The following is a 52,175-nucleotide window of genomic DNA, read 5'->3' as shown; positions in this document are numbered from 1 at the left end:
GGGTTTCTTTTTGGTTGGCATACATGCACCTCTTACTCATGTTATGCCCAAACACAAAATTTCTGACACCCCCGGTATCTGCGTTCGGCGGTCATTTCCCCTGCCGAGCCCGCCCCGGTCATTCCGCCAGAACCAGCCCCGGTAACACCTCCTGCGCCTCAGCCTGCCCCTGAACCGGCACCAGAGCCGATTCCCGGGCCGGGACCTCAACCTGAACCTCAACCTGAACCTCAACCCGAACCTGAGCCTGAGCCGACGCCGACGCCTGAGCCTGAGCCTGAACCAACGCCAACACCAGGCCCAACACCTGTGCCTGGCCCTACGCCAACGCCAACGCCAACGCCAACCCCAACCCCAACCCCAACCCCTATAGCCCCACCTGCCAGCCCGCCACCGCAGCCACCCGCGCTCGCCCTTCCCGTTCCGGCTCTGGGCACACCGCCCCTGCCCGCGCCTGTGCCCGGAGCGCCGCCCATCATCCTGTATCGTCCGGAAGTCGCCACTTACGCCGCAGTGTCGCCAGCGGCAGTGGCACTGGCGTCAAGTTCACTGGGCACTTTTCATGAGCGTCATGGCGATCAGCGTCTGCTCACCCAGTCAGGGGTAACGCCCGCAGGCTGGGCACGAGTATTTGGCAGTGACGTCAGACAGCAATGGTCCGGCGACGTCAGCCCGGCTCTCGATGCTTCATCCAAGGGGTATCAGATCGGTCACGATCTGTACGTCTGGCAAATGGCCAACGAACAGAGTCAGCGCGTGGGGCTGTTTGTGGCCCATAACCGTCTGGATGGCCGGGTCAAGGGGTTTGCCGGCGGTTTCGAAGAGCGCCATACCGGTCGAATGAAACTGACCGGCGACAGCCTGGGCGCCTACTGGACGCTGATCGGGGCCAGTGGCGGATACGTCGATGCCGTGGTGATGGGCACACGCCTGGACGGTTACAGCCGCTCCGACCGTGGCCTGCGTATCGACACCGAAGGGCATGCCCAGAGCCTGTCTCTGGAAGCGGGGTATCCACTGCCCGTGTCATCGCGCTGGGTGGTTGAACCGCAAGCGCAAATCATCCATCAGCGCATCAGGCTCGACGACCAGCACGATGGTATTTCCCGCATCGGCTTCGATAACCAGCGTCACACGACGCTGCGCATCGGCGCGCGTTTCAGAGGCAGCTATCAGATACGCAAGGTGCCGATCGAACCCTACCTGCGCGCCAATGTATGGCGCAACGCAGACGGTCATGATGCAGTGACTTTCGATCGGGTACAGCAGATCAGGACCGAGCATCGATCAACGACGGCCAGTCTCGGCGGGGGGATGGTGGCAAAAATCTCCAGCGCTACGAGTCTGTACTGGGAGGCGAACTACAGCCGCGACCTGCACAATCACGACCAGAACGGTATCAGCGCCAGCCTGGGAGCCAGGCTGGCGTGGTAACGGGAAAACCGTTTTGGCTTACGCCTCATCGGCCCTTTTAGGCTTGAGAATCAGCACGGCCAACGGCGGCAGGTTAAGGCTCAGCGAGGCAGGCATGCCATGCGCCTCGTCGCTCTGGGCGATCACTTCCCCGCCATTGCCGAAGTTTGAACCGGCGTAGGTTTCGGCATCGCTGTTGAGCAACTCGACCCACGCCCCCTCGAGCGGTACGCCAATCCGATAATTCAGACGCGGCACCGGGGTCATGTTGGCGACCACCAGCAAAGGTTCGCCATCCTTGCTCCGGCGCACGTACGCGAAGACGCTGTTGGCCTGGTCATCACCGATCAGCCACTGGAAGCCCTGGGGGTCAGAGTCCAGTTCGTGCAACGCTTTTTCCTGACGGTAGATACGGTTGAGGTCGCTGACCAGTTGCTTGACGCCGACGTGATCAGCGTATTGCAACAAGTACCAGTCCAGTTGCTGATCGTGATTCCACTCGCGCCACTGCCCGAACTCGCAGCCCATGAACAGCAGCTTCTTGCCTGGATGCGTCCACATGAACGACAGATAGGCGCGCAAGTTGGCAAACTTCTGCCAACGGTCGCCCGGCATCTTGTCGATCAGCGAATGCTTGCCGTGGACCACTTCATCATGGGAGATCGGCAGAACGAAACGCTCGGAGTAGGCGTAAACCAGGCTGAACGTCAATTCGCCATGGTGATGCTCACGGTGAACCGGGTCCTGCTCCATGTAACGCAACGAATCATTCATCCAGCCCATGTTCCACTTGTAGCTGAAGCCGAGACCACCCTTCTGGGTCGACTCGCTGACGCCGGGCCATGCGGTGGATTCTTCGGCGATGACCATGGTGCCCGGTGCTTCCAGCGCGACCACATCATTGAGATGGCGCAGGAAGTCGATGGCTTCCAGGTTCTCGCGACCGCCGTGCCGGTTGGGTACCCACTCGCCGGCCTTGCGCGAATAGTCGCGATACAGCATGGAGGCGACCGCATCCACCCGCAGACCGTCGATGTGGTAATGCTTGAGCCAGTGCAGTGCCGACGCCAGCATGAAGCCGTGAACCTCGGTGCGCCCCAGGTTGTAGATCAGCGTGTCCCAGTCCTGATGGAAGCCTTCCTTGGGGTCGGCGTACTCATACAGTGCGGTGCCGTCGAATTGCGCCAGACCATGGGTATCAGTAGGGAAATGCGCCGGTACCCAATCGAGAATGACGCCGATTTCTGCCTGGTGGCAGGCGTCGACGAACGCGGCAAAATCTTCGGGCGACCCGTAACGTGCTGTCGGTGCGAACTGCGCCAGCAGCTGATAGCCCCAGGAACCGCCAAACGGGTGTTCCATGATCGGCATCAGCTCGATGTGCGTGAAGCCCAGCTCCTTGACGTAAGGAATCAGGCGATCAGCCAGCTCGCGCCAGTTGAACTGCCGCCACTGACCTTCGTCGTTCTGCTCCATCTGCCACGAGCCTGCGTGCAGCTCATAAATCGACAGTGGCGCGGAGACGTCATGACGTTCGGCACGCGATTGCAGCCAGCTTTCGTCGTGCCACTCGAACTGCAACGGTGCGGAGATTTTCGACGCGGTGTCAGGCGGCAAGGTGGTCGCCAACGCCATCGGATCGCTTTTCAGGGGCAGAATGCCATGCTGACCGAGGATCTCGTACTTGTAGACTTCACCGGGTTGCAGACGCGGGACGAACAGCTCCCAGACGCCCGTCGGGTGCCGCAGACGCATCGGATGGCGACGTCCATCCCAGTTATTGAAACTGCCCACCACGGACACACGCCGTGCATTCGGCGCCCAGACAGCGAAGCGTACGCCATCGACACCGTCGACATTGATCACTTGCGCACCAAGGCAACTGCTCAGGTCGCGGTGGTTGCCCTCGGCGAACAGATACAAGTCCATTTCGCCCAGTAGCGGGCCGAAGCTGTACGGGTCCTCGGTGATCTGCTCACCGCCGGCCCAGTTGATCTTGAACAGATACGGCTGCGGCTGATCGAGGTGGCCGATGAAAAAACCGGGCACTTCGCTCATTTCCATTTCGCCCAGCTCGCGGCCATCGTCTCTGGCCAACAGGCGGACACTCAGGGCACCGGGCAGGTAGGCGCGGACATACTGCCCGCTGCCGCCATCGCCGTGCGGGCCGAGGATCGAAAACGGGTCACGATGTTCGGCTCGAATCAGCGCATCCAGATCCACAGCAGCGGGTATCGCTTGGCGGCCCGTGCCGACTTTGTCAGGCGCATTCATATTGACTCTCCATCAGACGATTGCAGCAATCCACGCAGGCCCTGCAAAGGTACGGCCAGCCAGGCTGGGCGATTCTCGGCCTCGTAGATCACTTCATAAGCAGCTTTTTCAAGGGTGAACAGTTCCAGCGCAGCGTCCTCCCCTTTTGCATCTTTCCAGGCGTGGGCCATTTCGGCAGTTGCCGAGCGATAGCCTTCGATGAAGGCAGTGCGGGCCTGCGACAGATAAGTCTCGGCGACGCGCTTGCGCGCAGTCGCAGCCTCTGGCGAGGTGTCGACGCTTTGCGCACTGCGCACGGCCATGGCGGCGGCGTAATCGAACGAGCGCAGCACCCCGCTGACATCCTTGAACGGGCTGTGCTTGGCGCGGCGTTCTTCCAGCGCACGAGCCGGCTCGCCCTCGAAATCGATCAGATAGGCATCGCCCTTGACCACCAGCACCTGCCCCAGGTGCAGGTCGCCATGCACACGAATGCGCAGGCCACCCGCAGAGCGCTTGGCAAGGCCGTCGATACGCTGACGAATCTGCTTGCGATGCGCCAGCAAGTCATCGACCAGTTGCTGATCGTCTTCATCCAGATCGCCCTTGCGCTGCTCCAGCAATTGCAACGCACGATCAAGCTGCGCGTTGACGCTGATCGCAGACGCCTTGCTGTCGGCAACGCTGGTGACTTCGACGGCGAAATCCGGATTTTCGGTCGGTGCCGCGAGTATCTGATGCATTTCACCCAGGCGCTGACCCAGGCTGCGCGAGAAATCCGCCAGTTCAAGCAGCGCGTTGAAATGCTGCTCCTGACCGGATACGCCGTGCGCCAGCTCATCACGCACCGCGCGTTCAAGGTTGTTCTGCGTCCATTCCCAGGCGTCGCCCTGGTTGCTCAGGTAGCCTTGGGCAATCATCAGCAGATTAGGCTTGCCATCATTGCCGACACGCACCAGCGAGCCCAGCAATGGCGAAATGTTCTTGAAACCGGCCTGGGTCAGGAAAGCCCCCATCTCCAGTTCCGGGTGTGTCCCGGCACTGACCTTGCGGATCAGCTTGAGCACCAGGCTACTGCCCACCACGACAGAACTGTTGGACTGCTCGGCGGACAGGTAACGAACCTCCGATTCATCGCTGAGGCCCAATGGCGCCAACTGCGAACTCGGCTCGAAACGCAGCTCCCCATCGGCGCACGGGATCACGGTCTGCGACTGCATGCCCTTGATGACCGCGCGGATGAAGGTTTCCAGGGTAAACGCATCGGTAATCAGGCCGACATCGCGGTTGCGACGAACCCTGGCAAGCGCCAGTTGCTGCGGCAATGCGCTGCTGATGTCGTCTTCGGCCAGCAGGCCGAATGGCAGCTGATAACGCTCGGTCTGCCCGTCTGCGGTGACTTCGATTTCGCTGAGCAAGACCGGATGCGCCTCGTCGCCAAAGCGCACTGCGTAGGCAATCCGGACTTGCTCAATGGGCTTGTCCTTGCCACCGAACCAGCGGCGTTTTGGCAAATAATTCGCCAGCGAGGTGTTTTCCATGGTGCCGCGCAGCGGTTCGTCGAGCAGTTCCTCAAGATGCTTTTTGAGCACCAGGGTCGGAAAGTCCGGCATGCTTTGCGCGGGTTCAACGTGCCAACTGGGCATTTGATTCTCCGAAGCCAGTAGAAACCAATAAAAACCATACGGCGGGAGCGTCAGCAGATAGCTCAACTGGCCGATGGGCGGAAATGCACTGCCGCCAAGCATTTCTACCGGGACAGTGCCCGCATACGTCGACAACTCAAGTTCGGCAGCCTGGGCAGCGCTGGACACGTTGGCCACGCACAAAACGATTTCATTGTGGCCATCGGGCGCTGTGTATTCACGGGTGTAAGCAAGAATGCGCCGGTTAGACGGCGAGAGCATTTTCAGCGTGCCGCGCCCGAAAGCCTTTTGCTGCTTGCGCACGGCCAGCATGCGTCGGTTCCAGTTCAGCAGCGAATGCGGGTCGCGCTCCTGACTCTCGACGTTGACCGACTGGAAGCCATACATCGGGTCCATGATCGGCGGCAGCACCAGGCTGGCCGGGTCGGCGCGTGAGAATCCGCCATTGCGGTCGATGGACCACTGCATCGGCGTGCGCACACCGTCCCGGTCGCCCAGGTAGATGTTATCGCCCATGCCGATTTCATCGCCGTAATACAGGGTCGGCGTGCCCGGCATCGACAGCAGCATGCTGTTAAGCAGTTCGACACGCCGACGGTCACGGGCGACCAAGGGCGCCAAACGGCGACGAATCCCCAGATTAATCCGCGCACGGCGGTCGGCAGCGTAGTAGTTCCACAGGTAATCACGCTCACGATCAGTGACCATTTCCAGGGTCAGCTCATCGTGGTTACGCAGGAAAATCGCCCATTGGCAGTTATCCGGAATGGCCGGGGTTTGACGCAGGATATCGGTGATCGGAAAACGGTCTTCCTGTGCCAGCGCCATGTACATGCGCGGCATCAACGGGAAGTGAAAGGCCATGTGGCATTCGTCGCCGTCTGGCCCGTTGCTGTCACCGAAATACAGTTGCGTGTCCTCAGGCCATTGGTTGGCTTCGGCCAGCAGCATGCGGTCCGGGTAATTCGCGTCGATCTCGGCACGGATACGCTTGAGCACTTGATGGGTCTCAGGCAGGTTCTCGTTGTTGGTGCCGTCCCGTTCGATCAGGTACGGGATGGCATCCAGACGCAGGCCGTCGATGCCCAGATCCAGCCAGAAGCGCATGACTTCAAGCACCGCTTCCAGCACGTGCGGGTTATCGAAGTTCAGGTCCGGCTGGTGAGAATAGAAGCGGTGCCAGAAGTATTGGCCAGCGACCGGGTCCCAAGTCCAGTTGGAGGTTTCGGTATCAAGAAAAATGATGCGCGTGCCGTCATACTTCTGATCGGTGTCCGACCATACGTAGAAATCACGTGCCTTGGAGCCAGGCTTGGCGTTGCGCGCCTTCTGAAACCACGGGTGCTGGTCAGACGTGTGATTGATGACCAGTTCGCTGATCACCCGCAGGCCACGCTTGTGCGCCTGAGCAATGAAACGCTTGGCGTCGGCCATGGTGCCGTAATCGCTGTGGACGTCGCGATACTCGGAAATGTCGTAGCCGTCGTCCCGGCGCGGAGACGGGTAAAACGGCAACAGCCAGATCGTGTTGACCCCCAGCGCGGCAATATAGTCGAGCTTCTCGATCAGCCCCGCAAAGTCGCCGATCCCGTCATTGTTGGCATCGAAGAACGACTTCACGTGAACCTGATAGATCACCGCATCCTTGTACCAGAGCGGGTCTTTGATAAATGTCGCTTCACCGGGTTTCTTAGCCATTGCTGACTCCTTGGGAGTGTTACTGCGAGGCCTGGATACGCCAGATTCCAAAAGGTTGCGAAGGGTCGAGACGCATGTGCTGATACTTGCCGTACCAGGTCCAGCGGTGCCCGGTCATCAGATCTTCGCCGGAAGTCGCGGCATCGTCCGGAAGGCCCATCTCCCACAGCGGCAATTCGAAATCCGCTTCCTGCGCGTTACGCGGATCGAGGTTGACGGCAACCAGAATGAAGTTGCTGCCATCTGCGCTGCGCTTGCCGAAGTACAGAATGTTGTCGTTCCACGCGTTGTACAACTTCAGCCCCAGATGCGTCTGCAAGGCCGGGTTCTGACGACGAATACGGTTGAGCTGGGCGATTTCGGCAATGATGTTGCCGGGTGCCGTGAAGTCGCGCACGCGGATCTCGTATTTCTCCGAGTCCAGGTACTCTTCCTTGCCGGGAATCGGTGCCGCTTCGCACAGCTCGAAACCGGAATACATGCCCCACAGGCCTGAACCCATGGTCGCCAGCGCCGCACGGATCAGAAAGCCCGGGCGCCCTGATTCATGCAGGAAACGCGGGTTGATGTCCGGTGTGTTGACGAAGAAGTTCGGGCGGTAGCAGTCGCGCCATGGCACTTCGTTGAGCTCGGTGAAATATTCCGACAGCTCGGCCTTGGTGTTGCGCCAGGTGAAATAGGTGTAACTCTGGGTGTAACCGACCTTGCCCAGACGCGCCATCATGGCTGGCTTGGTGAACGCTTCGGCGAGGAACATCACCTCAGGATGCTGACTGCGCACTTCACCGATCATCCACTGCCAGAACGGCAGCGGCTTGGTGTGAGGATTATCGACGCGGAAAATCTTCACGCCTTCCTTGACCCAGCCCAGCACGATGTCACGCAGTTCCAGCCACAGGCCCGGAATGGCATCCGGCGCATAAAAGTCGACGTTAACGATGTCCTGGTACTTTTTCGGCGGGTTCTCCGCATAGCGGATGGTGCCGTCCGGACGCCAGGAGAACCAGCCCGGATGCTGCTTGAGCCATGGGTGGTCCTGCGAACACTGAATCGCAAAATCGAGCGCGATTTCGAGACCGTGGTCGGCGGCGGCTTTCACCAGGTTGCGGAAGTCTTCAAGACTGCCCAACTGCGGGTGAATGGCGTCGTGGCCGCCGTCCTCGCTGCCGATGGCGTAGGGGCTGCCCGGATCGTCCTGGCCAGCGGTCAACGAGTTGTTCGGGCCTTTGCGGTGCGCGCGACCGATAGGATGAATCGGCGGGAAATACAGCACGTCGAAGCCCATGTCGCGAATCATCGGCAAGCGCGAATGGACATCGTTGAAGGTGCCGTGGCGTGCTTTATCATCGGTGATCGAGCGCGGAAACAACTCGTACCAACTGGCGAACTGGGCCAGTTCTCGCTCTACATCCAGCGGGTATTCGAGGCTACGGCTGAGGAAGGCATGGTTATCGGCCTGCTTCATCAGGCTTGCGGTGTCGCTGTGCAGCAACAGCGCGACCTTCTCAATGCTGTCGGCCTGGTCCAGACGCGCCAGCAGGTTTTCGATCTGCTCGCGCTGCTGATCCTGACTGCGCTCGGCAGCCTTGGTCAGATGAATACGCCCTTCTTCCAGCTCCAGATCGATGGGCACGCCTGCAGAAAACTTTTTCTCCAGTTCGTAACAATAGCTGCCGAACTGATCGATCCAGGCTTCGAGTTGAAACACATAACGGCTGACCGAGGTCGGGGTGAACTCACCGACCCAACTGTCGTTGCCCAGTTCGTGCAATGGTGCGCTGTGCCAGTTCTCTTCATCAGCAGCGCGCCAGCGAACATTGACGGCCATCTTGTCGTGGCCGTCCGCATAAATTTTGCTGGTGACTGTAACCGGTTGCCCGATGATTGCCTTGGCCGCAAACAATCCACCATCTATCACAGGCAACGTGTCTTCGATCACGATGCGTGGCAGTTGCAGCGCCTGGGTCAGTGACAAGGGTTTGGTTGGGTGCGGTACATCGGTGGCCAGGGAATCCGGACCGTATGGCTGTTCATTCATCGAGCATCACTCCTCACGCCCCAGGGACGCTCCTGTGCATTCCATGCAATGGAAAAATTGACGGTATGGCAGCGCACGACCACAGAGCCCCGAGGGCCCGTCTGTTTCGCTGCCTAGATTCCGAGCAGACATCGGGGGGAAAGTTCAAAGGTTTTATGCCCGACTGCAACGCGTGTCAGAGCATAGCCCAATCGAAAATAGTCAGGTTGAGCGCGTCAGATTGATCCCGTTTATGTACAGGAATTTTCGCCTGAGGAGCCTTTGACGTATGGGCGAGAGGCGTTGCCGCAGACTGTGTCGGAATCAGGGGCTTGCCGGGGCATTCGGCACGGAGACGAAACATGATTCTGAAACACTGCAATTATGAAATGTTGAATTTCAAGGTATGTAGCGAAACAGCCAACCGCTACGAATCTACCTGTGATCTTTTTTCAACAGCGCCGGCTGGCAGTGCAAATCAATTGAATCATCACAAAACGCGGAAGGTCGAACACAATGCCAACAAGGAGGCTGAAACCATGACCCTTCCCACTCCGCCAGTAGCGCCCGATCCGAACATCGACAATCCTGTCCTGCCCGGGACACCGCCCAGACCCGATGACGAGCCGCCGCCCACGATGCCTCCGGTCATCGACCCGCCTGAGGAAACCCCTCCAGTGGGTGATCCGCCAGCCCAGGAACCACCCGTGGTGGTCTGACCGCGCGCCGGCGCGACGCTGCAAATACCCGTATAGCTACGGCTATTTCAGCGTCCTCCCGCCACATCGATAAACGTACCCGTTGCATACGAAGCCTGATCCGACAATAACCAGATAATCGCTTCGGCCACTTCTTCCGGCGTGCCGCCACGGCCCATGGGCAGTGCGCCTTCGAGCTTGCTGACCCGCAGCGGGTCGCCACTCAGGGCATGAAAGTCGGTGAAAATGAAGCCAGGCCTTACGGCATTGACGCGAACACCCTCCCCGGCCACTTCCTTGGAAAGCCCGATGGTGAAGGTGTCCAGTGCGCCCTTGGACGCTGCGTAGTCCACGTACTCACCCGCCGAACCGAGGCGCGCTGCCAGCGAGGACACGTTGACGATGCTGCCGCCATGACCGCCATGCCGCGGCAACATGCGCAGCAGAGCGTGTTTGCTGCACAGCATGGGCCCGACTACGTTGTTCATCATCATCTTGAGCATGCGAAATTCCGACATGTCCTCGACCCTCGAAGCCTGGGCCAGCGTCCCCGCATTGTTGACCAGATGGGTAACACGCCCCAGCTCGGTGTCAACCCGGGCGAACAGACGAATGATTTCGTCCTCATTGCTGACATCGGCCTGCATCGTGAGTGCGTGTGCGCCCAGTGCCCTGACCTGCGCGGCGGTCTTTTCTGCCGAGGTGCGATCGGACATATAGTTGATGCAGATCCGGTAACCGTGCGTCGCAGCCAGACGCGCCGTCGCGGCGCCGATCCCGCGCGAACCGCCGGTGATGATGAGAACTTTTTCCATGATCAGTCTCGTAAATAGGTCCGCAAGTCGGCAATCAGTCAGGCCTGACACCCGCAGGCCGGCCAGAGGTGACTGATCGTGCCAGCGTTTGCGATCCAGCGCCATCGAAGCGTTTCAGAAAGCGGACGCTTTGGCCTCCGACTCCTGCGCATCGAGCGCAATTCTCGACTCCGCAGCGCGGATATCCTCAAGGAATTGCTGTGCGGGCAACGGATGCCCGAGCAGAAACCCCTGCAGGGAATCGCACCCCAGGTGCGTCAGAAAACGCTGTTGAAGCGTGGTTTCGACGCCCTCGGCGACAATCCGCAAATTCAGTGCCTGCCCCACCGCGACGATCGCCGACACAATGGCAGCATCGTCGGTGTCGTGCTCCAGATCGCGAACGAAACCGCGATCGATCTTGATTTCGTTGGCCGGCAGCCGCTTGAGGTACATCAGGCTTGAATAGCCGGTACCAAAGTCATCGATCGACAGGTCCAGACCCATCTCCGACAGCCTGTTCAGCACGCCGAGACTGGCGTCTGCGTCATCCATCGCGGTGGTTTCGGTGATTTCCAGCGTCAGGCAGTTGGCCGGCAACTGATGCCGGGCCAGCGTATCCGCGACGGTCGCAACCAGGCCGGAATGGCGGAACTGCAAGGCCGACAGATTGACTGAAATACGCCAGTGCGAGTACCCCTCGGTGTACCACTCGCGCATCTGCCGACAGGCTTCATCCAGTACCCATTCGCCGATCTGGATGATCAGCCCGGTTTTCTCGGCCATGGCAATAAACAGATCAGGCCCCAACACCCCGCGTTCCGGGTGATTCCAGCGCAACAGGGCCTCGGCGCCTATCGGCAGCCCGCTCAGCGCGTCGAACTTGGGCTGGTAATAAAGGCAGAAGTGCTTGTGCCTGAGTGCGGTGCGTAAATCCTGCGACAGCTGCAATTGATTGCGTGCGTTGCAATTCATCGACACATCAAAAAAACTGTGGCCGTTCTTGCCGGCCGCTTTGGTGTGATACATGGCCGCGTCGGCGTTGACCAGCAGTTCGTGCTGGGTTGCACCATGGCCGGGATAAATGCAAATGCCGATGCTCAGCGAAATCTGCAACTGATGTTCGCCAATCAGGAACGGATTGCTGATCTCACTGACCTGCCGCGTTGCCACGGTCAGCGCGTCCTGCTTATCGTCCAGCTCGATGAGCAGCACAAACTCGTCACCACCGACTCTGGCCAGCGTGTCGTGCCGATTGACGTTCTGCCGCAGACGCAAGGCAACCTGACGCAACAGCAGGTCGCCTGTGTGATGGCCAAAGGCGTCGTTCACCGGCTTGAAGCCGTCCAGATCCATGAACATCAAGGCAAAACAGCCACCGGTTTCGTCGGCCCTGGCCATGGCTTGCTCGATCCGCTCCGTCAGTAGCACACGATTGGGCAGACCGGTAAGGTTGTCATGCATGGCCAGATGAGTCAGTTCCTGATTGGCCTGGCTCAGGGAAGTGGCCAGCACTGCCGTGCGGGCTTCGAGATGGGCGTCCAGAATACAGGCAAACAGGGTGAGGCTCAGGACCGTCAGGCTGGCGACCAGCACCACCCTGTCCAGCCCGTTGCTGCTCAGCCCGTTGATCAACGCGCCACAAAAACTGCCCTCTGCGAAGTTGGCCGCGGCCATGCCGGTGTAGTGCATGCCGACCACTGCCATGCCTAGCAGCACTGACGCACCCGCGCGAGCCAGGTACACGCGAGGCCGGTGATGGCGCAGGTGGAACGCGATCCACAACCCCGCCGCCGATGCGACAATGGCAATCAGCAGGGACAGGACGAACAAGACCGGCGTGTACACGATACCGGGCTGCATGCGCATAGCCGCCATGCCGGTGTAATGCATGGCGCTGATGCCCAAGCCCAGCAAAGCCGCGCCCAGCAACAGCTGCACTGCGGTCAGATGCGGTTGCGCGACCAGCCACAGGGCGAATCCCGACGTTATGACGATGATAGACAGCGAAAACAGCAGGAGCGGCACGTCATAGCCAAGGTCGATGGGCAAGACGAAGGCAAGCATGCCGATAAAGTGCGTTGACCAGGTGCCGACACCCATTGCAAACGCGCCGCCGACAATCCACACATACACGACCCGTCCTTTGGCCGAGATGATCCGGCCAGCGAGGTCGAACGCGGTATAGGACGCAAGAATCGCAACAAAAACGGAAAGAACGACAAGCGAGGGTATATAACTGCCAATCAACATAAACACACCTGAAACCCAATGAGTGCGTCCATGCCGTGCTTGTGCGCTGATTGTACGCATTAGCTACCAAATGTCGCGGCACTTGGTCGAAAAAGCTGGCAGTACGCCATTAATTTTACATGGATCAGCGATAGCTAAAGAAAACTTGCCTTTTGCTGCTTCTGCTGACTACTCCTTCAACGCCAGGTCACGCTCGGAATCCCAGCCACCGCCCAGCGCGGCAATCAACTGCACGCTGGCCAGCAGGCGGCTCTGCAGCACGTTAAGCACACTGCGCTCGTTACTCAACGCAGTCGCCTGCACGTTGACGACATCCAGATAGCCGATCAGACCGGCCTTGTACTGATTGTTGGTCAGGCGCAACGAATCACGCGCAAACACCAGAGCCTCCTCACGCACCGCCGCTTCGTCTTCATAGACCTTAAGCTGGATGAGGTAGTTTTCGACCTCCTGAAAGCCGCTGAGCACCGTCTGGCGGTATTGCGCGACCGTTTGATCATACAGAGCCTCGGTGCGCTCGACCTCTGCCGAACGGCGACCGCCGTCGAACAGGGTCAGGGCCAGTTGCGGCCCGACCGACCAGAAACGGTTCGGCAGGCTGATCCAGTTGGCGAAGGTACTGCTGTTGTAACCGCCGCTCATGCTCAGGGTGAAATCCGGATAGTAAGCTGCCTTGGCGACCCCGATATTGGCGTTGGCGCCCCTCACCGAGCGTTCCGCAGCGGCGATGTCGGGCCTGCGCTCCAGCAGCTGCGAAGGCAGCCCTGGCGGAATATCCGGCAAATGCGGGATCGTGGCAATCGCCGGCAGGCTGAAGTCTGCCGGCGCCATGCCCATCAATACGGCAATAGCATTCTCGAATTGCGCGCGCTGCCAGGCCAGATCGATCAGGTCGGCCTGCGTGCTTTTCAACTGGTTCTGCGCCTGGGCGACCGAATCACGCCCGGAGATACCGGCGCGGTATTGATTCTGGGTCAGGGTCAGAGAACGCTGATAGGCGTCGACGGTCGATTCCAGCAAGCGCTTTTGTTCGTCGATCACCCGCAGTTGCAGGTAGTTCTGGACCAGCTCCGATTGCAGGCTCAGGCGCATTGCCGCCAGGTCGGCAAGGCTGGCCTGCGCGTTTGCGGTATCGGCTTCCAGGCCACGGCGCAATTTACCCCAGACGTCGGCTTCCCAACTGACGCCCAACTGCGCGTTGTAGCTGTTACGGATTCCCGAAGCGCTGGTCCCGGTGCTTGACGTCCCGGTGCCCTGCCCTGAGCGGGTCTTGCCGGTTGTCAGGTCCAGCGTCGGCAAGAACGCCGCTCGAGAGCTGCGCACCAGCGCCTGGGCCTGACGATACTGGGCTTCGTACTGAGCCACGGTCTGGTTGGAGGTGTTGAGGCGCTCGACCAGCGCGTTCAGGCCTTTGTCACCGTACACCTGCCACCAGGCGCCCTTGGCCATTGCATCGCCGGGTGTCGCCGCCCGCCAGCCCTGAACCGCCTTGAACTGTTGGGGCGCCGCCATGGTCGGCCGTTGATAATCCGGTCCGACCGCGCAGGCGCTCAGCAAGGCGATACAGACTGCCAGCCCGAGCGGGCGAATCAGCCATTCTGGACGGGATGTGAAAGCCGGGCGTTCGGTCATAGCGGAGTTTCCAGAGCAGCATCAGTGCGCACGCCACGCCATTTACTGAAGCGATGGCGCAGACGGTCGAGATAAAGGTAAACCACAGGTGTGGTGTAGAGCGTCAGGATCTGACTGAAGATCAGGCCGCCAATGATGGTCAACCCCAAGGGTTTGCGCATTTCGGCACCTTCGGCGGTGCTCAGCAGCAGCGGCAAGGCACCGAGAATCGCAGCCATGGTCGTCATCAGAATCGGCCGCAGACGTTGCAGGCAGGCATTGCGGATCGACTCCTCAGGTGCCATGCCCTGATCGCGCTCAAGGTGCAGCGCCAGGTCGATCATCATGATGGCGTTCTTTTTCACCACACCAATCAACAGAAACAACCCCAACAGGGAGATCAGGCTGAACTCGCTGCCTACCACATAGATCGTCAGCAAGGCGCCGACCCCCGCCGACGGCAAGGTCGACAGAATGGTCAACGGGTGAATGTAGCTTTCATAGAGGATTCCCAGCACCAGATACACCGCCAGCAGCGCCCCGAGAATCATCCATGGCTGGCTCTTCTGGGTTGCAGCGAATGCGCTGGCGGTCCCGGCCATCTTGGTAATGATGTCCTCTGGCAGCCCGATGGCGGCAATTGCCCGTTCGATAGCGACGTTGGCGTTGTCCAGGCTGGCGCCTTCTGCCAGGTCAAAAGAAATGTTTTCAGCGGCGAACTGCCCGTCATGGGAAACCCGATCATTGGCCAGACTGCGCTCGTAGTGAGCGATGCTGGATAACGGCACACGCTGACCGTCTGCGGTGATGACCTGAACCTGCTCGAGGGTCACCGGGTCCTGTGCGTATTTGGGATTGACCTCCATCACCACCTTGTACTGGTTGAGGCTGTCGTAGATGGTCGATACCTGACGCTGACTGTAGGCGTTGTTGAGTACCGAGGTCACCATGTTCATGTCGATGCCCAGCCGTTTGGCGGTATCGCGGTTGACCACCAGTGTCACTTGCTGTGTGCCGCGCCCTTCCCGGGCGTCGATGGCGGTCAGCTCGGGAACTGACTTCAGCGCTGCAACGATCTTCGGATACCACCGGCGCAGACTGGTCAGGTCAGCGCTCTGGACGATGTATTGATACTGCGAACTGGTTTGCTCGCGTCCGCCGCCCAATTGCAGGTCCTGATCCGGCGCCAGAAACAATCGTCCGCCCGGAACATGTGGCAACGTCTTGCGCAGGCGTTCCACGACTTTTTCCGCTGACAGCTTGCGCTCGGCAATCGGCACCAGGCGTACGATCATGAACGCGTTATTGGTGCCGCTGCTGCCGCCGATGAACCCGGCAACGCTTTCCACTGCGGGGTCTGCCAGCACGGCACGGCGGAATTGCTCCATCTTCGGCTGCATCACCGAGAACGACAGGCCGTCGTCGCCCCTGACGAACCCCATCAGTTGCCCGGTGTCTTGCTGCGGCAGGAACGTCTTGGGCACCACCACGTACAGTGCGATATTGACCACGACGGTGATCAGCAGACTGATCAGCGTCAGACGCGGATGGCGCAGCACCCAGCCCAGCGAACGGTCGTAACCCTCCACCATGCGGTCATTGACCCGCTCGCTCCAACGCTGAAAGGCATTTTCGCCGCTGGCTTCGCGGGGCTTCAGCCAACGGGCGCAGAGCATGGGCGTCAGCGTCAGCGACACGATCAATGAAACGATGATCGCTACCGACAAGGTGATGGAGAACTCGCGAAACAGACTTTCCACCAGCCCGCCCATGAACAGGATGGAAATGAACACCGCCACCAGCGAGACGTTCATCGACAGCAACGTGAAACCGACCTCTTTGGCGCCCAGAAACGCCGCCTTCATCGGGTCCAGGCCGTTATGAATATGCCGGGAGATGTTTTCCAGCACCACAATGGCATCGTCTACCACCAGGCCGGTCGCGAGGATCAGGGCCATCAACGACAGATTGTTCAGGGAGAAGCCGAACAGATGCATGATGGCAAAGGTGCCCACCAGCGATACCGGCACCGCCAGCGTAGGGATGAGCGACGCACGAAAACTGCCTAGAAACAGGAAGACCACCAGAATCACCAGAATCACGGCGATCAGCAGCGTCATTTCGGCTTCGTGCAGGGTCGCCTTGATCACGGGCGAGCGGTCCATGGCGATTTGCAGCTTGACGCTGGCAGGCAGCACGGCCCGCAAGGCAGGCAACTGCGCTTTTATCTGCGCCACGGTTTCGATGATGTTGGCGCCAGCCTGACGGTTGATGACCAGCAGCACCGCCTGATCATTATTGAAGAAGCCGCTGTTGTAGCGGTCTTCCACCGCATCGCTGACCTTGGCGACATCCTTCAGGCGCAGCGTCGCGCCATCCTTGTAGCGAATGATCAATGGCGCGTAGTCAGCAGCTTCTTCCAGCTGATCGTTGGCCTGAACCTGCCAGTTATGCAGGTCATCCTCGACAAAACCCTTCGGCCTGCGCACATTGCTTGCAGTAATCGCAGTGCGCACGTCATCCAGCGAGACGCCGTACTGGGAAAGCATCTGCGGTTCGAGCTCGATGCGCACTGCGGGCAGTGAACTGCCACCTATCTGTACCTCGCCCACCCCCGCAACCTGCGACAGGCTCTGGGACAGAATGGTCGAAGCCAGATCGTACAACTGGCCCTTTTCCAGCACGCTCGAGGTCATCGACAGCACCATGATCGGAGCCTGGGACGGATTGACCTTCTTGTAGGTCGGCATGCTGCGCATCCCGCTGGGCAGCAGGTTGCGTGACGCGTTGATGGCCGCCTGCACTTCGCGCGCCGCACCGTTGATGTCGCGGTCGAGATCGAATTGCAAAATGATGCGTGTCGTGCCCTGGCTCGAATTGCTGGTCATGGTGTTGACCCCTGCGATGCTGCCCAGCGAACGTTCGAGCGGCGTTGCCACGGTGGAGGCCATGATCTCCGGGCTGGCCCCGGCAAGGCTGGCCGAGACCACGATGACCGGGAAGTCCATGTTCGGCAACGGTGCGACCGGTAACAATCTGAAACTGACCGCGCCCAGCAGCATGATCGCCAGGCTCAGCAGGACCGTGGCAACGGGACGGCGGATGAAGGGCGCGGACAGGTTCATGCGTCTGCCTGTAGCGAACGGTCCGGAGCAGCGGGTTTACGACTCCAGCGCTGACCGAGACGGTCGAAATACAGGTAGATCACTGGCGTGGTAAACAGCGTCAGGACCTGACTGAGCAACAGCCCGCCGACCATCACCAGCCCCAGCGGCTGGCGCAATTCGGCACCGGAACCGCTGGCGAGCATTAGCGGGATGGCGCCGAACAGCGCCGCCAGCGTGGTCATCAGAATCGGCCGGAAACGCAATAACGCTGCCTCGTAGATCGCCGTTTCCGGATCGATGCCACGATTGCGTTCGGCGTCCAGGGCGAAGTCGATCATCATGATCGCGTTTTTCTTGACGATGCCGATCAGCAGAATGATGCCGATGATTGCAATCATTCCCAGATCGTTGCCGCTGATCAATAGCGCCAGCAAGGCTCCGACTGCCGCCGAAGGCAGGGTCGAGAGGATGGTGATCGGGTGAATGTAACTCTCATAGAGCACGCCCAGCACGATATACATGGTTACCACCGCCGCCAGCACCAGCAGCAGCGTGCTGGACAGCGATGCCTGAAACGCTTCGGCTGCGCCCTGAAACCGGGTCTGCACACCGATCGGCATGCCGATATCCTTCTGCACCTGCTCGATGACCTCCACCGCCTTGCCCAAGGCAACGCCGGGCGCAAGGTTGAAGGACATCATCACGGCCGGAAACTGCCCGAGGTGCGCAATCGCCAACTGGGCCTGACGCTGCTCGACCCGGGCCAGACTCGACAGTTTTACCTGCGCGCCGTCGGTGGTTTTGACGTGAATCTGCTCAAGCGCCGCAGGACCAAGCTCGCTGGCGGAAGCCGCCTGCAACACCACGCGGTACTGGCTGGCCTGAGTGTAGATGGTCGATATCTGCCGCTGGCCGAAGGCGTCATACAGCGCGTCGGTGATATTCGCCACCGTTACGCCGACCCGGCTGGCCGCATCGCGGTCGATATTCAGGAAAACCTGCAAGCCCTTGTCCTGCAGGTCACTGGCAACGTCGGTCAGCTCGGGACGCTTGCTCAGCGCATCGACCAGCGTCTGACTCCACTTGCTCAGCAATTCGGCATCGGGGGATGACATGCTGAATTGATACTGGGTGCGACTGACCCGGTCTTCGATGGTCAGGTCCTGCACCGGCTGCATGAACAGGCGGATGTCCGACAGCTTGTCGACTTGCGGCTGCAGACGCTGGATGACTTCGCTGGCGGTCAGATCACGCTCACCGTGGGTTTTCAGGTTGATCAGCAGGCGTCCGCTGTTGAGGGTTGCATTGTCGCCGTCGACACCGATGTACGAGGACAGGCTGACCACCGCCGGGTCCTTGAGAATAATGTCGGCCAACGCCTGCTGACGTTGACTCATGGCCGCGAACGAGACCGACTGCGGTGCTTCGGAAATGCCCTGGATGACGCCGGTGTCCTGTACCGGGAAAAAGCCCTTGGGCACAACGATATACAGCAGTACGGTCAGGGCCAGGGTGGCGATGGCAACCAGCAGCGTCAGTGGCTGATGCTTGAGCACCCAGCGCAGCCTGCCCGCGTAGACATCGATCAGCCAGTCGATCCAGGCGCCGCTGGCTTTGTAGAAGCGACTCTGGTCCTCTTCCTTCGGCTCGCGCTTGAGCAGACGCGCGCACATCATCGGGGTCAGCGTCAGCGAGACCACCAGCGAGATCAGGATGGCCACCGCCAGGGTAATCGCAAACTCGCGAAACAGACGTCCGACCACATCCGCCATGAACAGCAGCGGAATCAGGACTGCGATCAGCGACAGGGTCAAAGAAATCAGGGTAAACCCGATTTGCCGGGCGCCCTTCAGCGCAGCCTGCATGGGCGTTTCACCCTCCTCGATGTGCCGGGAGATGTTTTCCAGCATGACAATGGCGTCGTCGACCACAAAGCCGGTGGCGATGGTCATCGCCATCAATGTCAGGTTGTTGATCGAGAAACCGGCGAGGTACATGACGCCAAACGTGCCGACCAGCGACAACGGCACGGCGACAGAAGGAATGATGGTCGCGCTGAAACGACGCAGGAACAGGAACGTCACCAGCACCACCAACACGATGGCGATCAGCAGTTCGTGCTGAACATCGGTCACCGAGGCGCGAATGGTCTGGGTACGATCGGTCAATACCACCACGTCCAGACCTGCCGGGAGGTTATTGGTAATGCTTGGTAGCAGGGCCTTGATCCGGTCGACGACCTCGATCACGTTGGCCCCCGGCTGGCGCTGAATGTTCAGCAGGACTGCCTGACTGCGGTTGGCCCAGGCGGCAAGCCGTTCGTTCTCCGCACCGCCGACAATTTCCGCCACGTCCTTCAGACGCAACGGTGCGCCGTCCTTGTAGGCCAGAATCAGGTCGGCGTATTCCTCGGGAGACTTGAGCTGATCGTTGGCATCGAGCATCGATACCCGGGTCGGACCGTCAAAGTTGCCTTTGGGCTGGTTGACGTTGGACGCACTGATGAGCGTGCGCACATCAGATAGATTGAGACTGTTGGCAGCCAGTGCCTCGGGATTGACCTTGATCCGGACTGCCTGACGCTGCCCGCCGGCAATGCTGACCATGCCGACGCCGCTGATCTGCGAAATCTTCTGCGCCATACGCGTATCGACCAGATCATTCAGGGTGGGCAAGAGCATGGTTTTCGAGGTTATTGCCAGTGTCAGCACCGGCGTATCGGCCGGATTCACCTTGTTGTAAACCGGAGGGGCCGGAAGATCGGTCGGCAGCAGGTTGGTGGCCGCGTTGATCGCCGCCTGCACTTGCTGCTCGGCCACGTCCATATTGATGTCGAGGCTGAAACGCAGGGTGATGACCGACGCGCCCCCCGAACTGGTGGACGCCATCTGGGTCAGCCCGGGCATCTGTCCGAACTGACGCTCCAGCGGCGCAGTCACCGAACTGGTCATTACCTGCGGGCTGGCACCGGGGTACAGCGTCATCACGCGAATGGTCGGATAGTCCACCTGCGGCAAGGCCGAAACCGGGAGCAAGGTGTAGGCGATCAGACCGGCCAGGACGATGGCCAGCATGCTCAGCGTGGTGGCTACCGGACGCAGGATGAACAGGCGTGACATGTTCATACGTTTGGTTTTTCCACCTTGCCAAGCGCTGCCGACTTGTCAGTGCCGCTGTCCGGCTTGCCGTGCAACTTCTGACCCGGGCCTGCCGGTACGTCCTTGCTGTCGTTGACCACTTCCACTTCGGCGCCATCGCGCAGGCGATCCGTACCTTCGAGCACCACCCGCTCGCCAACGGCAAGCCCTTCGGTGATCACCGTCGAGGTTTCGTCGCTCGGACCGGTTTTCAACAGTTTGAGTTTGACCTTCTTGTCGCCGTCCAGCACATAAACGAAGGTGCCGTCGGTGCCAAACTGCACGGCGGCGGTCGGCACCAGAATCGCCTGTTTCAGCGTATCTGCGCGCAGCCGCACATTGACGAACTGATTGGGGAACAGGATTTCGTCACCGTTATCGAAACGGGCCTTGAATTTCAGCGTGCCGGTCGCGACGTCGATCTGGTTGTCGAGGCTGGCGAGTATGCCGACAGCCTGCATTTTCGTGTCGCCACGGTCCCATGCTTCGACGGGCAGCTTTTCGCCGGTGCGATAACGGGCGATGACCTTCGACAAGTCTTTTTCGGGCAGCGTGAAATTGACTGAAATGGGCCGGGTCTGGGTAATCACTGCCAGCGCAGTGGTGTCATTGGCGGCGACCAGATTGCCCACATCCAGTTGTTTGAGGCCCACTCGACCGGCAATCGGAGAGCGGATGCGGGCGAAGTCGAGGTTCAGCTTCGCTTCCGCTACCGCAGCCTGATTGGTCTTGATCGTGCCCTGATACTGATTCACCAGCGACTCGGCGGTGTCCAGCGTCTGCTTGGCGATGCTGTCTTCGGCAAACAGCCCACGATAACGCTGCACATCGAGCTGAGCATTCTTGAGCAACGCCTGGTTGGTAGCCAGCGTACCTTCGGCCTGCTGCAAGGCGACCTGATAACTGCGCGGATCGATTTCTGCCAACAGGTCACCAGCCTTGACCATCTGACCTTCCTGGAAATAGATCTTGACCAGCTCTCCCGCCACTCGACTGCGTACGTTAATGGTGTTCATCGCCGTCACGGTACCGAGCGCCTTGTAATAGATCGGAAAGTCGCCTTCGGTCGCAGGTGCCACGCGCACCGGCACCGCCACCGCCGAAGCACCGAAACCGGGTCGGGCCACGCCACCGACGCCGGCTTTTTTGCTCTCTGCCCCCTTGCCGGACGTGGCTGCAGGCCAGAGCCACCAGCACAGGGCAACAATGACCATCAGGACCAACAAACTGATCAACCAGCGACGGGATTTACGAGGGCCAGACGAGTGCATGAATAAATCAACCATTACGGTGGGGGGATCTTCGGAAGGCAGAACAATAGGCACAGATACGTGACAAGCAAAGCGCCTTTACCAAGTGCTTACTTAACAAACGTACAAAGCACGAACAGAATAACGGCCTGAAGGGTTTCAGGCCGTCAACAGGTTGCAGAATGTTACTTCAATACAGCCAATGCAGCGTCGTAGTTCGGTTCTTCAGCGATTTCCCTGACCAGTTCGCTGTGCAGAACATTGTCATTTTCGTCCAGCACGACCACTGCACGTGCGGTCAGGCCTTTCAACGGACCGTCGGCAATGGCAACGCCATAGTTCTGGCTGAAATCGGCACTGCGGAACGAGGACAGGTTCTGTACGTTTTCCAGGCCTTCAGAGCCGCAGAAGCGCGCCTGGGCAAATGGCAGATCGGCGGAGATGCAAAGCACGACTGCATTGCTCAGTTTGTTGGCCTGAGCGTTGAACTTGCGCACCGACGTGGCGCAGGTCGGGGTATCGACACTCGGGAAGATGTTTAGCACCTTACGCTTGCCGGCAAAATCAGCCAGGGTCACGTTGGCGAGATTGGCAGCGGTCAGGGTGAAATCATGTGCTTTGTTACCAGTTGCAGGCAGCTCGCCATTGACTTGAACAGGGCCGCCTTTGAGGGTCACTTGAGCCATGAAACATATTCCTTTTTTAAAATGGGTAAAGAGTCGGAAGTTAAACACGAAAGTGCCGTTCGGCCTATATCGGAAAAGTCCGAATTTTCTCAGGAAACCAGTCTGTCCCGGATATCCGGGTGTTCACACAATTCAACCAGCCAATCAACGAATACCCTCACCCGACGCGATAAATGCCGATGCGGCGGATAAAGCGCGGTCAACGGCAAGGCGGGCGGGCGATATTCACGCAACACCTCGACCAGTGCACCGCTGCGCAGTTGTGTCGCAATGTGATAACGAGGCACCTGCACCAGACCAAACCCTGCCTCGCAGGCCGCTACATACCCGTCCGCGCTGTTGACCGAGACCGAGCAGGTCATGCTGTGATCACCGCTCCAGCCATCGGTCATGAACTCCAGGCCATAACGTTTGCTGGTGCTGGCCGAGAAATATTCGATCACCTGATGCTGCGCCAGATCCTGCAGGTCCAGGGGCGTGCCGTATCGGTCCAGATAGTCGCGACTGGCGCAGGTGATCTGGGTCAGACTGCCCAACGGCCGCGCAACCAGTGTGTCATCAAGGGCAGCGCCTGCGCGCAGCACACAATCAACGCCTTCGCGAATAAGGTCGACCGGCCTGTCGCTCATGCCGATTTCCAGACTGATTTGCGGGTAGCGCCGGGTGAATTCGGGCAGGGCCGGGATCACCACCATCCGGCCGAGGCTCACCGGCAAATCAATCCGCAGCAAGCCCTTGGGTTCGGCGCCCTTGGCCGAAAATGCTGCTTCGGCGTCGTCCAGATCGGCGAGCAGGCTGACACAGCGCTGATAGTAGGCCTTACCGTCCGGCGTGGTGCTGACCTGGCGCGTGGTGCGCTGCAGCAACTGCACGCCCAGATGCGCCTCCAGCTGCTTGATCAGGATTGTCACTGACGCACGCGGCAGGTGCAGGCTGTCAGCAGCTTTGGCGAAGCCGCCCAGCTCGACGATACGGGTGAATACGCGCATGGCGTTGAATCGATCCATGATTGCCGGAAGCCTGAGGACAAGGTGTGTAAAGGATCACACTGTTTTAACAGGGTAAACCGGTTGCGCAAAGGGTCAGGCATAACCAGACGCCTGCCCTCTTCAAAAGTCCCTTTTATAGAAAATATCCAGCGAACTGGCAACACCACTCGCCGCTTCGAGGTAGACCCGTTTACTGAGCAGGTAACGCAAGGCAATGGTGTTGGCCGGTTCGAAAACACCCACGCCATAGCGCAGGCTGAGCTTCTCGGTAATCTTGCCACTGGCCACGACGTTGGTCTTGTCGCCAGTGCCAGAGGTATCCAGTTCGAAATCCTTGATACCCAGATTATCGGCAAGTTTGCCGGTGGTCGAGGAACTGCCCGCCACGCCAAGTGCCAGGGCTGCCTGAGCAACCATGTTGTTGTCTTCGCCCGAGGTGCTCAACGGTCTGCCCATGACCAGATAAGACAAGGCCTGCTCCTGGCTCATGGCCGGTTCGGAGAACACTTCGGTAGTAGGTTGTTCGGCGCTGCCAGTCAGCCGAATGCCGGCAATCACATCATCGGTTTGCCGGATGGCTTCGATGTCCAGATACGGCTGATCGACAGGCCCGGCGAACAGCAGCCGTGCCTTGCGGATGGTCAAGCGCTGCCCATAGGCGCGGTAACGTCCGTCGTTAAGGTTCAGTTCGCCGCGAGTGTCCAGGTTATCGCCAATGTGGACACGTCCGGCCAGATTGGCGGTGAGCCCGAAGCCGCTGAAGCTGAGCTTGTCCTGCCCGACGATAACATCGATATCCATCCCCACCGCCAACGGAGGCGCACCTTTCTCGGTCTGCTGACCGACGATGACCGTATCACCCGACAGCTTGACCGTAGACGGCGGCAACTCACGCACGGTAATCGCGCCCCTGGGCACCAGCACCTTGCCGGAAATCGCCAGCCGGTCGCCCTGCATGGATATTTTCAAATCAGGAGCGGCTTCCACCGCAGCATAGGGTTCGACATTGATCGGCAGTTGCGAACCCTTGAGGCTGACATCCACCATCAGGTTCTGCCCCCAAGCCACTTGACCGCCCAGCGTGCCCTGACCGGTACTGCCACTTTTCCAGCCACCGTTGATCTGCATGCTTTCGCCAGCGATCAACGCTTGGATCTTGAGGTCATGCAACTCCATCGGCAACTCGGGCCCCGCGACTTCAGCGCCCTCCAGGTTGACGCTGCCATTAACCAGAGGCGCCAGCAAACTGCCCGACAGACGTCCACTACCGCTCAGGCGCCCGTTGAGTTTCTGCACCGTCGGCGCGAAGGGCCGTGCGACCGAGATATCCAGCCCGGAAAGGTTGAAGTCGCCTGACAGTGGCTTGTCTTTGGCCAAAGGATCGATTTGCGCATTCAGCAACAATCGGCCGAGCTTGCCGCCTTCGAAATCCAGGCGCGAGTCGATACGCTTGGGGGTCAGGGTGCTGCTGAGTTTCAGCGTCTGATACGGGAAGTCCAGCCATTGCTCGTTGTTGCGCACCCGCAGCATACCGCCGCCAGCGTCGACGGTAATCTGACCGCTGGGACCTGCAGCAGGAATATCGAGCTGAACGTCTGCATTCAACGCGCCCTTCCAGGCAAAATCTTTGGGCATCCATTGCGCCAGGCTGTCGAGCGGGAAATTTTTCAGCTGATAGCGCAGACGAGGTTCCGGCATCAGGCGCTGATCACCGCCGCACAGGCTGGCAGAGCCGGAAAGCCAGCAGTGCGCACCGAAATTGAGCCTGCCATCCGCCAGCCGTTCGATTTTTGCCGGCTGTTGCAAACGCCAGTTCTGACCGCCGCTCTGCACGGTGCCACTGGCCAGACGACCGCGCCAGTTGCCTTGATCGAGCCCGCCATCCAGAGCCATCGCCAGCTTGAGCAGCGGGCCTTGCAAATCGAGCTTCAGCTGCTGGGCCTTGAGCGTGCCCTGCCCGTCGACCAGCAAGGTGCCCAACTCCGTGTCGCCCGCCTGAATGCCTGCGCCTTTGAGACTGATGGTTGCGCGCTGCACCGGGTCAAGTCTGGCGTCGAGCGTCAGGTTTTGCAGGCGATTGCCCTGCAATCCGAGCTGACTGCCCTGCAACGCCAGTTTGCCCTCGGGCGCTTGCAGCGTTCCCGCGAGGTCGAGCCGCCCTTTGACCTGCCCTTGCAAGCGCGGCCACAGCTGGGCCAGGCGCGGCAGGTCAAGGTCAAGCTGACCCTTGAGACGCTGCTGCAAGCTGCCTGCGCCCTGAATGCGATTGTCGCCCAGGCGGATATTCAGGCTGCTGACACTCCATTGCTTGTCCCGACCATCAGCCTTGGCTTGCAGCAATGCGGGTTGGCCTCGCAGGCGACCTTTCAGGTCCAGATCGGCGGTCAGTTCAAGCTGCTCGTTCCGCAACTGTCCCTGGCTGCGTAACGGACCGGCCAGCTTGCCGGGCAGCTCGGCGACCCAGTACGAAGGGTCAAGTGCCGTCAGGTCAAGCGCCGTGTCCCAGCCAATGCCGTCGGCAAACGTCAGATTCAGATGACCACTGGCCTTGCCCTGTCCTGCGACCAGTTCCAGTTGCGGCAGGTGAATTTCCTGCAGATTGCCGCTGAACGGGCTGACCAGCGTGAACGCACCGGCCGGTCCTTTCAGGCTGGCGTTGAAATTGCCCAGATAATTGCCATCAGTGTAAGAAATTTCGCCTTTAAAGCTATGAAGTGACACTTGCGGCTCGGAGGGCAGCGGATAAAGCCGCTGCCAGGGGAAATCCAGCCAGTCGATGTTGGCATCCGCCGATAACCCGCTTTGCCAATTTAACGTGCCATTAATCGCCAGGCGCTGCTGATCACTGGCGCTGAGATCCAGCGCGGTGAGGGTTGCGCCCTTGGCATCTACACGGCCTTGCAATGCCAGCGCAATCGGGCCTTTCTCGGCGGGCAGGCTCGCCGTGCCGTTGATCGCATAGCCTGTATCGAGGTTCCCCTCGGCCGTCAGCAGCAATTGGTCGAGCTGCAGCGTATCGGGCAATGCGGAGCTGGGCTTGAAGTGCTCCGAGGTCAGTTTCAGCCGGGCAGGAAGGTGTTCGGCCAAGGGTTGCAGCTCGCCACTCAGGACGCCCGGCAAATAGCCGCTGCTGTCAGCATTGAGTTGCAGGGTCTTGAGTACCTCGCCTTGAACATCAAGCGCCAGCGTCCAGGGCTGGCCGTCCTGCGGCGGCAGTTGCAGTTGCCCTTTGACGCTCAACGGCCAGTCGCCTTCGGGTTTGAGCAGGCAGTTGAGATCAAGCACCAGCGCGTCGCGTTGCAGGTGCGCGCTGTCGATCTGCAGACCGTCGGCGGTCCAATGGGCCACAAGCTTCAGATCACGCAACTGCTCGACGCCGTCCAGTTGCAGGCTGCCAAGCTGTACATCGCCCAGTTTCAGGGACAACGGCAGGTTGAGCGTCGGCAGATTGACAGGGCCGTCAGTAGCGGGCTCGGCATTCGGCGGGAAGAGCAGCAGGACTTGTCCAGCATGCAGGCGGTCGATGCACAGCGTCATTTTCAGCAGGCAGGAAGGCGACCATTCAAAGTCGGCAGACTGAACCTCTACGCGGTCTTCGCCCTGCTGCCATAGCAATCGATCTGCGTGCCACTGTCCGCCCAGCCGGCCCTGAAAATTTTCCAGTTGCAGACCGGGCACGCGCGCCAGCGCCCAGCGGCTGCCGGACGCGGTGCCGAGCAGCAACCCGGCGCTGATTACGACCAGCACAAGCAACGCAATCAGGCTCAAACCGAAAACTTTCGCGCCGCGCTTCATGCTCAACCTGTTCAAAGTTCCGGCCCCATCGAAAAATGCAGGCGGATTCCACCGTCGTCGTCCAGCCCGTGCGCCAGGTCGAGACGCAGCGGCCCTACCGGCGAAACCCAGCGCACACCGACGCCGATCCCGGTTTTCAGATCGGGTCTGTCGAGGTTGTTGAACGAGTTGCCCTGATCGACAAAGGTAGCCAGCCGCCACTTCTCGGCAATCGAATACTGATACTCGACACTGCCCGCGAACATGTATCGACCACCAATGCGATCACCATCAGAGTTGGTCGGTGAGAGATTCTGATAGTCGTAGCCGCGCACGCTCTGATCACCACCGGCAAAGAAGCGCAGCGAAGGCGGTATCGAGGTGTAACCGTCAGTGAGGTTGCCGCCCAGTTGCACGCGGCCGAGGAGGCGATGGTTCTGGGCGACTGTCGTCAGGCCTTTGAGCAACACATTGGCATGCACCAGGTTGGCGTCCGACAACATGCCTTCCTTGGCCACCTGCGTCTCGAATTGCAGTCGATAACCCTGACTCGGATCGATACGATTGTCACTGCGCAAGTACGAGTAACTGATGCCGGGCATCAACAGCGTACTGAGGCCCGAATCATCACCCAGCCGGTATTCTTCGCGTTGCCATTTCAGGGAAATGACCCGCTCCCAGCCGCTGGGCAGCTTGCTGTGCCATTCCGGCCCGGCAGTCAGCAGCTTGCTAAGGCTGTCGGTGCCGGCGATCTCTTCGTACTGATAACCGCCGGCGTAGCGCATTTTGTCGGTCAACGGCGGATCAAGCGGCACGTCGTACCACAGGCCAACGTTCTGCCGTGGCGCGGAAATTTCCGACTCGAAGCCGTAGCTATGGCCCTGCGGGTTGGCCCAATGGCGGGTCCAGTTGGCTTTGCCGCGTGGCCCTACGTCGGTGGAATAGCCCAGCCCCAGGCCCATGGTGCGCGGCTTGCGGGTCTCGAGCTGAACGGTGACCGGAATGACATCGTTCACCGCCGCTGTCGGTACTGCGTCGACGCGCACGCCTTCAAAGTAGCCGCTGGCCTGCATGTCCTGGGTCAGTTCGGCAATCAATTGCGAGTCGTAAGGGGTGTTTTCCTTGAACGGCACCATGCGCTTGAGCAGGTCTTCGTCGAAGGGCGTGTTACCGCTGAATTTCACCTGACCCAGCGTGTAACGCGGGCCGCTGTCATAGACCAGCTCGATGTCGGCGACGCCCGCGCGCGGGTCGATGGCAAGCCGCTGACGGGTGAAATGCCCGCTGAAAAAGCCAAAGCGCGATGCCTGATTCTGAATCAGGCGCTTGGCGTCTTCGTAATTGCCGTGATTCAGCACTGCACCGGTTTTCAGCGCGTCGCTTTTCGGAACCTTGAATGCAGCAAGAGACGCGGCGGGGCCATCGACCCGGATGACCACGTTACGCAGGTGAATCGGCTCGCCCGGCTTGATTTTGATGCCCAGCCGCGGCTCGGGGCCGTCCTGGATCTCGCTGTCGATCTGCGCCTGATAATAGCCTAGCGCCTGAGCAGCCTTTTCTGCCTGCTGCTCGGCACCCAGGCTGAAATTGCGCAGGGCCTTGGCGTCGCGCTCCCCCAGATCACCCACATAGCCTTCCACGTTGGCCTTGAGTTGCGGATTGGCGGGCTCGACCCTGACGTCCAGGCGCGCCTCGGCCAGCGCCGTTGCACTCATGGACATCAGGACCAGGCTGCTGAGGAGTCTGAACAGTTTCATGGGCGTGGATGCTATCACGATCGACAGGCCGCACTGGAAGTCCACGAATTGGCGGCTATTCAAGCCATTGCGTCAGGAACCGGCAGTGAAACCTGAGGGTTCGGATGAAAGAACACGTGTTCTCGGACCGGCCCTACAGCGATCTCGCCTATTTCCTCGTAGCCCTGTCGCTTATAGAACTCGAAATAACGAGGGTTTCCGGTGTCGACGACGATGCCCTGCGAGTTTTCGTCTACCGCGCACCAGTCGTGAAGGGCCGTCAGCAGTTGCTCGCTCAAGTCCTGACCGAGCTTCTGGCCCTGGTATTCCGGATCTAGCCCGATCAGCGGCAGAACGTGCGCGGTTTCCGTCGGCACACAGGCCAGTACCGCGTTGTAATACGCCAGGTAGCGCTGGGTGCAGCCGAGGCCGGTGTCCATGACCATGCGCAAGCGCCAGGCCCAGCTTTCGGTAACGCCCAGACGACGCTGCGGCGGCGCGACCAAAGCTACGCCGACCAGACGATCCTCGAGAAACAGCCCCAGCGCAGGCTGGTTTTGCAAAAAATGCTGTTTGACCAGATGGCGAATGGTCGCCAGCACGCGTTGCTCGTACCCTTCGCGCTCGGCGTTGAACAGGTAGGCGAACGTCGGATCATGCCGGTAAGCCCTGAACAACAAGGCGCGAGTTTCACGGGAATAACCGCCGTCGAGTTGGCGGATTTCGCCCGTGATGGCAACAGGTAGGGACATAAAGGGCCTCGTGTTAACGGAACTGCGTCTGGCGCAGCGGTTTTGGCAGCAGGCTTTCGAGTGATGGCAATTGAGAACAGTTCAAACGAATTGTCCACCCCTCCGCTGCCATCATGCCCGACGACGCTGGTTCTCGATCGGCAGGTCAGCTAGCATCGCAGTTTGTTTTGCTCAGGACCGCTGTTTTATGAAAATCGTCTCGTTCAACATCAACGGGCTGCGCGCTCGACCGCATCAATTGGCGGCACTGATCGAAAAGCATCAGCCTGACGTGATCGGTCTTCAGGAAACCAAGGTGTCGGACGAGCAATTCCCCCATGCGGACATCGAAGCGCTGGGTTATCACGTCCATTTCCATGGCCAGAAAGGCCATTACGGGGTCGCCCTGCTGTCGCGCAATCCGCCGCTGGAGTTGCACAAGGGCTTCGAGGGCGATAACGAGGACTCCCAGAAGCGCTTCATATGGGGCGCCTACGCAGACAGCAATGGTCAGCCGATCACCATCATGAACGGCTATTTCCCGCAGGGCGAAAGCCGCGATCACCCGACCAAATTTCCGGCCAAGCAGCGTTTTTATAAAAATCTCCAGCAACTGCTGGAGAGTCGCTTCAGCAACGAGCAGCCGCTGATCGTGATGGGGGATGTGAACATTTCACCGCAGGACTGCGACATCGGTATCGGCGCCGACAACGCCAGGCGCTGGCTGAAGACGGGCAAGTGCAGCTTCCTTCCGGAAGAACGCGAATGGATGGAGCGCCTGAAAAACTGGGGCCTGGTGGACAGTTTCCGTTACCTGCACCCCGAGATCAGCGACCGCTTCAGCTGGTTCGACTATCGCAGTCGTGGCTTTGAAGATGAGCCTAAGCGTGGCCTGCGCATCGACCTGATCATGACCTCGACCGGCCTGCAGCCGCGCATCAAAGCGGCGGGCGTCGACTACGATTTGCGCGGCATGGAAAAACCATCGGATCATGCACCTATCTGGCTCGAACTGAGGTGATCCGGCATTGACTTTCCGATCTGCCTGAACAGGCAGATCGGCGTCTGACAGTGCATTAATCGCTTAACTGTCATATTCCAGCAACCTCCTTGTCTTAATCTCCCGTCACCCTTCCGTGATCCATGGTGACGCCGATGCTGCGCGCTCTGCTAACGGCGCTGATTCTGTCGAGCGCCACCTTGCCCTTCGCTGCACTGGCGGCATTGCCAGTACCCAGCGGCGACGCACCCACTTTGCGTATTCAAGGCTCCAATACCATCAATGCTGAACTTGGACCGGCTCTGGTCGAAGGCATGCTGCGTCAACAAGGCCTGCAGGCGGTGCAAACCTTGCCAGGTGCTGCGCTCAACGAACAACGAGTGACCGGCGTGGCCGCAACAGGTCAAACGGTCAGCGTCGAGGTCGCCGCGCATGGCTCAGGCACCGGGTTCACGGCATTGAAAGCCGGTAATGCAGACATCGCAGCCTCGTCGCGGCCCATCAAGGACCAGGAAGCCAAAGAGCTGGCCGGTCTTGGCGATCTCAAGAGCGCTGCCGGTGAACAAATCATCGCCATCGATGGCGTCGCGGTGATCGTGCACCCCGGCAACCCGTTGCGGCAGCTGGACACCCAGCAACTGGCACGCATTTTCAGCGGAGAAGTCAGGGACTGGAGCGAAGTGGGCGGTAACCCTGGCGCGATTCATCTGTATGTGCGCGATGAAAAGTCCGGCACCTACGAAACCTTCAAGGAACTGGTGCTGGCCAAATACGGCAAGAATCTGTCCAGCGCTGCGGTGCGCTTCGAGTCCAGCGAGCAACTGTCCGATGAGGTCAGCAAAGACCCCAATGGCGTAGGCTTTACCGGCCTGCCGTCAATCAGACGCGCCAGAGCGGTAGCGATCGCCGACGGTGAATCGCGGCCCATGCTGCCGACCATCAGCCTGATCGCTACCGAGGATTACCCGCTGTCGCGGCGGCTCTATCTGTACGTTCCGCCCGCTGCGCATCAACGCTGGGCGCAGGCACTGGTACGCTTTGCGCAGAGCCCCGGAGGTCAGGCCATCGTCGCGCAGGAGGGGTTTGTCGCGCAGACCGTGCAGGCGCTCAAGGTTCAGCCGACGGCACAGATGCCTGCCGATTATCAGGCGCTGACCCGCAAGGCCGAGCGGCTCTCGGTCAACTTTCGCTTCGCCCAGGGCAGCGCGCGGCTCGACAACAAGGCCCAGCAGGATCTCAAGCGCGTCGTTGACTACCTGAAAGCCAATGACCGGCTTGACCAACATGTGACGCTGGTCGGCTTCGGTGACGCCAAGAGCGACCCGGCGCGTGCCACCCTGCTTTCACGGCTGCGGGCCATGGCCGTGCGCCGCGAGCTGTTGAAAAGCGGCGTGACCTTTCGTGACATCCTCGGGCTGGGCGATGAGATGCCGGTGGCAACCAATGATATCGACGATGGCCGGATCAAGAATCGCCGCGTCGAAGTCTGGGTGCAGTAATTCGCCCGCAGCTCAGGAACGGCTGTGCGATAGGTTCGCAGGCAAGTACTTGCCCAGTTCGAATTTGCCGACCGCAGCCCGGTGCACTTCATCCGGGCCATCGGCCAGCCGCAGGGTGCGCTGCATGGCGTACATGTAAGCCAGCGGGAAATCACTGGAAACCCCCGCACCGCCATGCATCTGGATCGCCCGGTCGATCACTTTCAGAGCAACGTTGGGCGCAACCACTTTGATCTGCGCAATTTCGCTCTTGGCGACCTTGTTTCCCGCAGTATCCATCATGTACGCCGCCTTGAGGGTCAGCAGCCGGGCCATGTCGATTTCCATTCGCGAGTCAGCGATTTTATCGACATTGCCACCCAGCCTGGCCAGCGGTTTGCCGAACGCTACGCGGTCGATGGCACGCTTGCACATCAGCTCAAGCGCTCGCTCAGCCATGCCGATGGAACGCATGCAGTGGTGAATACGCCCGGGGCCCAGCCGTCCCTGAGCGATCTCGAAACCCCGGCCCTCGCCCAGCAGCACGTTCGCATAAGGCACGCGGACGTTGTCAAACAGCACTTCGGCATGCCCGTGGGGTGCGTCGTCATATCCGAAGACCGGTAGTGACCGGACGATCTTCACGCCAGGCGTGTCGACCGGCACCAGGATCATCGAATGCTGCTGATGGCGCGGCCCGTCGGGATTGCTCAGGCCCATGAAAATGAGAATCTTGCAGCGCGGGTCGCAGGCCCCGGAGGTCCACCACTTACGCCCGTTGATGACCCACTCCTCGCCTACACGTTCGGCGCACGCGGCCATATTGGTGGCGTCCGACGAGGCGACATCAGGCTCGGTCATGGCAAAGGCCGAGCGAATCTCGCCGCGCAGCAGCGGTTCGAGCCAGCGTTGTTTCTGTTCCTCGCTGGCATAGCGCACCAGCACTTCCATGTTGCCGGTGTCGGGCGCAGAACAGTTGAAGGGCTCCGACCCCAGCATGGAACGGCCCATGATTTCCGCCAGCGGCGCGTATTCCAGGTTGCTCAGCCCTGCCCCTCGCTCGGACTCCGGCAAAAACAGATTCCACAGCCCTTCGGATTTGGCCCTGGCCTTGAGTTCTTCCATGATCGCGGTGGGCTGCCAGCGATCACCCTCGGCCACTTGCTGCTCGAAGACCGGCTCGGCGGGATAAACGTAAGCCTCCATGAACGCGGTGACGCGCTCACGCAGTGCCTGCACCTTCGGGGAGTATGCGAAATCCATGGGCCGCTACCTTCTCGATCAGAGTGTCGATGTTGTGACGCGGATGCTAGAGAACCTCCAGTCATTTATCTAATCTATTCTCAGCGTGTATTAACATTCATAACCCATATATGATTCGTCAATGCTGTATCACGCCCAGTCCTGATCAACAGCGAATCACAATAACAGTACGAGGCACCCCACCCATGAACCTGAGCAAGGTCGATCTCAACCTATTCATTGTCTTCGACGCCATCTACACCGAGGCCAACCTGACTCGCGCCGGGCAGATTGTCGGCATTACCCAGCCTGCCGTTTCCAACGCGCTGGCGCGCTTGCGTGAGACCTTCAACGACCCGCTGTTCGTGCGTACGGCGCAGGGCATGGTGCCGACGCCGATGGCGCAGAACATCATCGGTCCGGTGCGCAATGCGCTTTCGCTGCTCAGGGTTTCGGTGCAGGAAAGCCGTATATTCAATCCGTTGCAGGCCAACAAGAACTACCGCATCAGCATGACCGACCTGACCGAGGCGGTGATCCTGCCTGTGCTGTTCCAGCGGCTGCGACGCCTGGCGCCTGCCGTCACCATCGAAAGTTTTCTGTCCAAGCGCCGTGAAACCACCAAGGAACTGGCAGCCGGTCGTCTGGACTTCGCCGTGGACGCGCCGCTCAATACCGACCCGCAGGTGCGTCACGTCAAGCTGATGGAAGACCGCTACGTGTGCAGCATGCGCAATGGCCATCCGCTGGCGGGCAAAACCGCGCTGACGCTGGATGATTACCTGGCGCAGGCGCACATTCATATTTCCAGCCGCCGCAGCGGGCTGGGCCACGTGGACCTGGCACTGGGCAAGATGGGCATTCAGCGCAAGATCGCGCTACGCTCGCAACACTACCTGATGGCCATCCAGGTATTGCAGCAGACCGACATGGTCATGACCGTACCGGAGCGCTTCGCCCGTCGTAACGATCTGCATTATGTGTACCTGCCGATCAATGATGTTCCCTCGGTTGAAACCCACCTCTACTGGCACGAAAGCACCGATCAGGACCCCGCCAACCGCTGGATGCGCGAGCAGATCATCGAGCTGGCCCAGCGGGTCGTCGCCCAGGAAAAAGTGTGAAGAGAGAGGGCAAGCTGCAAGCTCCTGACTTCTAGCTTCTAGCTTCTAGCTTTTAGCTTTTAGCTCGCAACTTGACGCATACGTCAAGCAACCGTACGTTAGAGCCGAATGCCCCGCCGAGCGTCGCCATGAGCAGTCACACCTACAGCATTTCCGAGCTTGCCCGCGAGCTTGACATTACTACCCGCGCCATCCGTTTCTATGAAGAGCAAGGCATGCTCAGCCCTGAGCGCAAGGGGCTGGAGCGCATTTATTCGGCGCGCGACAAGGTCACTCTGAAGCTGATCCTGCGCGGCAAGCGGATCGGCTTCTCGCTGGCCGAATGCAAAGAGCTGATTTCGCTGTACGACCCGAGCGGCGGCAATCAAAAACAATTGCAGACCATGCTCGGCAAGATCACCGAGCGTCGCGCGCAGCTGGAACAGCAACTGTTGGACATTCAGCAGATGCAACTGGAACTGGACACCGCCGAAGAGCGCTGCCGCGCCGAACTCGATAAAAACGCTGCCACGTCAACCTGACCTTACGGGCACTGCCATGTCTCTCCCGCAAAAAGTGAATATCGTTGAAGTCGGCCCGCGTGACGGCCTGCAGAATGAAGCACTGCCGATCAGCATCGAGGACAAGGTGCGCTTGGTCGACGCTTTGAGCGCAGCCGGACTTGGCCACATTGAAGCCGGTAGTTTCGTGTCGACCCGATGGGTGCCTCAGATGGCGGGCTCGGCCCAGGTTTTGGCGCAGATCGAGCGCCGTGAGGGCGTGATTTACTCGGCCCTGACGCCGAATCTGCGCGGGTTCGAAGACGCGCTGGCGGCCGGTGCCGGAGAAGTTGCAGTGTTCGCCGGCGCAAGCGAAGCCTTCTCTGAACGCAATCTGAACTGCTCGATCAGCGAAAGCCTGGAGCGCTTCGCGCCGATCATGGCCGCAGCGCGCCTGCATGGCTTGCGGGTAAGGGGTTATGTGTCCTGCGTGTTGGGCTGCCCGTATGAGGGCAATGTCTCAGCCGAACAGGTTGCCTCGGTGGCCAACGAATTGTATGCGATGGGCTGCTACGAGATTTCGCTGGGCGACACCATTGGCATCGGCACGCCCGGTGCCGCCCGCGCCCTGTTCAATGCAGTGGCGGCACACATCCCTCGCAGCAAGCTGGCCGGACATTTTCACGATACTTACGGCCAGGCGCTGGTGAATATCTATGCCGGCCTCGAGGAAGGCATTCAGGTCTTCGACAGCTCTGTCGCAGGCCTCGGCGGTTGCCCGTATGCCAAAGGCGCTAGCGGAAATGTCGCCACTGAAGACGTGCTGTACATGCTGCAGGGGCTGGGTATCGAGACAGGCGTCGATCTTGATCAGGTCATCACGGCCGGTCAGCGTATTTGCGAGGTCCTGGGGCGCGACAATGGTTCGCGTGTGGCCAAGGCACGGCTGTCAGTCTGACAAACGTCACCGGTCGGTAACAGGGTGCGACACATTGTCACGGAGTGTTACTCTGCCCGCGTCTTGTCGAGACAAACGGGTAACACGGAAACAAACGACACCAGAATCAGCTGACTCGATGCTCGGAAAATTCCTCAAACACCCGGTTTCCGGGGACTTTGAAAAACTGGCACGGGTCCTGCTACATCCTTCGTAGAACAAGAATAAAAGTACGCAGCAATCCAATAAAAACAATACGTACCGGCTCTGACATAACAAGAACAACACGGACAGAGACGTAGCTAACAGATTTTTTTGGAGTGGATAGCTTTCTGAATGACCTGCCTTGCAGGACGTTCGCAGCCAGACAGAGAACAACAAAACTGCCCCGAAGCAGCTCCCGTACTGGTTGGATCAATGCGATGAAAGCGGCATCAGCGCTCAAAAAAATACGTTTGCTCTTGGTCCCGTTTGTGGATCGCTCAAAAAAGATGTGAAGGGCCAGGCCGCCAAAAACAACAACAGGCCTCCCGACAAACAAAAACGAGCATAGCAACAGACCTTGAAGGGGAGCCCAGGCTCCCCTTCGTGCTTTCCGGGATTTGCCTGTGCTGGCATGCATGCACCACCTATCGTTTATTGCCCCGCCCCACAGCCCTCGCCGCTTCCTGAAGCCCATGACTCCATTAAACAGAACGTTGACAGCGCTCATCTGCAGGCTTACGTTAACGTAAAGGTCATAGCCAATCCGTTCAAAATCAATTCCAAGAATAAAACAGGAACGCTGCTCATGAGTTACCCCAGCCTGAACTTCGCCCTGGGCGAAACCATCGACATGCTCCGCGATCAGTTGCAATCATTCGTGGCCACAGAGCTCTCCCCCCGCGCTGCGCAGATCGACAGGGACAATCTTTTTCCGGCCGACATGTGGCGTAAATTCGGTGAAATGGGCGTGCTGGGTATCACTGTCAGCGAAGAATACGGCGGCGCAGGCCTCGGGTATCTGGCGCATGTGGTCGCCATGGAAGAGATCAGTCGTGGCTCGGCGTCGGTGGCGCTGTCCTACGGCGCGCACTCCAATCTGTGCGTCAACCAGATCAACCGCAACGGCAACCCCGAGCAGAAAGCCCGTTACCTGCCCCGGCTGTTGAGCGGCGAGCACGTTGGCGCGCTGGCGATGAGTGAACCCAATGCCGGCTCGGACGTGGTGTCGATGAAGCTGCGGGCAGACAAGCGCGGTGACCGCTACATTCTCAATGGCAGCAAAACCTGGATTACCAACGGTCCGGATGCCGACACTTACGTGATCTACGCCAAGACCGACCTGGCGAAAGCCGCGCATGGCATCAGTGCATTCATCGTCGAGCGCGACTGGAAAGGCTTCTCACGCGGCGGCAAGTTCGACAAGCTCGGCATGCGCGGCTCCAATACCTGCGAACTGTTTTTCGACAATGTCGAAGTGCCGGAAGAAAACCTGCTGGGCGCACTCGATGGCGGCGTTCGCGTCTTGATGAGCGGCCTGGATTACGAGCGCGTGGTCCTCTCCGGCGGGCCAACCGGCATCATGCAGGCCTGCATGGACGTCGTGGTTCCGTACATTCACGACCGCAAACAGTTTGGCCAGAGCATCGGTGAGTTTCAGCTGATTCAGGGCAAGGTGGCCGACATGTACACCCAGCTCAACGCCAGCCGGGCTTATCTGTATGCAGTTGCTCAGGCTTGCGATCGAGGCGAAACCACCCGCAAGGACGCCGCAGGCGTGATCCTGTACAGCGCCGAGCGGGCAACCCAGATGGCACTGGACGCGATCCAGATTCTTGGCGGCAACGGCTACATCAACGAATTTCCGGTCGGTCGCCTGTTACGCGACGCCAAGCTGTACGAGATCGGCGCAGGCACCAGCGAAATCCGGCGCATGCTCATCGGTCGCGAACTGTTTAACGAAACCCGTTGATTCCGGAGTTCTCATGGCCATCCTGCAAACACGAATCAACCCGCGCTCCGATGAATTCTCGCGTAACCGCGCAGCGTTGCTATTACAAGTCGAAGACTTGCGCAGCCAACTGAACAAAGTCCGGCAAGGCGGCGGGCCAAAAGCGCAGGAACGCCACATCTCGCGCGGCAAGCTGCTGCCACGTGAGCGTATCAACCGTTTACTGGACACCGGCTCGCCATTCCTGGAAATAGGTCAACTGGCTGCGTACGAGGTGTATGGCGAAGACGTCCCGGCGGCCGGTGTGATTGCCGGCATCGGTCGCGTGCAAGGCGTCGAATGCATGATCATCGCCAATGACGCTACGGTGAAAGGCGGCTCCTACTACCCGCTGACCGTCAAAAAACACCTGCGGGCGCAGACCATCGCCCAGCAGAATCGCCTACCATGCATTTATCTGGTGGATTCCGGCGGCGCCAACCTGCCGCGTCAGGACGAGGTGTTCCCGGATCGCGAACACTTCGGGCGGATCTTCTTCAATCAGGCCAACATGAGCGCCCAAGGCATTGCGCAAATTGCCGTGGTCATGGGCTCTTGCACCGCTGGTGGCGCTTATGTTCCGGCCATGGCCGATGAAGCGATCATGGTGCGTGAGCAAGCGACTATCTTTCTGGCCGGCCCGCCGCTGGTAAAAGCCGCTACGGGCGAAGTGGTGAGTGCCGAGGACCTCGGCGGCGCCGACGTGCATTGCCGCACTTCCGGGGTGGCCGATCACTATGCCGACAGCGACGAACACGCCCTGGCACTGGCACGGCGCGTTGTTGCCAACCTCAACTGGCGCAAACAGGGTCAGTTGAACGTGACCACGCCCATCGCCCCGTTATACGCCAGTGACGAGCTGTACGGCATCATCCCGACCGACACCAAACAGCCGTTTGACGTGCGTGAAGTGATTGCCCGACTGGTCGACGGTTCGGTGCTCGATGAATTCAAGGCGCTGTTCGGCACCACACTGGTCTGCGGCTTCGCTCATCTGCACGGTTACCCGATAGCCATTCTGGCCAATAACGGCATTCTGTTTGCCGAGGCCGCACAGAAAGGCGCGCATTTCATCGAACTGGCCTGCCAGCGCGGCATTCCGCTACTGTTTTTGCAGAACATCACCGGTTTCATGGTTGGCCAGAAATACGAAGCAGGCGGCATCGCCAAACACGGAGCCAAACTGGTGACCGCCGTGGCCTGCGCCAAAGTGCCGAAATTCACAGTGATCATTGGCGGCAGCTTCGGCGCCGGTAACTACGGCATGTGCGGTCGCGCCTACGATCCGCGCTTTCTGTGGATGTGGCCCAACGCACGCATCGGCGTAATGGGCGGCGAACAGGCCGCGGGCGTGCTGGTGCAGGTCAAGTGCGAACAGGCCGAGCGCGCTGGACAGGCGTTCAGCGCGCAACAGCAGGCCGAGCTGAAACAACCGATTCTCGATCAGTATGAACACCAAGGGCATCCGTATTACTCCAGCGCCCGCCTGTGGGACGACGGCGTCATCGACCCGGCACAGACTCGCGACCTTCTTGCGCTGGCTATCTCCGCCTCGCTCAACGCGCCCATCGAACCGACGACCTTCGGCCTGTTCCGCATGTAAGCGGGGAAATAACCATGACCTCATTCGCCACAATCGAATTGATCGACGATCCGCGAGGCTTCGCCACGCTCTGGCTGAATCGCCCGAACAAGAACAATGCGTTCAACGCGCAGATGATTCGCGAGCTGATCATTGCCCTGGATCAGGTGCAGGCCGACACCAGCCTGCGTTTCCTGGTGCTGCGTGGCCGCGGCCGGCATTTCAGCGCAGGCGCCGACCTGGCCTGGATGCAGCAGGCCGCCGATCTGGATTACAACACCAATCTGGACGATGCACGGGAGCTGGCCGAGTTGATGTACAACCTCGCCAGACTGAAGCTCCCTACGCTGGCCGTGGTGCAGGGTGCAGCGTTTGGCGGCGCGCTGGGCCTGATCAGTTGTTGCGACATGGCCATCGCTGGCGAAGATGCGCAGTTCTGCCTCTCCGAAGTACGTATCGGACTTGCCCCTGCGGTCATCAGCCCGTTCGTGGTGCAGGCCATCGGTGAGCGTGCGGCACGTCGCTATGCGCTGACCGCCGAACGCTTCGACGGCCAGCGTGCGCAACAGATCGGCCTGATCGCCGAGTGCTATGCAAGCGCGGAACTGGAAGCCAGAACGACCGAATGGATCGATAACCTGCTGCTCAACAGTCCGCAGGCCATGCGTGTCAGCAAGGAATTGCTTCGTGAAGTAGGCAGTGGCGAGCTGACGCCCGCGCTGCGTCGTTATTGTGAAAGCGCGATCTCCCGCATCCGTACCAGCGCCGAAGGTCAGGAAGGCCTGCGCGCTTTTCTGCAGAAGCGTGCGCCGGGCTGGCAGCTTGCGCCTGACGAACAGGCCATCGAGCGGCCTGCCCCGACCGAACCACACAAGGACTCGCAATCATGAGCACACCGGAGCTGAACACGCTGTTGATTGCCAATCGGGGCGAAATAGCCTGTCGTATCATGCGCAGCGCAAAAAACATGGGCCTGACCACGGTTGCCGTGCACAGCGCCATCGACCGGGATGCGCGGCACAGCCGGGAAGCGGATATCCGCGTGGACCTGGGTGGAAGCAAAGCTGCAGACAGCTACCTGATGATCGACAGGCTGATCGACGCCGCACGAGCAAGTGGCGCGCAGGCGATCCATCCCGGTTATGGCTTTCTCTCTGAAAACGCCGATTTCGCTCGATCTATAGAAGACGCCGGGCTGATATTCCTCGGCCCGCCCGCCTCGGCCATCGATGCCATGGGCAGCAAGTCCGCAGCCAAATCGTTGATGGAAAAAGCGGGTGTGCCCTTGGTGCCGGGCTATCACGGCGCTGCGCAAGACAGCGAAACATTCGCCGCCGCTGCCGAACGAATCGGCTACCCGGTCTTGCTCAAGGCCACCGCCGGCGGCGGTGGCAAAGGCATGAAAGTGGTCGAACAGGCCAGCGAACTGGCAGAAGCGCTGGCTTCGGCGCAGCGTGAGGCGCAGTCGTCGTTCGGCGATGCGCGAATGCTGGTGGAAAAATACGTGCTTTCCCCGCGTCACGTCGAGATTCAGGTGTTTGCCGATCAGCACGGTCATTGCCTGTACCTCAATGAGCGCGACTGCTCGATTCAGCGCCGCCACCAGAAAGTGGTCGAAGAAGCGCCGGCGCCGGGTCTGACGCCTGAGTTGCGCAAAGCCATGGGCGATGCGGCGGTCAAGGCGGCGCAGGCGATTGGCTACGTGGGCGCGGGCACCGTGGAGTTCCTGCTGGACGCGCGCGGCGAGTTCTTCTTCATGGAGATGAACACGCGCCTGCAAGTCGAGCATCCGGTGACCGAATACATTACCGGACTCGATCTGGTCGAGTGGCAGATCCGCGTGGCGCGCGGTGAGCCGCTGCCGATCACCCAGGCGCAGGTTCCGCTGATCGGCCATGCCATCGAAGTGCGACTCTACGCTGAAGACCCGGTCAACGACTTCCTGCCCGCGACCGGCACGCTGAACCTGTATCGCGAACCTGCTCACGGCATCGGCAGACGTGTGGACAGCGGCGTGGCCGAGGGTGACAGCGTTTCCCCCTTCTACGATCCGATGCTCGGCAAGCTGATCGCCTGGGGCGAGACGCGTGAAGAAGCGCGTCTGCGCCTGCTGGCGATGCTCGACGAGTGTGCGGTCGGCGGCGTAAGGACCAATCTGGCGTTTCTGCGACGCATTATCGCCCACCCGGCGTTTGCCGCCGCCGAACTGGATACCGGCTTCATTGCGCGCCATCAGTCACAGCTGCTGCCCGACACCACCGAACTCTGCGAGACCTTCTGGCAGGCGGCTGGCGAAGCGTTCAGCCAAAGCGAACCGGCACGGATCCAACCGGCTGATCCGCATTCACCGTGGTCATCCCCAAGCGGCTGGCGCGCAGGCATGCCAGCGGAGCATGATCTGCAATTGAGTTGCAACGGCCAGACCCGCACCGTCCGCCTGCGCAACAGCAGCGCATCATTGTTCGCGCTGAATAGCGACCGGTTGAGCATTGAGTGCAACGGCGTGCGTCATCACTACTTGGCGATCCGTCGCGGCGACACGCTTTATCTCAAATGGGAGGGAGACCTGCACACCCTCAGTAAAGCGGACCCGGTGACCCGAGTGGATGAGGGTCAAAGCCAGCAAGGCGGCTTGGTTGCGCCCATGAACGGCAGCATCGTGCGCGTCCTGGTCGAGACGGGACAGGCAGTCGAGGCCGGGGCGCAATTGGTGGTATTGGAAGCGATGAAGATGGAACACAGCATCCGCGCAGCCAGTGCCGGCGTGATCGCTGCGCTGTACTGCCGTGAGGGCGAAATGGTCACCGAAGGTGCGGTGCTGGTGGAGATGGCCTGAGCCAACCCTGCGCGCAAAAAACTGGCCCAGCGTTTATTATTTGCTTCGCTGGCTCGCGAAGAGGCCAGGGCAGCAGCTTTATAACGCTAGCCCTGATTTTGCACCGCAAACAAAAACGCCCCGGCCAGGCCAGAGCGTTTTTTGCAGCAAAAACGACTCAGTAATAAGCGTTTTCTTTCTGCGTATGGTCCGTCACATCGCGAACACCCGAGAGCTCGGGAATACGCTCAAGCAACGTGCGCTCGATGCCCTCTTTGAGGGTCACGTCGGCCTGACCACAACCCTGGCAGCCACCGCCAAATTGCAGAACGGCGATGTGCTTCGCCTCTTCTTCGACCACGTCGATCAGGCTGACCTGACCACCGTGGCTGGCAAGACCCGGGTTGATTTCGGTTTGCAGGTAGTAATTGATGCGCTCGTTGATCGGGCTGTCGGCGTTGACCATCGGAACCTTGGCATTTGGCGCCTTGATAGTCAGCTGGCCGCCCATGCGATCGGTGGCGTAGTCAACGACCGCGTCGTCCAGAAAAGCCTCACTGAAGCCGTCGATCCAGGCCGTGAAACTCTTCAGACCGATGGCCTTGTCTTCGGGCTTTTCTTCGCCCGGCTTGCAGTAGGCGATGCAGGTTTCGGCATATTGAGTGCCGGGCTGGGTGATAAACACGCGGATGCCGATGCCTGGGGTATTCTGCTTTTCCAGCAGATCGGCCAGATAATCGTGGGCGGCATCGGTAATAGTGATAGCGGTCATGAAAATTCCTCGCAGACGTGCGTGCAGTTTACGCCAATCGGCCGCTGCACACAAAGTCCTAGTGTTTTTGTCAGGTTAACGCCTGCGCTCGATTGACCTGTCGCCGTCCGTCCAGCCAGCCCTTGATGCGCTGATAAAGGCCCTTCTCTATCCACTCGTAACTGACCCACGCGCCGATGGCGATGATCGGCACGCAGAATGCAAACACAACATAAGGACTCAGGCCGAAGCGTTGCGCCATCAGTAAGCCGCCATACAGCACCAGCACGTGCAGCAGGTACACCGAGTAGGAGCAGTCGCCCAGCACTTTGAGCAGCCGGCTACCTCTGAAATAAGGTTCCAGGGAGATACACGACAGCACGATCAACGCGCTAGGCAGGCCCCAATTGAGCAACCGTTGCTCGTTAGTCAGGTTATTGATCGCATACAGCCCCACCGCGATGCCCAACAATGGCAACCACAGGGCATTGCGAATCAGGCCGCGGCGATAAAGGATGCCGATGCCGATGCCCAGCAAAAACTCGTAAACAATGTCATTGCCGTAAAAGCGGCTGATCAGGCCAGCCTTCGCCAGCACCTCACAGACGGCGAACAGCGCAGCCGCAATGATCAGCGGTCGATGGCGCTGCTCGAACAGAAACACCATCGAAAACAACAGATAGAAGAACATTTCGTAATTGAGCGTCCAGCCGACGTTCAGCGTCGGGTACAGGCCATAACCACCGGGGTTTTCCGAGGGAATGAAGATCAGCGACAGAAGGAAGTTCTGCCAGCCGATGACTTGGTGCGGCAGCATTGGCGCTGCGATCAACAGCAGCAAGCCCATAGCGACGGTATACAGCCAGTAGGCCGGAACAATCCTGATCAGGCGGTGCAGAATGAAGCGCCGTGCAGGTATCGCCTTGTCTTGCGTGGACAGAAAGATCACCAGGCCGCTGATGACGAAAAAGATATCGACGCCGACGGCGCCTTTGGAAACAAAAAACTGACCTATAGGACCACTGGCCTTGAAGTCGAAAAAAATCTGCATGAAGTGGTGACATACCACAACCCACGCAGCGAATGCCCGCAGGGCCTGAACCGAAATCAACATCACTGAAACCTCTGCTGCCTGACTTTCAGCCATCGCCCCCAAAAATCCGGTGACACATGGCGCGCCCCATGTCCGACCCCGCTTTTGAAAAAAAGATCGCAAAAAAAGCCTCTCGTTCAGGAAACGACGATGGCCGCAAGCCATACCCCATAAGGCATGCAGCGCTACAGGACGCTGGTCCGGTACCTGTGGCGGTGTTTGCCAAAGCGCAGCGCACTGTCATGCCGACCTGGCCGCACAACATGAACGAATTTCATGCAAAAGGCACATCTGCACCAAAAGCGTTCCGGTTTGTTATCATCGCGCTCTTTAAAGCATCGACCTTCTCAAGGTAGCCCCCATGTCTGACCGCAGCGCCCGCCATCAAGCCTTTCTCGACGCTCTCAAACAGAGGATTCTGATCCTCGATGGCGGCATGGGCACGATGATTCAGAGCTACCGGCTCGAAGAGCAGGACTACCGGGGCAAGCGTTTCGCCGACTGGCCGAGCGACGTCAAAGGCAACAACGACCTGTTGATCCTGACCCGCCCCGATGTGATCGGCGCGATTGAAAAAGCCTATCTCGATGCGGGCGCCGACATTCTCGAAACCAACACGTTCAACGCTACTCAGGTGTCCCAGGCCGATTACGGCATGGAATCGATCGTCTATGAGCTGAACCTCGAAGGCGCTCGTCTAGCGCGCAAGGTGGCAGACGCCAAGACCCTCGAAACCCCCGACAAACCGCGTTTTGTCGCTGGTGTTCTGGGCCCGACCAGCCGGACCTGCTCGCTGTCACCGGACGTCAACAACCCCGGCTATCGCAACGTCACGTTCGATGAACTGGTGGAGAACTACACCGAAGCCACCCAAGGTCTGATCGAAGGCGGCGCCGACCTGATTCTGATCGAAACCATCTTCGACACACTGAACGCCAAAGCCGCGATCTTTGCCGTACAGGGCGTATTCGAAGAACTGGGCTTCGAGCTGCCGATCATGATTTCCGGCACCATTACCGACGCCTCGGGACGCACGCTGTCCGGGCAGACCACCGAAGCGTTCTGGAACTCGATCAGCCACGCAAAACCGATCTCGGTCGGTTTGAACTGCGCATTGGGCGCGAGCGAGCTGCGTCCTTATCTGCAAGAGCTGGCCAACAAGGCCAATACGCATGTGTCTGCGCACCCCAATGCCGGTCTGCCCAACGCTTTCGGTGAATACGACGAATTACCGAGCCAGACCGCGAAGATCATCGAAGAATTCGCCCAAAGCGGCTTTCTGAATATCGTCGGCGGCTGCTGCGGTACCACGCCCGCGCACATCAAGGCGATTGCCGAAGCGGTCTCCGGCTACGCGCCGCGCGAGATTCCGGACATCCCGAAAGCCTGTCGCCTGTCGGGTCTCGAACCGTTCACCATCGACCGCCAGTCGCTGTTCGTCAATGTCGGCGAGCGCACCAACATCACCGGCTCCGCCCGCTTTGCCCGCCTGATTCGAGAAGACAACTACACCGAAGCGCTGGAAGTCGCCCTGCAGCAGGTCGAAGCTGGTGCCCAGGTGATCGACATCAACATGGACGAAGGGATGCTCGACTCGAAGAAGGCCATGGTGACGTTCCTCAACCTGATCGCAGGCGAGCCGGACATCTCCCGCGTGCCGATCATGATCGACTCCTCCAAATGGGAAGTGATCGAAGCCGGCCTGAAGTGCATTCAGGGCAAGGGCATCGTCAACTCGATCAGCATGAAAGAAGGCGTCGAGCAGTTCATCCATCATGCTCGCCTGTGCAAGCGTTATGGCGCTGCGGTGGTGGTCATGGCCTTCGATGAACAGGGCCAGGCCGATACCGAGGCGCGCAAGAAGGAAATCTGCAAACGTTCCTACGACATTCTGGTCGACGAGGTAGGCTTCCCGCCGGAAGACATCATTTTCGACCCGAACATCTTTGCCATCGCCACCGGCATCGAAGAGCACAACAACTACGCCGTCGACTTCATCAATGCCTGTGCCTATATCCGCGATGAACTACCGTACGCCCTGACCTCGGGCGGTGTGTCCAACGTCTCCTTCTCGTTCCGCGGCAACAATCCGGTGCGCGAGGCGATTCACTCGGTGTTCCTGCTGCATGCGATCCGTAACGGCCTGAGCATGGGCATCGTCAATGCCGGGCAGCTGGAAATCTACGATCAGATCCCGGCCGAGTTGCGTGATTGCGTGGAAGACGTGGTGCTCAACCGCACGGCGGACGGCACCGACGCCCTGCTGGCCATTGCCGACAAGTACAAGGGCGACGGCAGCGTAAAAGAAGCCGAAACCGAGGAATGGCGCAGCTGGCCGGTCAATCAGCGACTGGAACACGCGCTGGTCAAAGGCATCACGACCCACATTGTTCAGGACACCGAACAATCGCGCCTGGGCTTCACCCGGCCTATCGAGGTCATCGAAGGCCCGCTGATGGCGGGCATGAACGTGGTTGGCGACCTGTTCGGCGCGGGCAAGATGTTCCTGCCGCAGGTGGTCAAATCTGCACGTGTCATGAAGCAGGCGGTGGCGCACCTGATCCCGTTCATCGAACTGGAAAAAGGCGACAAGCCCGAAGCCAAGGGCAAGATCCTCATGGCCACGGTCAAGGGCGACGTTCACGACATCGGCAAGAACATTGTCGGCGTGGTGCTGGGCTGCAATGGCTATGACATTGTCGACCTCGGCGTGATGGTGCCTGCCGAGAAGATCCTGCAGGTGGCCCGCGACGAGAAGTGCGACATCATCGGCCTGTCCGGGCTGATCACCCCGTCGCTGGACGAGATGGTGCACGTTGCCCGGGAAATGCAGCGCCAGGACTTCCACCTGCCGTTGATGATCGGCGGCGCAACCACCTCCAAGGCGCACACCGCGGTCAAGATCGAGCCCAAGTACAGCAACGATGCAGTGATATATGTCACCGACGCGTCCCGCGCCGTGGGCGTCGCAACGCAATTGCTGTCGAAGGAGCTGAAACCGGCGTTCATCGAAAAAACCCGTCTGGAGTACATCGAAGTGCGCGAACGCACCTCGGCCCGCAGCGCGCGCACCGAACGCCTGAGCTACGGCGCAGCGGTGGCGAAAAAGCCGCAGTTCAACTGGGAAAGCTACACCCCGGCCAAGCCGACTTTCACCGGCACCCGCGTACTGCAGGACATCGACCTGAACGTGCTGGCCGAATACATCGACTGGACACCGTTTTTCATCTCGTGGGACCTGGCCGGCAAGTACCCGCGCATCCTGACCGACGAAGTGGTCGGTGAAGCAGCCACCGCGTTGTTTGAAGATGCTCGGCAGATGCTGCGCAAGCTGATCGACGAGAAGCTGATCAGCGCACGTGCGGTGTTCGGTTTCTGGCCAGCCAACCAGGTCAACGATGACGATCTGCAAGTCTACGGTGACGACGGCAAACCACTGGCAACACTTCATCACTTGCGTCAGCAGACCATCAAACCCGACGGCAAGCCGAATTTCTCGCTGGCCGACTTCGTCGCGCCCAAGGACAGCGGCCTGACCGACTACATCGGTGGCTTCATCACCACCGCTGGCATCGGTGCCGAAGAGGTTGCCAAGGCCTATCAGGACAAAGGCGACGACTACAACTCGATCATGGTCAAAGCATTGGCCGACCGCCTTGCCGAGGCCTGCGCCGAATGGCTGCACCAGCAGGTGCGTAAGGAATACTGGGGCTACGCCAAAGACGAAGCGCTGGACAACGAAGCGCTGATCAAGGAGCAATACATGGGTATCCGCCCGGCTCCTGGCTATCCGGCTTGCCCCGATCACACGGAAAAAGGCACTCTGTTCGCCCTGCTCGACCCGCTGCCGGAAGGCACGCCCGAGCACACGCCGGGTAAAAGCGGAGTGTTCCTGACCGAGCATTACGCTATGTTCCCTGCGGCGGCAGTCAGCGGCTGGTATTTTGCTCATCCGCAGGCGCAGTATTTTGCAGTGGGCAAGGTCGACAAGGATCAGGTCGAAAGTTACACAGCCCGCAAAGGCCAGGACCTGAGCGTGACCGAGCGCTGGCTGGCACCCAACCTGGGCTACGACGAGTAACGCTCTCACAGGTGCAGCTGATACCTGTTCAGCTGCACCTGTGACACCAGCCGTTTACTGGCTGCCTAGCGCGGCGGGCGGCAGCATGCTTTTGAGCGAAAACGGCGATTTCTCACCCGATGCCTGCGTGTCAAAGGCTCGCGTGTCGAGCTGGTAACGCTCATTGCGGGTCGCTTCCAGAAAACGCTGCGTATCCTGCGGCTCGACCAGGTGCAAAACGTCGATGGTTCGCGCGCCCAATGGCTGACGAGCATGTGGCTGGGTGGCATCGTAGCGATGCAGAAGAATAATGGCCCAGCCTCCCAGGGTGAAATGGCCGGTGGCAACTACGCTGAGGCTGCCATTCAATTGCGCTTGCAATGAAAGAGCCGTGCCGTTGATGGCGCTGAATACCATGTCCCTGCCCGGCGAACCGCCACGCTCGCGCAAGGCATCCATGGCACCGAATGCCATCAGTTCATTGGCCGCCCACACCAGACGAATATCCGGATGGCGCTTGAACAGCACACGGGCCTGCTCCAGCGCCCGATCACGCCGCCATCCGCTCACGACGATTTGCCGCAGATGCACTTCGGGGTGTTCGGCAACAGCGCGCAACATGCCCTTTTCGCGCAGCAGCGAAACGGCGGTGGTATTGGTTCCGGAAAAGGCCAGCATTTCAACGGTCGACCTCTCGGTTGAACGAGGCGCGAGGCTGATGAGCCGCTTGGCGGTCAGGTAACCGCCCTCCTCGTCATTGCCGACCAGGCTGCCGATGAAATCCGGATAGCGAACCTGCAGATCGCCCAGCATGCGCATCTGGTCGGCGGTCAGCGTGTTATTGACCGCAAACAGCTTGACCCCGCTGCCGATAGACAGGCGCAGAATCTCCGGCGCCACATTCAGCTCATTGGAGAACAACAGATAGTCCGGCCGCTCATCGCCCTGCAAGCTTTTCCGCGCCATGGCGATCAAGGTTCGCGTGTCGCGATCGGTGTAGAGAATTGTCAGGGACATGCCCGTTGTACGGGCAGCCGTCTGCATCACTCTTGAATAGCTCTGCCAGTACCCATCGGTTTCCGAACCGGGGCTTATGAACACCACCGACGCGGCACCTGACGCAGCGGACCACAGCCAGCCGAGCACGATCAGCCATTGGAGACACGCCTTCATACCATTGAGCCTTGAGACACCAGCGATTGATCGCTTTACAGGCGAGCTATCGGCCGCACCTGCAAGGTTCTGGAGGCCAGGGCAAATCTTTATCCGGAAGGTTACCGGCTACTGACCCAGAACAGTGCGGCGGCAACGGCCAGAATGACAATGAAAAGAATGGCCCAGGCATCAACGGACTTGCCTGGCTTGGTTACTTTCGGGTGCTTGCTCATCGCATCGCCTCTTGTCGGTTTTGTAGGTGATTGCACATGAAAAATCAGGTCTGGCCACTTTCTTCACGGTGACAACCTCAGTTAAGTCGAGTCTTGACCACACGGCAAGAAGGGATATGAACCCACGCTGAATTGCTTATCGCTTTTAGTGATTTGCATATATATAAACATCACTTTTATCGATATCTGCAAACTGCTATCGTCGCCTCCGCCCCCACGGGGAGTGCGCGGCCGTGCGCGCAGAATTGACCAGATGAAGCAGGCAGACAGCGAACGACAGGCGTTGCCGCCCGGACTTTCACTCGACTGACCTGCTTCATGACGAAGCCTGAGAACAGGACCTATATGTACGTATACGACGATTACGATCAGAGGATCATCGAGGACCGCGTCAAGCAGTTCCGGGATCAGACCCGCCGCTATCTGGCCGGGGAACTGAGCGAGGAAGAGTTTCGACCGTTGCGCCTGCAAAACGGGCTGTATGTTCAGCGCTTCGCGCCAATGTTGCGCGTCGCCGTACCGTACGGCCAACTGACCTCGCGTCAGGCGCGCATGATGGCAAAGATCGCCCGCGATTATGACAAGGGCTACGCGCACATCAGCACCCGTCAGAACGTGCAGTTCAACTGGCCGGCGCTTGAAGATGTGCCGGATATCCTTGCCGAGCTGGCGACCGTGCAGATGCACGCCATCCAGACCAGCGGCAACTGCCTGCGCAACGTGACCACCGACCAGTTTGCCGGGGTTGCCGCCGATGAGCTGATCGACCCGCGGCCATGGTGCGAGATCGTTCGTCAGTGGACCACCTTTCACCCGGAATTTGCCTACCTGCCGCGCAAATTCAAGATCGCCATCAACGGCTCGACCAGCGACCGCGCAGCGATCGAAGTTCATGACATCGGGCTTGAACCGGTGCACAACGACGCTGGCGAACTGGGCTTCCGGGTCCTGGTCGGTGGCGGTCTGGGCCGCACTCCGGTGGTCGGCGCGTTCATCAACGAGTTTCTGCCATGGCAGGACCTGCTGAGCTACCTGGACGCCATTCTGCGGGTCTATAACCGCTACGGTCGTCGCGACAACAAGTACAAGGCGCGCATCAAGATTCTGGTCAAGGCACTGACTCCTGAAGTATTCGCGGCGAAGGTCGAGGCGGAAATGGCCCACTTGCGTGGCGGCCAGACCACCCTGACCGAAGCCGAAGTGCAGCGCGTCTCGCGGCACTTCGTCGACCCTCAATACAAGGCTCTGAGCGATCAACACGCTGAACTGGCGGCGCTCGATGCCCTGCATCCGGGCTTTGCCCGCTGGCGTCAGCGCAATGTACTGGCGCACAAGAAGCCGGGCTACATTGCGGTGACCCTGTCGCTCAAACCGACCGGCGTGGCACCGGGCGACCTGACCGACAAACAGCTCGACGCCGTCGCCGATCTGGCCGACCGCTACAGCTTCGGACAGCTGCGCACCTCCCACGAGCAGAACATCATCCTTGCCGATGTCGAGCAGGCCCAATTGTTCGCACTGTGGAACGAGCTGCGCGAAAACGGCTTTGCGACTCCCAACATCGGCTTGTTGACTGACATTATCTGCTGCCCGGGTGGTGATTTCTGCTCGTTGGCCAACGCCAAGTCGATCCCGATTGCCGAATCCATCCAGCGCCGCTTCGACGATCTGGATTACCTGTTCGATATCGGTGAGCTGGACCTGAATATTTCCGGCTGCATGAACGCCTGCGGTCACCACCATGTCGGCCACATCGGCATTCTGGGCGTGGACAAGAAAGGAGAAGAGTTCTACCAGGTTTCGCTCGGCGGCAGCGCCAGCCGTGATGCGAGCCTGGGGAAGATTCTCGGCCCTTCGTTCGCCCAGGACGCGATGCCGGACGTGATCGAGAAGCTGATCGACGTCTACGTTGAAAAACGGACTGAAGACGAGCGTTTCATCGACACCTACCAACGTATTGGCATTGACCCTTTCAAGGAGCGCGTCTATGCAGCGAATCATTAAGAACAACGAGGTCATCGACGAAACCTGGCATTTGTTGCCCAAGGAAACGACCTTTGACAGCCTGTCGAACTGCGACGACCTGATCGTTCCGCTGGCGCTGTGGCGCGAACACGCGCATGCGCTGAAGGCACGTGACGGTGGTCTGGGCGTGTGGCTGGACAGCGATGAAGAAGCCGAGGAAATCGGCGAGGATGTCGACCAGTTTCAGGTCATCGCTCTGAATTTTCCGGCCTTCACCGATGGTCGCAGCTTCTCGAACGCGCGTCTGTTGCGTGAGCGTTATGGTTACAAGGGTGAGCTGCGGGCGATTGGTGATGTGTTGCGTGATCAGTTGTTCTACATGCGCCGCTGTGGCTTCGATGCGTTTGCGGTGCGTGCCGACAAGGATCCGTACGAGGCCCTGGAGGGTTTGAAGGACTTCTCGGTCACCTATCAGGCCGCGACCGACGAGCCGCTG

General features: G+C 59.8%; 32 protein-coding genes and 2 pseudogenes. 15 read left to right on the top strand and 19 right to left on the bottom strand.

The window, feature by feature from the left end; genetic code table 11:
• Window positions 1-75: 75 nt before the first annotated feature.
• A pseudogene (locus tag ABJ99_RS22205) lies at window positions 76-1,434 on the top strand (autotransporter family protein); the annotation flags it as partial.
• Between the two features lie 18 nt (window positions 1,435-1,452).
• Here ABJ99_RS22205 and glgB read toward each other — a convergent pair.
• Genes glgB through ABJ99_RS22190 form a run of 3 tightly spaced genes read right to left on the bottom strand, consistent with a single transcriptional unit; the run spans window position 1,453 to window position 9,048 of the window.
• Window positions 1,453-3,687: a 1,4-alpha-glucan branching protein GlgB gene (gene glgB / locus ABJ99_RS22200; RefSeq protein ID WP_054087637.1), complete on the bottom strand. Its 2,235-nt coding sequence runs from the start codon at window positions 3,685-3,687 to the stop codon at window positions 1,453-1,455.
• Entirely contained in the window at window positions 3,684-7,010 is a 3,327-nt protein-coding gene (gene treS, locus ABJ99_RS22195; RefSeq protein ID WP_054087636.1) for a maltose alpha-D-glucosyltransferase, read from the bottom strand. The genes glgB and treS overlap by 4 nt, the downstream gene beginning before the upstream one ends.
• A 19-nt stretch (window positions 7,011-7,029) precedes the next feature.
• The gene (locus tag ABJ99_RS22190; RefSeq protein ID WP_054087635.1) at window positions 7,030-9,048 is read right to left on the bottom strand and encodes an alpha-1,4-glucan--maltose-1-phosphate maltosyltransferase; all 2,019 of its coding nucleotides are present in this window, start codon (window positions 9,046-9,048) and stop codon (window positions 7,030-7,032) included.
• A 341-nt stretch (window positions 9,049-9,389) separates the two neighbouring features.
• On the opposite strand from ABJ99_RS22190, the gene ABJ99_RS29950 reads away from it, so the two are divergent.
• On the top strand, window positions 9,390-9,746 hold the full coding sequence (locus ABJ99_RS29950) for a hypothetical protein (protein ID WP_375232737.1): 357 nt from the start codon (window positions 9,390-9,392) through the stop codon (window positions 9,744-9,746).
• 47 nt (window positions 9,747-9,793) lie between these two features.
• Here ABJ99_RS29950 and ABJ99_RS22180 read toward each other — a convergent pair whose 3' ends face one another.
• The 11 genes from ABJ99_RS22180 to ABJ99_RS22130 all read right to left on the bottom strand — a co-directional run bounded on the left by ABJ99_RS22180 (window position 9,794) and on the right by ABJ99_RS22130 (window position 29,814).
• The gene (locus tag ABJ99_RS22180) at window positions 9,794-10,540 is read right to left on the bottom strand and encodes an SDR family oxidoreductase (RefSeq protein ID WP_054087681.1); all 747 of its coding nucleotides are present in this window, start codon (window positions 10,538-10,540) and stop codon (window positions 9,794-9,796) included.
• Window positions 10,541-10,654: 114 nt separating this feature from the next.
• Window positions 10,655-12,772, bottom strand: a complete 2,118-nt coding sequence (locus ABJ99_RS22175; RefSeq protein WP_054087634.1) for a putative bifunctional diguanylate cyclase/phosphodiesterase — start codon at window positions 12,770-12,772, stop codon at window positions 10,655-10,657.
• A 168-nt stretch (window positions 12,773-12,940) separates the two neighbouring features.
• Entirely contained in the window at window positions 12,941-14,404 is a 1,464-nt protein-coding gene (locus ABJ99_RS22170) for an efflux transporter outer membrane subunit (RefSeq protein ID WP_054087633.1), read from the bottom strand.
• The gene (locus ABJ99_RS22165) at window positions 14,401-17,508 is read right to left on the bottom strand and encodes an efflux RND transporter permease subunit (protein WP_054087632.1); all 3,108 of its coding nucleotides are present in this window, start codon (window positions 17,506-17,508) and stop codon (window positions 14,401-14,403) included. The genes ABJ99_RS22170 and ABJ99_RS22165 overlap by 4 nt, the downstream gene beginning before the upstream one ends.
• Window positions 17,505-20,615, bottom strand: a complete 3,111-nt coding sequence (locus ABJ99_RS22160) for an MdtB/MuxB family multidrug efflux RND transporter permease subunit (RefSeq protein WP_054087631.1) — start codon at window positions 20,613-20,615, stop codon at window positions 17,505-17,507. The genes ABJ99_RS22165 and ABJ99_RS22160 overlap by 4 nt, the downstream gene beginning before the upstream one ends.
• Complete coding sequence (locus ABJ99_RS22155; RefSeq protein ID WP_054087630.1) at window positions 20,612-21,913, bottom strand: MdtA/MuxA family multidrug efflux RND transporter periplasmic adaptor subunit; 1,302 nt, start codon at window positions 21,911-21,913, stop codon at window positions 20,612-20,614. The genes ABJ99_RS22160 and ABJ99_RS22155 overlap by 4 nt, the downstream gene beginning before the upstream one ends.
• Before the next feature lie 149 nt (window positions 21,914-22,062).
• Window positions 22,063-22,563, bottom strand: a complete 501-nt coding sequence (gene tpx, locus ABJ99_RS22150) for a thiol peroxidase (RefSeq protein ID WP_054087629.1) — start codon at window positions 22,561-22,563, stop codon at window positions 22,063-22,065.
• 89 nt (window positions 22,564-22,652) lie between these two features.
• On the bottom strand, window positions 22,653-23,570 hold the full coding sequence (locus ABJ99_RS22145) for a LysR family transcriptional regulator (protein ID WP_054087628.1): 918 nt from the start codon (window positions 23,568-23,570) through the stop codon (window positions 22,653-22,655).
• Between the two features lie 102 nt (window positions 23,571-23,672).
• Entirely contained in the window at window positions 23,673-27,353 is a 3,681-nt protein-coding gene (locus ABJ99_RS22140; RefSeq protein WP_054087627.1) for a translocation/assembly module TamB domain-containing protein, read from the bottom strand.
• Window positions 27,354-27,358: 5 nt separating this feature from the next.
• Complete coding sequence (locus tag ABJ99_RS22135; RefSeq protein ID WP_054087626.1) at window positions 27,359-29,083, bottom strand: autotransporter assembly complex protein TamA; 1,725 nt, start codon at window positions 29,081-29,083, stop codon at window positions 27,359-27,361.
• Window positions 29,084-29,142: 59 nt separating this feature from the next.
• Window positions 29,143-29,814, bottom strand: coding sequence for a GNAT family N-acetyltransferase (locus ABJ99_RS22130; RefSeq protein WP_054087625.1), 672 nt, complete (start codon window positions 29,812-29,814; stop codon window positions 29,143-29,145).
• Window positions 29,815-30,001: 187 nt separating this feature from the next.
• Here ABJ99_RS22130 and xthA point away from each other — a divergent pair, with 187 nt between their 5' ends.
• Both xthA and ABJ99_RS22120 read left to right on the top strand, forming a co-directional pair.
• Window positions 30,002-30,814: an exodeoxyribonuclease III gene (xthA, locus tag ABJ99_RS22125; protein ID WP_054087624.1), complete on the top strand. Its 813-nt coding sequence runs from the start codon at window positions 30,002-30,004 to the stop codon at window positions 30,812-30,814.
• A 134-nt stretch (window positions 30,815-30,948) separates the two neighbouring features.
• Window positions 30,949-32,292 carry a substrate-binding domain-containing protein gene (locus tag ABJ99_RS22120; protein ID WP_054087623.1) on the top strand — a complete coding sequence of 448 codons (1,344 nt, stop codon included), beginning with the start codon at window positions 30,949-30,951 and terminating at the stop codon, window positions 32,290-32,292.
• Between the two features lie 12 nt (window positions 32,293-32,304).
• Here ABJ99_RS22120 and ABJ99_RS22115 read toward each other — a convergent pair whose 3' ends face one another.
• Entirely contained in the window at window positions 32,305-33,534 is a 1,230-nt protein-coding gene (locus ABJ99_RS22115; protein WP_054087622.1) for an acyl-CoA dehydrogenase, read from the bottom strand.
• 185 nt (window positions 33,535-33,719) lie between these two features.
• Between ABJ99_RS22115 and ABJ99_RS22110 the strand changes: the two genes are divergently transcribed.
• The 3 genes from ABJ99_RS22110 (at window position 33,720) to ABJ99_RS22100 (ending at window position 36,074) form a co-directional block, all read left to right on the top strand.
• On the top strand, window positions 33,720-34,637 hold the full coding sequence (locus ABJ99_RS22110; protein ID WP_054087621.1) for a LysR family transcriptional regulator: 918 nt from the start codon (window positions 33,720-33,722) through the stop codon (window positions 34,635-34,637).
• A 128-nt stretch (window positions 34,638-34,765) separates the two neighbouring features.
• Window positions 34,766-35,158 (top strand): MerR family transcriptional regulator, encoded by a 393-nt coding sequence (locus ABJ99_RS22105; RefSeq protein ID WP_054087620.1) that lies wholly within the window; start codon window positions 34,766-34,768, stop codon window positions 35,156-35,158.
• Window positions 35,159-35,174: 16 nt separating this feature from the next.
• Window positions 35,175-36,074 carry a hydroxymethylglutaryl-CoA lyase gene (locus ABJ99_RS22100; RefSeq protein ID WP_054087619.1) on the top strand — a complete coding sequence of 300 codons (900 nt, stop codon included), beginning with the start codon at window positions 35,175-35,177 and terminating at the stop codon, window positions 36,072-36,074.
• Between the two features lie 281 nt (window positions 36,075-36,355).
• On the opposite strand, the pseudogene ABJ99_RS29345 reads toward ABJ99_RS22100, so the two are convergent.
• Window positions 36,356-36,612 (bottom strand): annotated as a pseudogene (locus ABJ99_RS29345) (hypothetical protein).
• Window positions 36,613-36,843: 231 nt separating this feature from the next.
• Here ABJ99_RS29345 and ABJ99_RS22090 point away from each other — a divergent pair.
• From ABJ99_RS22090 to ABJ99_RS22075, 4 genes are read left to right on the top strand one after another with little or no spacing between them, the layout of a single operon-like run.
• A complete protein-coding gene (locus ABJ99_RS22090) occupies window positions 36,844-38,007 on the top strand; it encodes an isovaleryl-CoA dehydrogenase (RefSeq protein ID WP_054087618.1) in 1,164 nt (387 codons plus the stop codon).
• Between the two features lie 13 nt (window positions 38,008-38,020).
• Entirely contained in the window at window positions 38,021-39,628 is a 1,608-nt protein-coding gene (locus tag ABJ99_RS22085; RefSeq protein ID WP_054087617.1) for a carboxyl transferase domain-containing protein, read from the top strand.
• 8 nt (window positions 39,629-39,636) lie between these two features.
• The gene (locus ABJ99_RS22080; protein WP_054087680.1) at window positions 39,637-40,497 is read left to right on the top strand and encodes a gamma-carboxygeranoyl-CoA hydratase; all 861 of its coding nucleotides are present in this window, start codon (window positions 39,637-39,639) and stop codon (window positions 40,495-40,497) included.
• On the top strand, window positions 40,494-42,443 hold the full coding sequence (locus tag ABJ99_RS22075; protein ID WP_054087616.1) for an acetyl/propionyl/methylcrotonyl-CoA carboxylase subunit alpha: 1,950 nt from the start codon (window positions 40,494-40,496) through the stop codon (window positions 42,441-42,443). The genes ABJ99_RS22080 and ABJ99_RS22075 overlap by 4 nt, the downstream gene beginning before the upstream one ends.
• Before the next feature lie 157 nt (window positions 42,444-42,600).
• Here ABJ99_RS22075 and nfuA read toward each other — a convergent pair whose 3' ends face one another.
• Both nfuA and ABJ99_RS22065 read right to left on the bottom strand, forming a co-directional pair.
• The gene (nfuA, locus tag ABJ99_RS22070) at window positions 42,601-43,194 is read right to left on the bottom strand and encodes a Fe-S biogenesis protein NfuA (RefSeq protein ID WP_007251835.1); all 594 of its coding nucleotides are present in this window, start codon (window positions 43,192-43,194) and stop codon (window positions 42,601-42,603) included.
• Between the two features lie 70 nt (window positions 43,195-43,264).
• Window positions 43,265-44,287, bottom strand: coding sequence for an acyltransferase family protein (locus tag ABJ99_RS22065; protein WP_054087679.1), 1,023 nt, complete (start codon window positions 44,285-44,287; stop codon window positions 43,265-43,267).
• 68 nt (window positions 44,288-44,355) lie between these two features.
• On the opposite strand from ABJ99_RS22065, the gene ABJ99_RS22060 reads away from it, so the two are divergent.
• Window positions 44,356-44,622, top strand: coding sequence for a hypothetical protein (locus ABJ99_RS22060; protein ID WP_054087615.1), 267 nt, complete (start codon window positions 44,356-44,358; stop codon window positions 44,620-44,622).
• 5 nt (window positions 44,623-44,627) lie between these two features.
• Window positions 44,628-48,347: a methionine synthase gene (gene metH, locus ABJ99_RS22055; protein ID WP_054087614.1), complete on the top strand. Its 3,720-nt coding sequence runs from the start codon at window positions 44,628-44,630 to the stop codon at window positions 48,345-48,347.
• 54 nt (window positions 48,348-48,401) lie between these two features.
• On the opposite strand, the gene ABJ99_RS22050 is transcribed toward metH, so the two are convergent.
• Window positions 48,402-49,499, bottom strand: coding sequence for an ABC transporter substrate-binding protein (locus ABJ99_RS22050; RefSeq protein ID WP_054087613.1), 1,098 nt, complete (start codon window positions 49,497-49,499; stop codon window positions 48,402-48,404).
• A 560-nt stretch (window positions 49,500-50,059) separates the two neighbouring features.
• Here ABJ99_RS22050 and ABJ99_RS22045 point away from each other — a divergent pair.
• Entirely contained in the window at window positions 50,060-51,718 is a 1,659-nt protein-coding gene (locus tag ABJ99_RS22045) for a nitrite/sulfite reductase (RefSeq protein WP_054087612.1), read from the top strand.
• Window positions 51,702-52,175 (top strand): DUF934 domain-containing protein (locus ABJ99_RS22040; RefSeq protein WP_054087611.1); only part of this gene is annotated, 474 nt, incomplete at its 3' end. The genes ABJ99_RS22045 and ABJ99_RS22040, both read left to right, overlap by 17 nt.

Source organism: Pseudomonas syringae pv. cilantro, from assembly GCF_001293775.1.
GTDB classification, from domain to species: Bacteria; Pseudomonadota; Gammaproteobacteria; order Pseudomonadales; family Pseudomonadaceae; genus Aquipseudomonas; species Aquipseudomonas syringae_P.
This window is presented reverse-complemented; position numbering and strand designations above follow the sequence as displayed.

Coding starts and splice junctions, on each gene's coding strand:
- tpx (WP_054087629.1), bottom strand. CDS start 22,563: ATGGCTCAAGTGACCCTCAAAGGCGGCCCTGTTCAAGTCAATGGCGAG.
- ABJ99_RS22145 (WP_054087628.1), bottom strand. CDS start 23,570: ATGGATCGATTCAACGCCATGCGCGTATTCACCCGTATCGTCGAGCTG.
- ABJ99_RS22090 (WP_054087618.1), top strand. CDS start 36,844: ATGAGTTACCCCAGCCTGAACTTCGCCCTGGGCGAAACCATCGACATG.
- ABJ99_RS22045 (WP_054087612.1), top strand. CDS start 50,060: ATGTACGTATACGACGATTACGATCAGAGGATCATCGAGGACCGCGTC.
- treS (WP_054087636.1), bottom strand. CDS start 7,010: ATGGCTAAGAAACCCGGTGAAGCGACATTTATCAAAGACCCGCTCTGG.
- glgB (WP_054087637.1), bottom strand. CDS start 3,687: ATGAATGCGCCTGACAAAGTCGGCACGGGCCGCCAAGCGATACCCGCT.
- ABJ99_RS22160 (WP_054087631.1), bottom strand. CDS start 20,615: ATGAACATGTCACGCCTGTTCATCCTGCGTCCGGTAGCCACCACGCTG.
- ABJ99_RS22175 (WP_054087634.1), bottom strand. CDS start 12,772: ATGTTGATTGGCAGTTATATACCCTCGCTTGTCGTTCTTTCCGTTTTT.
- ABJ99_RS22075 (WP_054087616.1), top strand. CDS start 40,494: ATGAGCACACCGGAGCTGAACACGCTGTTGATTGCCAATCGGGGCGAA.
- xthA (WP_054087624.1), top strand. CDS start 30,002: ATGAAAATCGTCTCGTTCAACATCAACGGGCTGCGCGCTCGACCGCAT.
- ABJ99_RS22180 (WP_054087681.1), bottom strand. CDS start 10,540: ATGGAAAAAGTTCTCATCATCACCGGCGGTTCGCGCGGGATCGGCGCC.
- ABJ99_RS22135 (WP_054087626.1), bottom strand. CDS start 29,083: ATGAAACTGTTCAGACTCCTCAGCAGCCTGGTCCTGATGTCCATGAGT.
- ABJ99_RS22050 (WP_054087613.1), bottom strand. CDS start 49,499: ATGAAGGCGTGTCTCCAATGGCTGATCGTGCTCGGCTGGCTGTGGTCC.
- ABJ99_RS22060 (WP_054087615.1), top strand. CDS start 44,356: ATGTCCGACCCCGCTTTTGAAAAAAAGATCGCAAAAAAAGCCTCTCGT.
- ABJ99_RS22100 (WP_054087619.1), top strand. CDS start 35,175: ATGTCTCTCCCGCAAAAAGTGAATATCGTTGAAGTCGGCCCGCGTGAC.
- ABJ99_RS22085 (WP_054087617.1), top strand. CDS start 38,021: ATGGCCATCCTGCAAACACGAATCAACCCGCGCTCCGATGAATTCTCG.
- ABJ99_RS22120 (WP_054087623.1), top strand. CDS start 30,949: ATGCTGCGCGCTCTGCTAACGGCGCTGATTCTGTCGAGCGCCACCTTG.
- ABJ99_RS22065 (WP_054087679.1), bottom strand. CDS start 44,287: ATGTTGATTTCGGTTCAGGCCCTGCGGGCATTCGCTGCGTGGGTTGTG.
- ABJ99_RS22170 (WP_054087633.1), bottom strand. CDS start 14,404: ATGACCGAACGCCCGGCTTTCACATCCCGTCCAGAATGGCTGATTCGC.
- ABJ99_RS22190 (WP_054087635.1), bottom strand. CDS start 9,048: ATGAATGAACAGCCATACGGTCCGGATTCCCTGGCCACCGATGTACCG.
- ABJ99_RS22130 (WP_054087625.1), bottom strand. CDS start 29,814: ATGTCCCTACCTGTTGCCATCACGGGCGAAATCCGCCAACTCGACGGC.
- ABJ99_RS22115 (WP_054087622.1), bottom strand. CDS start 33,534: ATGGATTTCGCATACTCCCCGAAGGTGCAGGCACTGCGTGAGCGCGTC.
- ABJ99_RS22105 (WP_054087620.1), top strand. CDS start 34,766: ATGAGCAGTCACACCTACAGCATTTCCGAGCTTGCCCGCGAGCTTGAC.
- ABJ99_RS22165 (WP_054087632.1), bottom strand. CDS start 17,508: ATGAACCTGTCCGCGCCCTTCATCCGCCGTCCCGTTGCCACGGTCCTG.
- ABJ99_RS29950 (WP_375232737.1), top strand. CDS start 9,390: ATGATTCTGAAACACTGCAATTATGAAATGTTGAATTTCAAGGTATGT.
- metH (WP_054087614.1), top strand. CDS start 44,628: ATGTCTGACCGCAGCGCCCGCCATCAAGCCTTTCTCGACGCTCTCAAA.
- nfuA (WP_007251835.1), bottom strand. CDS start 43,194: ATGACCGCTATCACTATTACCGATGCCGCCCACGATTATCTGGCCGAT.
- ABJ99_RS22155 (WP_054087630.1), bottom strand. CDS start 21,913: ATGGTTGATTTATTCATGCACTCGTCTGGCCCTCGTAAATCCCGTCGC.
- ABJ99_RS22110 (WP_054087621.1), top strand. CDS start 33,720: ATGAACCTGAGCAAGGTCGATCTCAACCTATTCATTGTCTTCGACGCC.